The organism is uncultured Parvibaculum sp., assembly GCF_963975745.1.
Classification (GTDB): domain Bacteria; phylum Pseudomonadota; class Alphaproteobacteria; order Parvibaculales; family Parvibaculaceae; genus Parvibaculum.
The window spans coordinates 1-55,303 of record NZ_CAXBIB010000018.1 but is presented as its reverse complement, the minus strand read 5'-3'; the positions used below and the strand labels follow the sequence as shown (position 1 = coordinate 55,303).

The 55,303-nt window shown below is 65.0% G+C and carries 56 protein-coding genes (1 of these 56 cut by a window edge); 30 read left to right on the top strand and 26 right to left on the bottom strand.

The window, feature by feature from the left end; genetic code table 11:
• The 4 genes from AAC071_RS13905 to AAC071_RS13890 form a co-directional block, all read left to right on the top strand.
• Positions 1–685, top strand: the 3' portion of a protein-coding gene (locus AAC071_RS13905; protein WP_339833518.1) for an aspartate-semialdehyde dehydrogenase. It extends 338 nt beyond the left edge of the window; 685 of the gene's 1,023 nt are visible here — the last part of the coding sequence; its start codon lies beyond the left edge, outside the window; it ends in the stop codon at positions 683–685.
• A gap of 89 nt (positions 686–774) precedes the next feature.
• A complete protein-coding gene (locus AAC071_RS13900) occupies positions 775–1,674 on the top strand; it encodes a CoA ester lyase (RefSeq protein ID WP_339833516.1) in 900 nt (299 codons plus the stop codon).
• 6 nt (positions 1,675–1,680) lie between these two features.
• On the top strand, positions 1,681–2,730 hold the full coding sequence (locus AAC071_RS13895) for a MaoC family dehydratase (RefSeq protein WP_339833514.1): 1,050 nt from the start codon (positions 1,681–1,683) through the stop codon (positions 2,728–2,730).
• Between the two features lie 64 nt (positions 2,731–2,794).
• Entirely contained in the window at positions 2,795–3,379 is a 585-nt protein-coding gene (locus AAC071_RS13890; protein ID WP_339833512.1) for a PAS domain-containing protein, read from the top strand.
• A gap of 10 nt (positions 3,380–3,389) precedes the next feature.
• Here AAC071_RS13890 and AAC071_RS13885 read toward each other — a convergent pair whose 3' ends face one another.
• Entirely contained in the window at positions 3,390–3,833 is a 444-nt protein-coding gene (locus AAC071_RS13885) for a PaaI family thioesterase (protein WP_339833510.1), read from the bottom strand.
• A 282-nt stretch (positions 3,834–4,115) separates the two neighbouring features.
• Between AAC071_RS13885 and sdhC the strand changes: the two genes are divergently transcribed.
• From sdhC to AAC071_RS13865, 4 genes are all read left to right on the top strand, one after another.
• Positions 4,116–4,520, top strand: coding sequence for a succinate dehydrogenase, cytochrome b556 subunit (gene sdhC / locus AAC071_RS13880; RefSeq protein WP_339833508.1), 405 nt, complete (start codon positions 4,116–4,118; stop codon positions 4,518–4,520).
• A complete protein-coding gene (sdhD, locus tag AAC071_RS13875) occupies positions 4,520–4,903 on the top strand; it encodes a succinate dehydrogenase, hydrophobic membrane anchor protein (RefSeq protein WP_339833506.1) in 384 nt (127 codons plus the stop codon). The genes sdhC and sdhD overlap by 1 nt, the downstream gene beginning before the upstream one ends.
• Positions 4,904–4,929: 26 nt before the next feature.
• Positions 4,930–6,720: a succinate dehydrogenase flavoprotein subunit gene (sdhA, locus tag AAC071_RS13870; RefSeq protein WP_339833503.1), complete on the top strand. Its 1,791-nt coding sequence runs from the start codon at positions 4,930–4,932 to the stop codon at positions 6,718–6,720.
• 172 nt (positions 6,721–6,892) lie between these two features.
• On the top strand, positions 6,893–7,672 hold the full coding sequence (locus AAC071_RS13865; protein WP_339833501.1) for a succinate dehydrogenase iron-sulfur subunit: 780 nt from the start codon (positions 6,893–6,895) through the stop codon (positions 7,670–7,672).
• 187 nt (positions 7,673–7,859) lie between these two features.
• On the opposite strand, the gene AAC071_RS13860 is transcribed toward AAC071_RS13865, so the two are convergent.
• The 3 genes from AAC071_RS13860 to AAC071_RS13850 form a co-directional block, all read right to left on the bottom strand.
• A complete protein-coding gene (locus AAC071_RS13860; RefSeq protein ID WP_339833498.1) occupies positions 7,860–8,405 on the bottom strand; it encodes a hypothetical protein in 546 nt (181 codons plus the stop codon).
• A gap of 37 nt (positions 8,406–8,442) precedes the next feature.
• Positions 8,443–9,309, bottom strand: a complete 867-nt coding sequence (locus tag AAC071_RS13855; RefSeq protein ID WP_339833496.1) for a metal-dependent hydrolase — start codon at positions 9,307–9,309, stop codon at positions 8,443–8,445.
• 344 nt (positions 9,310–9,653) lie between these two features.
• Positions 9,654–9,950, bottom strand: a complete 297-nt coding sequence (locus AAC071_RS13850; protein WP_339833494.1) for a putative quinol monooxygenase — start codon at positions 9,948–9,950, stop codon at positions 9,654–9,656.
• A 487-nt stretch (positions 9,951–10,437) separates the two neighbouring features.
• Between AAC071_RS13850 and AAC071_RS13845 the strand changes: the two genes are divergently transcribed.
• Genes AAC071_RS13845 through arsB form a run of 4 tightly spaced genes read left to right on the top strand, consistent with a single transcriptional unit; the run spans position 10,438 to position 12,913 of the window.
• Positions 10,438–10,794 carry a metalloregulator ArsR/SmtB family transcription factor gene (locus AAC071_RS13845; RefSeq protein ID WP_339833491.1) on the top strand — a complete coding sequence of 119 codons (357 nt, stop codon included), beginning with the start codon at positions 10,438–10,440 and terminating at the stop codon, positions 10,792–10,794.
• The gene (locus tag AAC071_RS13840) at positions 10,794–11,282 is read left to right on the top strand and encodes an ArsI/CadI family heavy metal resistance metalloenzyme (RefSeq protein WP_339833488.1); all 489 of its coding nucleotides are present in this window, start codon (positions 10,794–10,796) and stop codon (positions 11,280–11,282) included. The genes AAC071_RS13845 and AAC071_RS13840 overlap by 1 nt, the downstream gene beginning before the upstream one ends.
• Positions 11,283–11,297: 15 nt before the next feature.
• Complete coding sequence (locus tag AAC071_RS13835) at positions 11,298–11,825, top strand: arsenate reductase ArsC (protein ID WP_339833486.1); 528 nt, start codon at positions 11,298–11,300, stop codon at positions 11,823–11,825.
• Positions 11,825–12,913, top strand: a complete 1,089-nt coding sequence (arsB, locus tag AAC071_RS13830) for an ACR3 family arsenite efflux transporter (protein ID WP_339833484.1) — start codon at positions 11,825–11,827, stop codon at positions 12,911–12,913. The genes AAC071_RS13835 and arsB overlap by 1 nt, the downstream gene beginning before the upstream one ends.
• A gap of 74 nt (positions 12,914–12,987) precedes the next feature.
• Here the strand turns inward: arsB and AAC071_RS13825 are convergent, their stop codons facing one another.
• The gene (locus AAC071_RS13825) at positions 12,988–13,353 is read right to left on the bottom strand and encodes a hypothetical protein (RefSeq protein WP_339833481.1); all 366 of its coding nucleotides are present in this window, start codon (positions 13,351–13,353) and stop codon (positions 12,988–12,990) included.
• Between the two features lie 345 nt (positions 13,354–13,698).
• Between AAC071_RS13825 and AAC071_RS13820 the strand changes: the two genes are divergently transcribed.
• Positions 13,699–15,198, top strand: a complete 1,500-nt coding sequence (locus AAC071_RS13820; protein ID WP_339833478.1) for a CoA-acylating methylmalonate-semialdehyde dehydrogenase — start codon at positions 13,699–13,701, stop codon at positions 15,196–15,198.
• Between the two features lie 87 nt (positions 15,199–15,285).
• Entirely contained in the window at positions 15,286–16,128 is an 843-nt protein-coding gene (locus tag AAC071_RS13815; protein ID WP_339833475.1) for an arylamine N-acetyltransferase, read from the top strand.
• On the opposite strand, the gene AAC071_RS13810 is transcribed toward AAC071_RS13815, so the two are convergent.
• Positions 16,125–16,427 (bottom strand): pyrophosphatase, encoded by a 303-nt coding sequence (locus tag AAC071_RS13810; RefSeq protein ID WP_339833592.1) that lies wholly within the window; start codon positions 16,425–16,427, stop codon positions 16,125–16,127. The genes AAC071_RS13815 and AAC071_RS13810 overlap by 4 nt on opposite strands.
• Before the next feature lie 86 nt (positions 16,428–16,513).
• On the opposite strand from AAC071_RS13810, the gene zapE reads away from it, so the two are divergent.
• A complete protein-coding gene (gene zapE, locus AAC071_RS13805; protein WP_339833472.1) occupies positions 16,514–17,635 on the top strand; it encodes a cell division protein ZapE in 1,122 nt (373 codons plus the stop codon).
• A gap of 4 nt (positions 17,636–17,639) precedes the next feature.
• Here zapE and AAC071_RS13800 read toward each other — a convergent pair whose 3' ends face one another.
• Entirely contained in the window at positions 17,640–18,263 is a 624-nt protein-coding gene (locus AAC071_RS13800; RefSeq protein ID WP_339833469.1) for a hypothetical protein, read from the bottom strand.
• Positions 18,264–18,578: 315 nt separating this feature from the next.
• On the opposite strand from AAC071_RS13800, the gene mdh reads away from it, so the two are divergent.
• The 7 genes from mdh to lpdA all read left to right on the top strand — a co-directional run bounded on the left by mdh (position 18,579) and on the right by lpdA (position 29,229).
• The gene (gene mdh / locus AAC071_RS13795) at positions 18,579–19,577 is read left to right on the top strand and encodes a malate dehydrogenase (protein ID WP_339833466.1); all 999 of its coding nucleotides are present in this window, start codon (positions 18,579–18,581) and stop codon (positions 19,575–19,577) included.
• A 162-nt stretch (positions 19,578–19,739) separates the two neighbouring features.
• A complete protein-coding gene (locus AAC071_RS13790) occupies positions 19,740–20,816 on the top strand; it encodes an MBL fold metallo-hydrolase (RefSeq protein ID WP_339833463.1) in 1,077 nt (358 codons plus the stop codon).
• A gap of 228 nt (positions 20,817–21,044) precedes the next feature.
• A complete protein-coding gene (gene sucC / locus AAC071_RS13785; protein WP_339833461.1) occupies positions 21,045–22,214 on the top strand; it encodes an ADP-forming succinate--CoA ligase subunit beta in 1,170 nt (389 codons plus the stop codon).
• Complete coding sequence (gene sucD, locus AAC071_RS13780) at positions 22,214–23,089, top strand: succinate--CoA ligase subunit alpha (RefSeq protein WP_339833458.1); 876 nt, start codon at positions 22,214–22,216, stop codon at positions 23,087–23,089. Before sucC ends, sucD begins: the two co-directional genes overlap by 1 nt.
• Before the next feature lie 244 nt (positions 23,090–23,333).
• Positions 23,334–26,528 (top strand): 2-oxoglutarate dehydrogenase E1 component, encoded by a 3,195-nt coding sequence (locus AAC071_RS13775; protein ID WP_339833455.1) that lies wholly within the window; start codon positions 23,334–23,336, stop codon positions 26,526–26,528.
• A gap of 37 nt (positions 26,529–26,565) precedes the next feature.
• Positions 26,566–27,828, top strand: coding sequence for a 2-oxoglutarate dehydrogenase complex dihydrolipoyllysine-residue succinyltransferase (gene odhB / locus AAC071_RS13770; protein WP_339833452.1), 1,263 nt, complete (start codon positions 26,566–26,568; stop codon positions 27,826–27,828).
• A 9-nt stretch (positions 27,829–27,837) separates the two neighbouring features.
• The gene (gene lpdA / locus AAC071_RS13765) at positions 27,838–29,229 is read left to right on the top strand and encodes a dihydrolipoyl dehydrogenase (protein WP_339833450.1); all 1,392 of its coding nucleotides are present in this window, start codon (positions 27,838–27,840) and stop codon (positions 29,227–29,229) included.
• 9 nt (positions 29,230–29,238) lie between these two features.
• On the opposite strand, the gene AAC071_RS13760 is transcribed toward lpdA, so the two are convergent.
• The 4 genes from AAC071_RS13760 to fsa all read right to left on the bottom strand — a co-directional run bounded on the left by AAC071_RS13760 (position 29,239) and on the right by fsa (position 32,199).
• A complete protein-coding gene (locus AAC071_RS13760; protein WP_339833590.1) occupies positions 29,239–29,766 on the bottom strand; it encodes an MOSC domain-containing protein in 528 nt (175 codons plus the stop codon).
• Positions 29,767–29,786: 20 nt separating this feature from the next.
• Positions 29,787–30,767 carry a tyrosine recombinase XerC gene (locus tag AAC071_RS13755; protein ID WP_339833449.1) on the bottom strand — a complete coding sequence of 327 codons (981 nt, stop codon included), beginning with the start codon at positions 30,765–30,767 and terminating at the stop codon, positions 29,787–29,789.
• Positions 30,740–31,480, bottom strand: a complete 741-nt coding sequence (locus AAC071_RS13750) for a DUF484 family protein (protein ID WP_339833447.1) — start codon at positions 31,478–31,480, stop codon at positions 30,740–30,742. Before AAC071_RS13750 ends, AAC071_RS13755 begins: the two co-directional genes overlap by 28 nt.
• Before the next feature lie 62 nt (positions 31,481–31,542).
• A complete protein-coding gene (gene fsa / locus AAC071_RS13745; protein WP_339833444.1) occupies positions 31,543–32,199 on the bottom strand; it encodes a fructose-6-phosphate aldolase in 657 nt (218 codons plus the stop codon).
• Positions 32,200–32,400: 201 nt separating this feature from the next.
• On the opposite strand from fsa, the gene AAC071_RS13740 reads away from it, so the two are divergent.
• The 7 genes from AAC071_RS13740 to AAC071_RS13710 all read left to right on the top strand — a co-directional run bounded on the left by AAC071_RS13740 (position 32,401) and on the right by AAC071_RS13710 (position 40,711).
• On the top strand, positions 32,401–34,590 hold the full coding sequence (locus tag AAC071_RS13740) for a primosomal protein N' (protein WP_339833441.1): 2,190 nt from the start codon (positions 32,401–32,403) through the stop codon (positions 34,588–34,590).
• Between the two features lie 267 nt (positions 34,591–34,857).
• The gene (locus AAC071_RS13735; RefSeq protein WP_339833438.1) at positions 34,858–35,415 is read left to right on the top strand and encodes a F0F1 ATP synthase subunit delta; all 558 of its coding nucleotides are present in this window, start codon (positions 34,858–34,860) and stop codon (positions 35,413–35,415) included.
• Positions 35,415–36,944, top strand: a complete 1,530-nt coding sequence (gene atpA, locus AAC071_RS13730) for a F0F1 ATP synthase subunit alpha (protein WP_339833436.1) — start codon at positions 35,415–35,417, stop codon at positions 36,942–36,944. Before AAC071_RS13735 ends, atpA begins: the two co-directional genes overlap by 1 nt.
• 23 nt (positions 36,945–36,967) lie before the next feature.
• Positions 36,968–37,849 (top strand): F0F1 ATP synthase subunit gamma, encoded by an 882-nt coding sequence (locus tag AAC071_RS13725; RefSeq protein ID WP_339833434.1) that lies wholly within the window; start codon positions 36,968–36,970, stop codon positions 37,847–37,849.
• Between the two features lie 34 nt (positions 37,850–37,883).
• Entirely contained in the window at positions 37,884–39,320 is a 1,437-nt protein-coding gene (atpD, locus tag AAC071_RS13720) for a F0F1 ATP synthase subunit beta (protein WP_339833432.1), read from the top strand.
• 26 nt (positions 39,321–39,346) lie between these two features.
• Entirely contained in the window at positions 39,347–39,745 is a 399-nt protein-coding gene (locus tag AAC071_RS13715; RefSeq protein ID WP_339833429.1) for a F0F1 ATP synthase subunit epsilon, read from the top strand.
• Positions 39,746–39,886: 141 nt separating this feature from the next.
• Positions 39,887–40,711 (top strand): ferritin-like domain-containing protein, encoded by an 825-nt coding sequence (locus AAC071_RS13710; RefSeq protein WP_339833426.1) that lies wholly within the window; start codon positions 39,887–39,889, stop codon positions 40,709–40,711.
• Positions 40,712–40,899: 188 nt separating this feature from the next.
• On the opposite strand, the gene AAC071_RS13705 is transcribed toward AAC071_RS13710, so the two are convergent.
• The 15 genes from AAC071_RS13705 to AAC071_RS13635 all read right to left on the bottom strand — a co-directional run bounded on the left by AAC071_RS13705 (position 40,900) and on the right by AAC071_RS13635 (position 54,545).
• Entirely contained in the window at positions 40,900–41,436 is a 537-nt protein-coding gene (locus tag AAC071_RS13705; protein WP_339833423.1) for an RNA pyrophosphohydrolase, read from the bottom strand.
• 19 nt (positions 41,437–41,455) lie between these two features.
• Positions 41,456–42,697: a divergent polysaccharide deacetylase family protein gene (locus AAC071_RS13700; protein ID WP_339833420.1), complete on the bottom strand. Its 1,242-nt coding sequence runs from the start codon at positions 42,695–42,697 to the stop codon at positions 41,456–41,458.
• Between the two features lie 31 nt (positions 42,698–42,728).
• Entirely contained in the window at positions 42,729–44,060 is a 1,332-nt protein-coding gene (locus AAC071_RS13695) for a S41 family peptidase (protein WP_339833417.1), read from the bottom strand.
• Positions 44,061–45,401: a peptidoglycan DD-metalloendopeptidase family protein gene (locus AAC071_RS13690; protein WP_339833414.1), complete on the bottom strand. Its 1,341-nt coding sequence runs from the start codon at positions 45,399–45,401 to the stop codon at positions 44,061–44,063.
• Positions 45,394–46,959 (bottom strand): hypothetical protein, encoded by a 1,566-nt coding sequence (locus AAC071_RS13685; RefSeq protein WP_339833413.1) that lies wholly within the window; start codon positions 46,957–46,959, stop codon positions 45,394–45,396. Before AAC071_RS13685 ends, AAC071_RS13690 begins: the two co-directional genes overlap by 8 nt.
• 109 nt (positions 46,960–47,068) lie before the next feature.
• On the bottom strand, positions 47,069–47,551 hold the full coding sequence (gene rlmH / locus AAC071_RS13680; RefSeq protein ID WP_339833411.1) for a 23S rRNA (pseudouridine(1915)-N(3))-methyltransferase RlmH: 483 nt from the start codon (positions 47,549–47,551) through the stop codon (positions 47,069–47,071).
• A gap of 80 nt (positions 47,552–47,631) precedes the next feature.
• Positions 47,632–47,964 (bottom strand): ribosome silencing factor, encoded by a 333-nt coding sequence (gene rsfS, locus AAC071_RS13675; RefSeq protein WP_339833408.1) that lies wholly within the window; start codon positions 47,962–47,964, stop codon positions 47,632–47,634.
• Between the two features lie 285 nt (positions 47,965–48,249).
• On the bottom strand, positions 48,250–48,882 hold the full coding sequence (locus AAC071_RS13670; RefSeq protein WP_339833406.1) for a nicotinate-nucleotide adenylyltransferase: 633 nt from the start codon (positions 48,880–48,882) through the stop codon (positions 48,250–48,252).
• Between the two features lie 13 nt (positions 48,883–48,895).
• A complete protein-coding gene (locus tag AAC071_RS13665; RefSeq protein ID WP_339833404.1) occupies positions 48,896–50,185 on the bottom strand; it encodes a glutamate-5-semialdehyde dehydrogenase in 1,290 nt (429 codons plus the stop codon).
• A gap of 66 nt (positions 50,186–50,251) precedes the next feature.
• Complete coding sequence (gene proB, locus AAC071_RS13660) at positions 50,252–51,373, bottom strand: glutamate 5-kinase (RefSeq protein WP_339833402.1); 1,122 nt, start codon at positions 51,371–51,373, stop codon at positions 50,252–50,254.
• The gene (gene obgE / locus AAC071_RS13655; protein ID WP_339833400.1) at positions 51,370–52,416 is read right to left on the bottom strand and encodes a GTPase ObgE; all 1,047 of its coding nucleotides are present in this window, start codon (positions 52,414–52,416) and stop codon (positions 51,370–51,372) included. The genes proB and obgE overlap by 4 nt, the downstream gene beginning before the upstream one ends.
• A 1-nt stretch (position 52,417) precedes the next feature.
• Positions 52,418–52,942, bottom strand: coding sequence for a GNAT family N-acetyltransferase (locus AAC071_RS13650; RefSeq protein ID WP_339833397.1), 525 nt, complete (start codon positions 52,940–52,942; stop codon positions 52,418–52,420).
• Positions 52,943–53,051: 109 nt separating this feature from the next.
• Positions 53,052–53,330, bottom strand: a complete 279-nt coding sequence (gene rpmA / locus AAC071_RS13645) for a 50S ribosomal protein L27 (protein WP_339833394.1) — start codon at positions 53,328–53,330, stop codon at positions 53,052–53,054.
• Positions 53,331–53,347: 17 nt separating this feature from the next.
• Positions 53,348–53,659: a 50S ribosomal protein L21 gene (gene rplU, locus AAC071_RS13640; protein WP_339833392.1), complete on the bottom strand. Its 312-nt coding sequence runs from the start codon at positions 53,657–53,659 to the stop codon at positions 53,348–53,350.
• 130 nt (positions 53,660–53,789) lie between these two features.
• Positions 53,790–54,545: a phosphatidylcholine/phosphatidylserine synthase gene (locus tag AAC071_RS13635; protein ID WP_339833390.1), complete on the bottom strand. Its 756-nt coding sequence runs from the start codon at positions 54,543–54,545 to the stop codon at positions 53,790–53,792.
• A gap of 107 nt (positions 54,546–54,652) precedes the next feature.
• On the opposite strand from AAC071_RS13635, the gene AAC071_RS13630 reads away from it, so the two are divergent.
• Entirely contained in the window at positions 54,653–55,102 is a 450-nt protein-coding gene (locus AAC071_RS13630; RefSeq protein WP_339833388.1) for a GFA family protein, read from the top strand.
• Positions 55,103–55,303: the final 201 nt, after the last annotated feature.

The window sequence follows — 55,303 nt, the reverse complement described above, 5'->3', positions numbered from 1 at the left end:
GTCGGCAATCGCCGGCTATGCGAAGAAGAACATCATCGCCAATCCGAACTGCTCGACGGCGCAGATGGTCGTGGCGCTGAAGCCGCTGCATGACGCGGCCGGCATCCGCCGCGTCGTCGTCTCGACCTATCAGTCGGTGTCGGGCGCCGGCAAGGAGGCGATGGACGAGCTCTTCAGCCAGACCCGCGCCATCTTCGTCAATGACAGCATCGACGAGGGCAAGTTCACCAAGCAGATCGCCTTCAACGTCATTCCCCATATCGACGATTTCATGGAGGACGGCCAGACCAAGGAAGAGTGGAAGATGATGGCCGAGACCAAGAAGATCCTCGATCCGAAGATCAGGGTCACGGCCACCTGCGTACGCGTGCCGGTTTTCGTCGGCCATTCGGAAGCCGTCAACATCGAGTTCGAACGGCCGATTTCCGACGACGAGGCGCGCGACATATTGCGCGAGGCGCCGGGCTGTCTCGTGGTCGACAAGCGCGAGGATGGCGGCTATGTGACGCCGATCGAATGCGTCGGCGACTATGCCACCTATATCAGCCGCATCCGCGTCGACCCGACCATCGAGAACGGTCTCAACATCTGGGTCGTTTCCGACAATCTCAGGAAGGGCGCGGCGCTCAACGCGGTGCAGATCGCCGAGATCCTCGGCGCGCGCTATCTGAAAAAGGCGGCCTGAGCCCGCCCGGGCTGATTCCGCTTCACAGCCGCCGCCCCGCTTTATAGTGTCCGCCTCGCCAGGCCCTTTCCGCGATCCGGAGATCTCTCATGACCGCTCTTCCCGCCCGTCCGCGCCGCAGCGTGCTCTACATGCCGGGATCGAATGCCCGCGCGCTCGAAAAGGCCCGCGCGCTGCCGGCCGATGCGCTGATCCTCGATCTCGAAGACGCGGTTGCGCCGGAGGCCAAGGAGGAAGCACGGACCCAGGTCTGTGCCGCCGTCCGTCAGGGCGGTTACGGCAAGCGCGAAATCGCGATCCGCGTCAACGGGCTCGACACGCCCTGGGGCAAGGCCGACATTGCGGCCGCCGTTGCCGCGGCGCCGGATGCGATCCTGGTGCCGAAGATCAATTCCGCCGCCGATGTCGAGCGCGCCGAAGAAGCGCTGTCGGATGCCGGCGCGAAGCCCGGCCTGCAGCTCTGGTGCATGATCGAGACGCCGCTGGCGCTTCTCAACATCCAGCAGATCGCGCAGAAGGCGCGCGAGCCGGGCAGCCGCATGTCGGTCTGGGTCATGGGCACCAACGACATCGCCAAGGAACTGCGCGCCGCCCACACGCCCGAGCGCACACCGATGCTGGCCTCGCTCGGCCTCGCGCTGATCGCGGCGCGGGCCTATGGCCTCGTCATTCTCGACGGCGTCTATAACGACATCAAGGACGAGGCGGGCTTTGCCGCGATCTGCGAACAGGGCCGCGACATGGGCTTCGATGGCAAGACGCTGATCCATCCCTCCCAGGTCGGCCCCTGCAACACGATCTTCTCGCCCGATCCGGAAACCGTTGCCTTCGCGCGGCTGACCATCGAAGCCTTCGAACAGCCGGAGAACCGCGGCAAGGGCGTCCTCAAGGTCGAGGGCCGCATGGTCGAGATCCTGCACGCCGAGATCGCGAAGCGCACGGTCGCCATCGCCGATGCGATCGCCGAACTTGAAGCCGCCCAGGGATAAGCACAGATGACCAAGACCAATGCCGGCAATTTCTTCGAGGACTTCCGTGTCGGGCGGGTGCTGCATCATGCGACGCCGCGCACGCTGAGCGAGGGCGACACGGCGCTCTACCAGGCATTGTTCGGTTCGCGCTTTGCGTTGCAATCCTCGGCGGAAGTCGCGCGCAAGGCCGGCTATGCGACCGCGCCCATCGACGATCTCCTCGCCTTCCACATCGTCTTCGGCAAGACCGTGCCCGACATCTCGCTCAATGCGGTCGCCAATCTCGGCTATGCCGATTGCAAGTTCCTGAAGCCGGTCTTTCCGGGCGACACGCTTTCGACCGAATCGAAGGTGATCGGCCTGAAGGAGAATTCCAACGGCGAGACCGGCACCGTCTATGTGCGTTCGACGGGGCGCAACCAGCGCGGCGAAACCGTCATCGATTATGTGCGCTGGGTGATGGTCCGCAAACGCGACAAGGCGGCGCCGGCACCGGAGGCCGATGTGCCGCATCTGCCGGCGATCGTCGATCCGTCGCATCTCGTGGCGCCGGCAAGGATTTCCTTCAAGGGCTTCGACACGGTTGCGTCCGGCAGCCCGCATCTCTGGGACGATTACGAGGTCGGTGAGAAGATCGACCATGTCGACGGCGTCACCATCGAGGAAGCCGAACACATGATGGCGACGCGCCTCTACCAGAACACGGCCAAGGTGCATTTCAATCAGTTCACGGAAGGCAAGGGCCGCTTCGGCCGCCGCCTGATCTATGGCGGCCATGTCATTTCGCTGGCCCGTTCGCTGTCCTTCAACGGGCTCGGCAATGCGGTTCTCGTCGCTGCCATCAATGCCGGGCGCCATGTCGCGCCCTGCTTTGCCGGCGACACGGTCTTTGCCTGGTCGGAAGTGCTGGCGAAATCGACGCTGGCCGGGCGCGAGGACATCGGCGCGCTGCGCATCCGCACCATCGCGACGAAAGACCGGACTTGCGCCGATTTTCCGGGCGCGAAGGACAAGGGCTATGAGGACGGCGTCATTCTCGATCTCGACTGCTGGGTGCTGATGCCGCGCCGCTGAGGGGCGGTTTTCATGTTTCGTTTACGGGCCCCCGCTAGATTGAAGCTCTTCCAGCGGAGCCATCATGTTAGTGTCGCCCGGCAGCGCCTATCCATCGCCATCTCACGGAACCGGACAGCGCTCGGCCGACAGCCTTGCCTTCGAGGAAGCCTGGGAAGCCGCGCGTGACGGCCTCGCCATTCCCACGCGCCGCGCCATCGAACTGAAGCGCATCGCCCGTTTCGCCCGCCGTTTCGCCATCATCGAACCCGGCCGCGACAAGCCCGCCCTGCCGTTCCGGCTTGTCGGTTCGGGCTTTTTCGATTTCTTCGGTCAGGACCTCACCGGCCTCGACTATCTGACGCTGGTCGATCCGGCGATTGCCCGTCTCGCCTATGACAGCGTCATCGCCTGTCTCGACCGGCCCTGCGGGCTCTGGCAATCGACGCCGGCGGCGACCGCCGGCGGAGGCCGCATGAGCTGGGAATACACGATCCTGCCGATCGCAAAGAGCGGCACCGTGCCCGACCAGATCATGGTCTATGTCGATTTCGATGCGCCCGATACCGGCCTGCCGGCGGTCCGCCGTGTCGAACATTCGACCGTCTGGCACTGGCTCGATATCGGCTGGGGCGTGCCGAAGCCGGATTTCGGCGGGTTCGCCGCCTGAAGGGCCGGCCTCAGTCTTCCGGATATATGTAGGCAAGCGTCGCCAGCGCGATGGCGACCAGCTTTTCCTCGCCACCCGTCACGCACCAGACCCGCGTCTCGGCGACGCATTGCCGGCGCCCGGCCTTCACCACTTCGCCGCGCGCCACGGCGCGGGCGCCGGTGGCCGGGCGCAGCAGATTGAGCTTGTATTCGGCGGTCACCAGGCCTGCCGCGCCTTCGGGCAGCATGGTCGAGGCGGCGCAGCCGGCCGCATTGTCGGCCAGATAGCCGATCACCCCGCCATGCATGAAGCCGTTGTTCTGGGTCAGGTCGGGCCGGTTCTCGACGATCAGTTCGGCATGGCCGCGGGCGATCCGGCCGGCCCGCGCCCCCAGCAGCATCGAAAAGGGCTGTTCGCTCAGCACGCGGGTCACACGGGCTTCGGGGCTTTCGCCATGGGGCAGGGCGGTCATCGGCAGGCTCCGGCTGGTTGGGGGTGACGGCAATCTGCCCGATCGCGCGCCGCCTGCCTGCCTGCGTCCGGCGCAAGGTGATTTGCGCCGCCGGGCTTGCCGTAGCGTTTTCAAGCGCCATTTCATGACCGGTTCTGCGCAAATCCGCTTGCACAGAGCCGGTTTGCGGCGGCCGTCCCGGGATTTGCCTTGGGCGCCGCCGCGCGATAAACAACAGTCTCGACAGGGGCTTCGCCGCCTCTCCCCGCCCGGTCCGACCCCGCGTCCTTTGGGAAAACACGAATGTCTGAATCGCGACAGGCCGCAAGGCCGCTTTCCCCGCATCTGCAGATCTACCGCCTGACCGTGACCATGGTCATGTCGATCGTCCACCGCATCACCGGCGCCGGGCTCTATGCCGGTACGCTGCTTCTGGCCTGGTGGCTGATCGCGCTGGCCTCGGGCCCCGAGGCCTATGCGGTCTTCGAAGGCTTCATCGGCTCCTGGTTCGGTCGCTTCATTCTCTTCGGCTACACCTGGGCGCTGATCCATCACATGCTGGGCGGCATCCGTCATTTCATCTGGGATTTCGGCAAGGGCTTCGAGATCGCCACCGCCAACCGCATGGCCTGGGGCACCGTCATCGGCTCGGTGGTGCTGACGCTGCTGGTCTGGATCGCCGGCTACAGCATGATGGGAGCGCTCTGATGGCCGACATGCGCACACCTTTGAGCCGCGTCCGCGGCCTCGGCTCGGCCAGATCCGGTTCCCGCCATTTCTGGCTGCAGCGCGTCACGGCGGCGGCCAATGTGCCGCTGGCGCTTTTCCTGATCGCCGCGCTGGTCGCGCTGTCGGGCGCCGACTATCTGACGGTGAAGACTTATCTCGGTCATCCGCTGGCTGTGATCGCGCTGCTGGCGCTGATCCTGTCGGGCGTCTGGCACATGCGCCTCGGCATGCAGGTCATCATCGAGGATTACGTGCATGGCGAAGGCATCCGGACGCTGTCCTTGCTGCTCAACATCTTCTTCTCGGCCGCCATCGGCATCGCCTGTGTCTATGCGGCCCTGAAAATCGGTTTCGGTTCCTGATCTCTCCTGCGTCGAAAGAGCCTTCCATGACGTCGAGCTACACATTCACCGATCACACTTTCGATGTCGTCGTCGTCGGCGCCGGCGGCGCGGGACTGCGCGCGACGCTGGGTTGCGTCGAAAAGGGCTTGCGCACCGCCAACATCACCAAGGTCTTCCCGACCCGCAGCCACACGGTGGCGGCGCAGGGCGGCATTTCCGCCTCGCTCGGCAATATGGGCCCGGACGACTGGCGCTGGCACATGTACGACACGGTCAAGGGCTCCGACTGGCTCGGCGACCAGGACGCCATCGAATATCTCTGCCGGCAGGCGCCGGAAGCGGTCTACGAGCTCGAACATTTCGGCGTACCTTTCTCCCGCACCGAGGAAGGCAAGATCTATCAGCGCCCCTTTGGCGGCATGACCACCAATTTCGGCGAAGGCATCGCCCAGCGCACCTGCGCGGCGGCCGACCGCACCGGTCACGCCATGCTGCACACGCTTTACGGTCAGTCGGTGCGCCACAAGGCGCAGTTCTATATCGAATATTTCGCCATCGACCTGATCATGGATGCGGAAGGCCAGTGCCGCGGCGTCGTCGCGCTCGACATGGCGACCGGCGAGGTTCACCGCTTCCGCGCTTCCCTCGTCATCCTGGCGACCGGCGGCTATGGCCGCGCTTACTTTTCGGCGACCTCGGCCCATACCTGCACCGGCGACGGCAATGCGATGGTGCTGCGCGCCGGCCTGCCCTTGCAGGACATGGAATTCGTGCAGTTCCACCCGACCGGCATCTATGGCGCCGGCTGCCTGATCACCGAAGGTGCGCGCGGCGAGGGCGGCTATCTCACCAATTCCGAAGGCGAGCGTTTCATGGAACGCTATGCGCCCTCGGCCAAGGATCTGGCCTCGCGCGACGTCGTCTCGCGTTCGATGACGGTCGAGATTCGCGAAGGCCGCGGCGTCGGCGCGCAGAAGGATCACATCCATCTGCATCTCGATCATCTCGACCCGGCGATCCTTCACGAGCGCCTGCCCGGCATTTCTGAATCGGCGCGCATCTTCGCCGGCGTCGATGTCACGAAGGAGCCGATCCCGGTGCTGCCGACGGTCCATTACAACATGGGCGGCATCCCGACCAATTTCCACGGCGAGGTGCTGACGCTGAAGAACGGCGATCCCGACACGGTGGTGCCGGGCCTGATGGCGATCGGCGAGGCGGCCTGCGTCTCGGTGCATGGCGCCAACCGTCTCGGCTCCAATTCGCTGATCGACCTCGTGGTCTTCGGCCGCGCCGCGGGGCTTCGCGCCGCCGAACTGGTGACGCCGGGCCAGCGCCAGCCGGAAATGGCCAGGGAGACCGGCGACCATGCGCTGGCGCGTCTCGACCGTTTCCGCAATGCCAAGGGCACGACGCCGACCGCCGAACTCCGCCTCACCATGCAGCGCGCCATGCAGGAGGACGTCGCCGTCTTCCGCACCGGCGAGACGCTGATGTCGGGCAAGAAGCGCGTCGCCGATGTGCATGCGGCGATGGGCGATCTCAAGGTCACCGACCGTTCGCTGATCTGGAATTCCGATCTGATCGAGACGCTCGAATTCGACAATCTGATCGTGCAGGCGATCGCCACCGTCGAGGGCGCGGTCAATCGCGAGGAAAGCCGCGGCGCCCATGCGCGCGAGGATTTCCCCGAGCGCAACGACGAGAACTGGATGAAGCACACGCTGTGCTGGGTCGACGAGAACGGCAGCCCCGCGCTCGACTATCGCCCGGTCCATGCCTGGACGCTCTCCAACGACATCGAATACATCAAGCCGAAGGCCAGAGTGTATTGAGTACAGATTAACCCATATCCGTCATGGCCCGGCTTGTCCGGGCCATCCACGTCTTTCTTTCGGAGCTTGCCGCAAAGACGTGGATGACCCGCATAAAGCGGGTCATGACGATGATTGAAAGTGAAGAAAACAGGATCGTGCGAGGGAGCCGATCCGGTTCAGGAAGAGCAAGATGGTTCAACTCACTCTGCCGAAGAATTCCACGACGAGCGAAGGCGAGACCTTCAAGGCCGCGCCGGATGCCAAGAACGTCAAGCGTTTCCGCATCTATCGCTGGTCGCCCGACGACGAGGCCAATCCGCGCATCGACACTTACGAAGTCGATCTCGACCAGTGCGGGCCGATGGTTCTCGACGCGCTGATCAAGATCAAGAACGAGACCGACCAGACGCTGACCTTCCGCCGTTCCTGCCGCGAGGGCATTTGCGGGTCCTGCGCGATGAATATCGACGGCGAGAATACGCTGGCCTGCACCAAGGGCATCGACGAGTGCAAGGGCGACGTCAAGATCTATCCGCTGCCGCATATGCCGGTGATCAAGGACCTCGTGCCCGACCTCACCAATTTCTATGCCCAGCACGCCTTCATCGAGCCCTGGCTGCAGACGAAATCGGCCGAGCCGGAAAAGGAATGGCGCCAGTCGCATGAGGACCGCGAAAAGCTCGACGGGCTTTACGAGTGCATCCTCTGCGCCTGCTGCTCGACCTCGTGCCCCTCCTACTGGTGGAACGGCGACCGCTATCTGGGGCCGGCCGCGCTCCTGCAGGCCTATCGCTGGCTGATCGACAGCCGCGACGAGGCGACCGGCGAACGCCTCGATGCGCTCGAAGACCCGTTCCGCCTCTATCGCTGCCACACGATCATGAACTGCACCCGGGCCTGCCCCAAGGGCCTCAACCCCGCCAAGGCCATCGCCGAGATCAAGAAGATGATGGTCGAGCGGCAGGTCTGATTTCAGCTCACGGACGAAATATCAAAGGCCGCCTCACCGGGCGGCCTTTTTGCTGAGGGCCCCTCACCCTTCCGCGGGCTGACGCCCGCTCCCTCCCTCTCCCCGTTGGGGAGAGGGAAGGGGCCCGCCGATGCGGCGTCAGCCGCGTCGGTGGGAAGGGTGAGGGGGACAGACTCTCGTTTGCCCCTCACTCCGCGACATAAACCGCATCCGGCTTGCCGAACGCATGGGCAAACATCAGCGCCTTCTTCAAACTCGCGAAATCCGTCACCATGCAATCGCTGTTTGCGACCGTGACGCCGAATTCCGTCAGCGCAACACCGCGCGCCTCCGCCAGCGCCACAAAGTCGGGGCAGATCATGCTCCAGCGCTTCCAGTCGGCGCCGGCGCGTTCGAGCAGCACATAGAGGCCGCCCGGGCCGGCGACATCCGCCTCGCGCGCCATCACCGCATGAAGACCGGGTGCGATCTCGTCCATCCGTCCACGGAAGGGCTTGCCGTCGGCGCCCGTGGTCATCAGATACCAGTCGCCGTCGCGGGTGACGGTGACGGTATCGGGCGCGTCGCCGGCGCGGTTGCCGTCATCGTCCAGCCGGTGCAGCGCGAAGCGCGCGCCGTCGGCGACCGGATAATCGGCATCGACGGCTGCGATCAGGTCGGTGTCCGAGGTGAAGCAGCCCGGCAGCAGCAGCAGGACCGCAAGTGCGGCAGTGCGGAAAGGCGGCAGGTGCATGCTCGGGTCCTCCGGGGTGGCGGCCGCAAGGCGGCGTTCAGCGCATTCCCTGTTCCGGCTCGCCGTCGCGCCAGCGGAACAGCAGCGCGCGGTCGTCCTGGTCCCAGGGATGGAAGCCCGGCCGGTACCAGCGCAGATAGTCGCGCAGCATGCGGCGCATGAAACCCGGATAGACCAATGTCACGCGCAGCATCAGGCGCCAGCTTGCCGGCCGCCAGGCCAGCCCCTCGGCCTTCAGGAAGCGCCAGGTGACGCGGTAGAGAAAGGGCAGCAGCAGGAAGGTCGCGGCCAGGATCGCCTTCAGGCGCAGCATGTAGCGCCGCGCGCCCGAGACCTGCCGCGCCAGCAGATCGAAGGTCACCGATTTGTGTTCGACTTCCTCGGCGCCGTGCCAGATCCAGAGCCGGACCAGCGGCGGATAGGCATGGGCGCGCAGATGTTCGGGCCGGTCGAGCAGCTGATGGGCAAGGATCGCGGTGAAATGTTCGATGGCCGCCGTCAGCGCCAGGTTTTCGAGCGGCGTGCGGCGGGCTTCCATGCGCGCCACCTTTGCGCGCAGCTCCCCGGCCAGGGCGGCGGCCGGAAAGCCCTGTTCGTCGATCTGCCGGTTGTAGCGGCGATGCTCGCGCGAATGGGTCGATTCCTGGAACAGGAAATCGTCGAGCGCCGCTTCGAGCGGCGTGCCCTTCACCGTGTCGCGGAAGGGGCGCACCGAGCGCAGCAGGAAATGTTCGAGTTCCTCTATCGCGATCGACATGGCGTTGAAAAAGGCGGTCAGGCCGGGATCGTCCGCATACCAGGCGCGCGGGATCGGCGTCAGGTCGTCATGGCGCCGGTCGCGGCGGATCATGCCGACCGCCTCGTTCCTGTTGCCGTCTTCGCTGCTGTGGGCGCTGCCGTCCATCGCTCGCCTTCCCGGGCCTTTTCTTTCGCCTGCCGCTTGCGGGCCGGCCGGGCCACTATAGCGGCCAATCGGCGGCGCTGTCGTCCCGGCTGCGCGCGCGGCGAAGAAAAACCCGGCCCCGCGAGGCGCGGGCCGGGTTCTGTGTAGGCCAGGATGGGCCGGGGCGCTCGTGACGCAGCCGGGGCCTGGACCCGAAGTTCCGGCGCGTACATCCGGCGCCGTCTTGAGAAAAGTCTAGGCCGCGAGGTCTGAACATCGGGTGAACGGGCGCGCGGCGCTGCGCCGTCGGCTGTCGGTCGGCGCCGCAAAAGCGACGGAAATCCGGTCCTCCGTCGCCGGAGGATTTACCCTTCCTTCACCACGACTTCACGGATCGTGATGTCGGGCGGCGTCTCGGCCAGCGCGCGGGCGGCCGCCATGAATTCGTGGCAATAGGTTTGCGCGAAATGGAAATCGACGGCGGCGCGATCCTTCCATTCCTCGTGAAAGAAAAAGCGGCCGCGCTCCATCTGGTCTTCGAACCAGGCATAGGAAATATTGCCCGCCTCGGCACGCGACAGCGTCACCTGGCGTTCGGCGACCTTTCTGAAGGCGTCGCGGTTCTCTTCGGCGATCCGTGCCGTGCCGGTGATGACGATCATCGCTTGCTCCCTCCGTCCTGCGCCGCAGTCTAGCGCGGGCGCGGCCGGCCCGCGCCACTGAAGGGGGGACAAGTGGCGCGGGCCGCGGCATCGCATTTGAGGGATGCTGACGCCGGAGGGCACGCGAAGGTGCCTCGATCATTCAACGGGCGGGGCGGGGCATTCCGGCGCGGCTTTCGGGCGGATGGTCTGCGGGGCGGAAAAAACCTGTCCCCGGGGGTGGGGAGAAGTTTTTTCGTCCGGCAGCCGCCCGATTCGGCGTCGCGGGCGGCCGGGGACCCGCCCCCCGGGGACAAGTCGTGTCTGCCCCCGGGGATAAACCGGCTTCTCCCCCCGGGGACAAATCGACTTATCCCCCGGGGACAAGTCCATTTGTGACAGTTTCGTGACAGTTCCGTGACAGAGGGGGGGTCGGGCGTGCACAGGTCTGTCGCCATCGCGGTCCTTGACGGCGTGTTTTTATTTTGATAGTTGTCGAAACATGGAAATGGAAACCGCCCTCTCGGCCCTGTCGGCCCTTGCCCAGGAGACCCGCCTGTCGATCTTCCGCGCCCTGGTGCGCGCCCATGCGCCGGTCAGGGGCGAGGGCGGGCTGGCGGCCGGCGAGATCGCCCAGGCGCTCGATGTGGCGCCGGCCACCTTGTCCTTTCATCTCAAGGAGCTGGCGCATGCGGGGCTGGTGACCTCGCGGCGCGAGGGCCGCTCGATCGTCTATCAGGCCGATCTCGACACGATGCTGGGGCTCACCGGTTTCCTGCTCGACGATTGCTGCCAGGGCGCCTGCGGGACGCTCGCGCCCTGCGCAACGGCGGCAACCCAACCAACGCGAAAGGAATGCGTGTGATGAAACGTCTGCATGTCAGCTTCGGTGTCGAAGATCTTGAAAAGTCGGTGACTTTCTATTCAACCCTGTTCGGCGCCGCGCCTTCGGTGCGCCGTCCGGGCTATGCCAAATGGATGCTGGAGGACCCGCGCGTCAATTTCGTCGTCGAGACGGTTTCCGGCGAAAAAGGCTTCGGCCATGCGGGCATCCAGGTCGATACGCCGGAGGAACTGGCGCCGATCTTCGATCGTCTGAAGGCGGCGGAAGCGCCCTATCTGCCCGAAGGCGTCACGACCTGCTGCTACGCCAAGTCCGAGAAAAGCTGGACCGCCGATCCCGACGGGGTGCGCTGGGAAGCCTTCCACACCCTGCATCAGATGGAAGAATTCGGCAGCGGACCCGAGCTCGAAAAGCTCGACATGACGGGTACGGATCAATCGGTCTGTGGCTGCGCGCCTGCCGTCGCAAAGCCCGAGCCGGAGACGAAACCCGTCTCTGCCTGTTGCTGACACGAGGACACATCCATGAGCGGCGCGCCGGAAAACCAGGCTGAAATCTACAATGTTCTTTTTCTCTGCACCGGCAATTCGGCGCGCAGCATCATGGCGGAGGCCTATCTCAATTCGCTTGTCGGACGGCCGTTCCGTGCCTATAGCGCCGGCAGTCATCCGGCGGGCAAGGTCAATCCGGTCGCCCTCGACGTGCTGCGAACGGCAAAGCTCAACGTCGATGGATTGCGCTCGAAGAGCTGGGACGAGTTCGAGGCGCCTGGCGCGCCGAAGATGAATTTCGTCTTCACCGTCTGCGACAATGCGGCCGGCGAGGTCTGTCCGATCTGGCCGGGTCAACCGATGACGGCCCATTGGCCCTTCGCCGATCCGGCCGCCTTCGAAGGCAGCGAGGCCGAAAAACACGCGTTCTTCCTCGACGTGTTCCGGCAAATCCGTACCCGCATCGACATCTTCACCAATCTGCCGCTGCGCTCGCTCGACAAGCTTGCCCTGCAGAAGAAGCTCAGCGATCTCGGCCGCGGCATCGTGGAGGCCGGGTAATGGCGGCGGAAAGCGCGCCGCGCCGGCTCGGCTTTCTCGACCGTTATCTGACCGTCTGGATATTCGCCGCCATGGCGGCAGGCGTTGCCGCCGGCACGCTTTTCGAGGGGGCCCCGGCGGCGCTGGACGCGCTTTCGGTCGGCTCCACCAACATCCCCATCGCCATCGGCCTGATCCTGATGATGTATCCGCCGCTGGCGCGGGTGCGCTACGAGGAATTGCCGCGCATTTTCGAGGATCGCCGCGTTCTCGCGCTGTCGCTCATCCAGAACTGGCTGATCGGGCCCTTCCTGATGTTCGGCCTTGCCGTTCTCTTCCTGTCGGATGAACCGGCCTACATGACCGGCCTCATCCTGATCGGCCTGGCGCGCTGCATCGCGATGGTCATCGTCTGGAACCAGCTGGCGCGCGGCAGCAACGAATATGTGGCGGCGCTCGTCGCCTTCAACAGCCTCTTCCAGCTTCTCTTCTTCAGCGTCTATGCCTGGTTCTTCCTCGCCGTGCTGCCGCCGCTTTTCGGTCTCGAGGGCCAGGTGATCGCGGTCGGCTTCTGGACGATTGCGGGCGCGGTGCTGCTCTATCTCGGCCTGCCCTTCGGCGCCGGCTATCTGACGCGGCGCTGGCTGCGGCCGCGCATCGGGGCAGAAGCCTATGACAACCGCTTCGTGCCGCGCATTGCGCCCGTCACGCTGATCGCGCTGCTGTTCACCATCGCGGTCATGTTCGCGATGAAGGGCGAGGCGGTGCTGGCGCTGCCGCTCGACGCGCTGCGCATCGCCGTGCCCTTGGCGCTCTATTTCGTCATCATGTTTCTGATCAGTTTTGCGATGAGCCGGCTGCTGGGGGCCGATTATCCGCGCACCGTCTCGCTCTCGTTCACGGCGGCCAGCAACAATTTCGAACTGGCCATTGCGGTCGCGATCGCGGCTTTCGGCATCGCTTCGCCCGTCGCCTTCGCCACCGTCATCGGGCCGCTGGTCGAGGTGCCGGTGCTGATCGGGCTGGTCAGCGTGGCGCTCTGGCTCGGACGGCGCTGGTTCGGGGCCGATGCGCTGCGCCGCGCCGAAGCGGCGCATCCGGCCGACTGAGTGAAAAGGAAACGGCCCGCGCCACCTTTCGGATGCGCGGGCCGGATCGCTCTCAAGCCGTTGAATGAAGAAGCTTACTCGACTGCTTCTTCCATTTCCGCGGCGCCTTCCTCGGCGGCATCTTCCATCGCCGCAGCGCCTTCCTCGGCAGCGTCTTCCATTTCTTCCGCGGCTTCTTCCGCTTCGCCGGTCATGGCGTCATATGCGTCCCCTGCGGCGTCGCCGGTGGCCTCCGCCGCATCCTCGACGGCTTCCACGGTCGCATCGGCAGCATCGCCCACGGCGTCCATGCTGGCGTCCGCGGCGTCGCCGGCGTCTTCCATCATGCTGTCGGTGGTCTCGCCCATGGTTGCGTCTTCGGGATTCATCATCCGGTAGCCGATCACCAGCACAACGGCGAGCACGATGATGGCAATGGCGGTCTTCATGAAATTGGACATGGTCATTTCCTCTTGGCGGTCGTTTCGCCCGTTTGTTTCACCCCGGCTGCTCAATCTCCGCAGCCTGAAAAGGGCCCCCCGGCTTCTCCCGCATGGTTTCGACAGGCGCCCGGAGGCAATGTTAGTGATGATTTGGGCCGAAAGGCCACAGTGAAAGGGCCGATTATGAGGATTCTTTTGCCCTGTTGACGTTAGGTCACGGCTGCCGGAGCCCCGAATCCGGTCGCGCGGCCCCGAATCGCCCCTGACGGGCCTTGCCGCGCCGGCGAACGGCGCGCTACACAAGCCTCGACAAGCACAAAAGGGAGGCGCGAGCCCTGCGCAGGCGGGGCTGCGGCGAAGCGCATGGCGAAGGATCTGACCCATTTCATCGGCGGCACGCATGTCGCCGGCACCAGCGGACGTTTTCTGGACGTCACCAATCCGAATACCGGCGAGGTGACAGCGCGCACGCCGCTCGCCAGCGCCGCCGAACTTCACGCTGCCGTCGAGGTCGCCGCCAGGGCTTTCCCGGGCTGGGCGGCCACCAATCCGCAGCGCCGCGCCCGCGTGATGTTCGAGTTCAAGCGCCTGCTCGAAGCCAACATGGACGAACTCGCCGAGCTGCTTTCTGCCGAACATGGCAAGGTGATCGCCGACTCGAAGGGCGATATCCAGCGCGGCCTCGAGGTGATCGAGTTCGCCTGCGGCATCCCGCATCTGATGAAGGGCGAGTTCACCGAAGGCGCCGGCCCCGGCATCGACATGTATTCGATGCGCCAGCCGCTCGGCGTCTGCGCCGGCATCACGCCGTTCAACTTCCCGGCCATGATCCCGATGTGGATGTTCGGGGTCTCGATCGCCTGCGGCAATACCTTCATCGTCAAGCCGTCGGAAAAGGATCCGTCGGTGCCGATCCGGCTTGCCGAACTGTTCATGGAAGCAGGCGCACCGTCGGGCGTCTTGAATGTCGTCAATGGCGACAAGGAGGCCGTCGACGCGATCCTGACCGATCCGGCGATCCAGGCTGTCAGCTTTGTCGGCTCCTCCGACATCGCCCAATATGTCTATGCAACGGGGGCTGCCAACGGCAAGCGCGTGCAGGCAATGGGCGGCGCCAAGAACCACGCGATCATCATGCCGGATGCCGACATGGATCAGGTCGTCAACGAATTGATGGGGGCAGGCTACGGCTCGGCCGGTGAACGTTGCATGGCGATTTCGGTCGCGGTGCCGGTCGGCGAGGACACGGCCGACCGTCTGGTCGAGAAGCTGGTGCCGCGTGTGCAGGCGCTGAAAGTCGGCATTTCGAATGCCGCCGACAGCGATTACGGGCCGCTGGTCAGCAAGGCGCATCTCGAAAAGGTCAAATCCTATATCGACATGGGCGTCAAGGAAGGTGCCAAGCTGCTGGTCGACGGGCGCGGCTTCAGGCTGCAAGGCTACGAGAATGGCTACTTCCTCGGCGGTTCGCTGTTCGACCATGTCACGGCCGACATGCAGAGCTACAAGGACGAGATCTTCGGGCCGGTGCTGCAGGTCGTGCGGGCGAAGGATTTCGAGGAAGCAGCCGCACTGCCGACCAAGCATCAGTATGGCAATGGCGTCGCGATCTTCACGCGCGACGGCGATGCGGCGCGCAGCTTCGCTTCGAAGGTCCAGGTCGGCATGGTCGGCATCAACGTGCCCATCCCGGTGCCGCTTGCCTACCACACTTTCGGCGGCTGGAAGCGCTCGGCCTTCGGCGACACCAATCAGCACGGGCCGGAAGGGGTCAGGTTCTGGACCCACGTCAAGACCGTGACCTCGCGCTGGCCGACCGGCCTCAAGGAGGGGTCCTCTTTCGTCATTCCGACGATGAAGTAGGATGGCACTGCCCTGAAAAATAGAAATGGCGCTTCCCTCGGGCGGCGCCATTCCCATATCTGAGCGGCCGTTTCATGGAGGTGCATGATGAGTGCCGATACGCAAATCGATCTCGATGCCTATTTCGCCCGCATCGGCTATTCGGGCCCGCGCGCGCCGACGCTCGAAACATTGAAGGCGCTGCACTTCGCGCATGCGACGGCGATCCCGTTCGAGAATCTCGATGTGCTGGCGAAGCGGCCGATCTTGCTCGACCCTCCCGTCTTGCAGAAGAAGCTCGTCGCGCAAAAGCGCGGCGGCTATTGCTTCGAGGTCAACGGGCTCTTTGCCGCGGTGCTGCGCCAGCTCGGATTCAACGTCATGACGCTGATCGGGCGTGTGCGCTGGAAGACACCGGACACGATCGATACGGGTCCGTCGCATATGCTTTCCCTCGTCGATCTGCCGGAGGGGCGGTTTCTCGCCGATATCGGCTTTGGCGGCCTCACCATGACCGGGCCGATCCGTCTCGAAACGGATAGCGAGCAGCAGACGCCGCATGAGCCGCGCCGCCTGCTGGCCGACGGCGACGGCTATATGCTGCAGGCGAAACTCGGCGAGGAATGGGGCAATGTCTATCGCTTCACGCTCGATCCGCAGACGCGGGCCGATTACGAGATTGCCAACTGGTATACGTCCACCCATCCGCAGTCGATCTTCGTGCAGTTCCTGATCGTCGCCCGGCCGCTGGCCGATCGCCGCATCACGCTTTTCAACTGCAATCTGACGATCCGCCATCTCGACGGCCGCGTCGAGAATCGCTGTCTCGACAGCGCGGCGGACATTGCGACGGCGCTGGCGGAACATTTCGATCTGCCACTGTCGGAGGATGACCGCGCCGTGGTGCTCGACCCCTATATGGATGCCTGGCGGGCGATGGCGACCGCCTAGCTGCCCGGCTCGAAGCGCCATTTGCGTGCAATGGCTGGCGCGAGATCGACGCCGTTTCTGCCGGCGAAGAGAAGAATGTGCCCGAGCAGGTCGGCGGTTTCGTCGGCCAGGGCCTCGCGCAGTTCCGACTCGTTGAGCCCGCGCTTGCGCCCGCGATCGGTCAGCTTCATCCAGATCTGCGTCAGCTCTCCCAGTTCCTCCTGAAGTTTGAGGATGAACCAGTCGTCGTTTCGCGTTATGCCGTTTGCGGCGGCGTAACGCTTTGAGGCTTCCTCGAATTGTCCGGCGAGCTCGATCAGATGCTGCACAGGCTTTTCCTTCTGGCATGGCGAAGGGCGATGTTGGCCGAGTCTCCGTGTTCATGCAATGTTCCTGACGGAAGCCAATGAAATCCGGGCCGCTTTCCGCCTATCGTCAGAAGATCGCGCAGGGCGAGATCGCCGCAGACGCCGCGCAGGCGCATGCCGCGCAGCATTTGCAGCACCTTGCCGACGAACTTGCCGAATGGAGGCCAGGCAAGAAAGTGGGGCCCTTTGCCTGGGCGGGATTCGGCAGACCCGTTACGCCGCCTGAGGGGATCTACATCTGGGGTGGCGTCGGACGCGGCAAGTCGATGCTGATGGATCTCTTCTTCGAGACGGTTGCGATCGAACCGCGGCGGCGCGTGCATTTCCACGCCTTCATGCAGGAAGTGCATGAAGGCATTCACGAATGGCGGCAGCAGGAAAAAGCCGGAAAAGTCAGTGGCGCCGATCCGATTCCGCCGGTTGCCGACGCCATCGCGCGGCAAGCGGCGCTGCTCTGTTTCGACGAATTCCAGGTCCACGACATCGCCGATGCGTCGATCCTCGGTCGCTTGTTTTCACAGCTCTTCGAACGTGGTGTCGTCGTCGTCGCGACGTCGAACCGCGCGCCGGACGGGCTCTATGAGGGCGGCCTCAACCGGCACCGTTTCCTGCCTTTCATCGATCTCGTCAAGACGAAGATGGATGTGCTGCATCTCGACAGCGATACCGATTACCGGATGGACCGGATCAAGGGTCTGCCCGTCTATCATGCGCCGCTCGGGCCTGCGGCCGATGCGGCGCTCGACGATGCCTTTGCGGCGCTGACCGACATGAAGCGCGGCGAGCCGATGACGCTGGCGCTGAAGGGGCGCGCCGTCGAAGTACCGGAAGCGGCGCATGGCGTTGCGCGTTTCTCCTTCGGCGATCTCTGTGCAAGGCCGTTGGGGGCGGCCGATTATCTCAAGATCGCGCAGAGCTTCCACACGGTCATCATTCGCGACGTACCTGTCATGGGGCCGGAGCGGCGCAACGAGGCCAAGCGCTTCGTGACGCTGATCGATGCGCTCTACGAGGCGAAGACCAAGCTCATCCTGTCGGCGGAGGCCTTGCCGTCTGCGCTCTATGAAAAGGGCGACGGTGCGTTCGAATTCGAACGCACGGTATCGCGGCTGATCGAAATGCAGAGTCTCGACTATCTGGCGCTGAGAAGCGCCGACTAGTGCGTCAGAGTTTCTTGGCGGTCGAGAACGAAGGACGCAGGTCGAGGCTTGTGCTTGTGTCGGCAGGTGCCGGCCTTTCGGCGATTTGTGCCGGGAAGGTGCCTTGCGGCTCCATGTCCACGCGATAGTCGAAGGACTGGCCGAAGGTCGCCGACATCATGCCGAAGGATACGGTCTCGCGCGGCTTGCCACGCGCCGCCTCGCGGGCGATCTCGAGCGAGAATTCATGTGCGGCGCGGCGGTCGACCGGCACGAAGCCCAGCACATGCGGATCGAGTTCGGATGCGGCGACGCGGGTTTCCCGCTTGCTGCCATCCGGGCCTTCGAGAAGCGCGATCACGCCGCCGAAATCGTCGCGTGTCGCATCGGAGCCGCGCTCTTCACAGAAATCGCGACCGTTGCGCAGCAGGCTTTCGAGAAAGCGGCAGTCCTTGCCGGTCAGGGCCGACACAACATGTTCGCCGAGATCGCGTCCGGTCATGACGGTCGAGGAAATGCCGGCAACTGTCAGAAGCTGACCGACGGTCAGCGCACCGATGGCCGGTGCGGCACAGCCCGTGAGCCCGAGGCAGACCGCAACGGCCAGGACCGCCTTGGCGGTTCCCCCGCGCCGATCCAAGCGGATCATTGAAACTGACATTACGCACGCCCCTCTTCAACACCGGCAGGCCGCCATTGCGGCCACGACACAGGCGCCTGTCCCCCCGGATCCAGCGCCGAGGTTCCGTCCTGCCGACATCCAGAATGATGTCCTGTGCTTACCGGAACCTGTCCTGCCTGCTGAAAATCATGCTGCCGGGCCGGCAACTGTGTCAATGCGATACATCATTCATGGTTAAATTCCCTTTAACGATACGGTGGCGGTCCGTTGCGGAGTCGGCGGATTCAGGCTACTAGGCAGCAGAATTCATCAGGGCGCAGGCATTTCCGGAGGCTTCTCACCATGGCGCGCAAGAAAATCGCACTTATCGGCGGCGGCCAGATCGGCGGCACGCTGGCTCTTCTGGCGGGGCTCAAGGAGCTCGGCGATATCGTCATCTTCGACATTGCCGAAGGTCTGCCGCAGGGCAAGGCACTCGATCTGGCCCAGACATCGCCGGTCGAGGGTTACAATGCGGCGCTTTCCGGCGCCAATGACTACAAGGGCATCAAGGGCGCCGACGTCGTCATCGTCACCGCCGGCGTGCCGCGCAAGCCCGGCATGAGCCGCGACGATCTGCTCGGCATCAATCTCAAGGTCATGCGCCAGGTCGGCGAAGGCATCGCCAAATATGCCCCCAACGCCTTCGTTGTCTGCATCACCAATCCGCTCGACGCGATGGTCTGGGCGCTGCGCCAGTTCTCCGGTCTGCCCCACAACAAGGTCGTCGGCATGGCCGGCGTTCTCGACTCGGCGCGCTTCCGCTATTTCCTGGCCGAGGAGTTCAAGGTCTCGGTCGAGGACGTGACGGCCTTCGTGCTGGGCGGTCATGGCGACACGATGGTGCCGCTGGCACGTTATTCGACGGTTGCCGGCATTCCGCTGCCCGACCTCGTCAAGATGGGTTGGACCACGAAAGAGAAGCTCGAAAAGATCATTCAGCGGACCCGCGACGGCGGCGCCGAGATCGTCGGCCTGCTGAAGACCGGTTCGGCCTTCTACGCGCCGGCCGCCTCCGGCATCCAGATGGCCGAAGCCTATCTCGGCGACCAGAAGCGCGTTCTGCCCTGCGCGGCCTATCTCAACGGCGAATATGGCGTGAAGGACATGTATGTCGGCGTGCCGGTGGTGATTGGTGCGGGCGGTGTCGAGCGCGTCGTCGAGATCGATCTCAATGCGGCCGAGAAAAAGCAGTTCATGGGCTCGGTCAATGCGGTCAAGGGCCTGGTCGATGCCTGCAAGAAGATCGATCCGGCCGTTGCCAAGGGCGCGGCGAAGGCGCCGGCAAGGAAGAAAAAATAAGCGGCGGGCCGGCCTTACGGACCAGGTGCAAGGGCGGGCCTTCGGGCCTGCCCTTTTTGCTGCCGGCCAATTATGACATTCTCGATGTCAACACTTGCGGCTTCGACCTTTCACGATTAATGTAATACATTAATCAGGGTTGCCAACCGGGAGGGCAAGGCGATGAAGCGGATCTGGATTTTCGGCGCGGGCGGGATCGTGGTGCTGGCGCTTGTCGCCTTCGGTATCGTCTGGTTCTCACCGGCCGCGCAGGATGCCGTCATGCGGCGCGTCGTGGCTGCGAATATCGGCGTCAACGATGCCGTGCTCGCGCCAGACGCTCTGCATGTCGTGCTTTGCGGCACCGGTTCGCCCATGCCCGATCCGGAGCGGGCCCAGTCCTGTGCAGCCGTCTATGCCGGCGGCAAGCTCTTCATGATCGATGCGGGGCTCGGCGGCTGGGACAGGCTTGCTGCCTTCCAGCTTCCGGTCGGCGGCCTGACCGGCGTCCTCATCACCCATTTCCATTCCGATCATATCAGCGGCCTGCCCGATATCGCGCTCAACACATGGGCGGCGGGCCGGCGCGAGGCGATGGCCCTTTACGGCCCGCCCGGCATCGAGGACGTCGCGGCCGGTTTCGATCTCGCCTATTCGCATGATGATGGCTACCGTATCGCGCATCACGGTCCCGATTTCTTTTCCGCGGCCGGTGCGCAGTCCCGTCCCATCGTGGTCGAGGTGCCCGATCGCGACAGCGCGGTCACCGTTTTCGACGAGGACGGCGTCAGGATCACGGCCTTCCGGGTGTCGCATGAGCCGGTCGACCCGGCCTATGGCTACCGGATCGACTATCAGGGCCGCTCGGTCGTGTTCAGCGGCGATACCGGCAAGGACGCCAATATCGCCCGCTTCGGCGCCGGCGCCGATGTGATCATCCATGACGCGCTGGCGCCTCACATGGTGGCGCTTCTGGAGGAGGGGCTGGCCGCGCGCGGCGACCGCCGCGCCCAGGTCATGCACGACATTCCGGACTATCACGCCACGCCGGTCGAGGCCGCCGAGGTCGCCAATCAGGCAGGTGCGAAACTGCTGGTCTACAGCCATATCGTTCCGCGCCTGCCCAATGCGCTGGCGCATCGCGTCTTTCTGCGTGGCGTCTCCGACGTGCGCCCGAACGGCGTGATGATCGGCTATGACGGGCTCTATCTCGAACTGCCGGCGGGTTCCGACCGGATCGTTCAGCACGATCTGCGCTGAGGCCGGGCGGTGACGTTGCGTCATCGGCTATCATGCTGACGCAATTGAATTTTATGTCAGTTGCCGTGACGGTGAAGTGACCGGTGGCATGGCTGCTGCCGGTTGCGCCCGTCCGCTCGGGTGGTATAACTCCCGGCCATCCGACATAGCTATCGGGGCTATCGGGCGACATTTTTCCTCCCCCGGCGCAGGGTCTCCCGCCGCGCCGATCAGCCGGACGGTTATTGCATGAACATTCACGAATACCAGGCCAAGGCCGTGCTTGCGAAGTACGGCGTGCCGGTGCCGCGCGGCCATGCGGCGTTTTCGCCGGACGAAGCGGTTGCAAAGGCGAAGGAACTGGGCGGCCCGGTCTGGGTCGTGAAGGCGCAGATCCATGCCGGCGGCCGCGGCAAGGCCGGCGGCGTCAAGGTTGTCAAATCGGTCGACGACGTGAAGTCGGAAGCGGCGCGGCTGCTCGGTTCGACGCTGGTCACGCATCAGACCGGCCCCGAAGGCAAGCAGGTCAACCGCCTCTATATCGAGGAAGGTTCCTCGATCGCGCGCGAACTCTACCTCTCGATCGTCGTCGACCGCGTGACGTCGCGCGTCTCCTTCATCGTCTCGACCGAAGGCGGCATGGACATCGAGGAAGTGGCGAAGAAGACGCCCGAAAAGATCCTCAGCTTCTCCGTCGATCCGGCTTCGGGCATCAGCGGTTTTCATGGCCGCAAGGTCGCCTATGCGCTCGGCCTCGAAGGCGATCAGGTGAAGCAGGGCGTGGCGCTGATCGACAAGCTCTACAAGGCCTTTGTCGGCGAAGACATGAGCATGCTCGAAATCAATCCGCTGGTCGTCACCGGCGAGGGCAATCTCGTCTGTCTCGACGCGAAAGTGAATTTCGATTCCAACGCGCTCTACCGTCACAAGGACATCGTCGAACTGCGCGATCTCACCGAAGAAGATCCGGCCGAAGTCGAAGCGTCGAAATACGATCTCAACTACATCAAGCTCGACGGCCAGATCGGCTGCATGGTCAACGGCGCAGGTCTTGCCATGGCGACGATGGACATCATCAAGCTCTACGGTTCCGAGCCCGCCAACTTCCTCGATGTCGGCGGCGGCGCCACGAAAGAGAAGGTGACGGCGGCCTTCAAGATCATCCTGTCGGACAAGAATGTCGAAGGCATCCTGGTCAACATCTTCGGCGGCATCATGCGTTGCGACATCATCGCCGAGGGTGTCGTTGCGGCGGCCAAGGAAGTGTCGCTCGATGTGCCGCTGGTCGTGCGCCTCGAAGGCACCAATGTCGATCTCGGCAAGAAGATCATGGCCGATAGCGGCCTGCCGATCATTTCCGCCGACAACCTCGCCGATGCGGCCGAGAAGATCGTCAAAGCCGTGAAGGAGGCCGCGTAATGTCCGTTCTCGTCGACAAGAACACGAAAGTCATCTGCCAGGGCTTCACGGGCAATCAGGGTACGTTCCATTCGGAACAGGCGATCGCCTATGGCACGAAGATGGTTGGCGGCGTCAGCCCGGGCAAGGGCGGCTCGAAGCATCTCGATCTTCCGGTCTTCGACACGGTCGCGCAGGCGGTCGAGAAGACCGGCGCGACGGCATCCGCCATCTATGTGCCGCCGCCTTTCGCGGCCGATGCGATCCTCGAAGCGATCGATGCGGGCATCGAGCTTGCCGTCTGCATCACCGAGGGTATCCCGGTTCTCGACATGGTGAAGGTCAAACGCGCGCTTCAGGGCTCGAAGACGCGGCTTGTCGGCCCGAACTGCCCCGGCGTCATCACGCCTGGCGAATGCAAGATCGGCATCATGCCCGGTCACATCCACAAGCCGGGCTCCGTCGGCATCGTCTCGCGCTCGGGCACGCTGACCTATGAAGCGGTGGCGCAGACGACCGCTGCCGGTCTCGGCCAGACCACCTGCATCGGCATTGGCGGCGATCCGGTCAACGGCACCAATTTCATCGACTGTCTGGAGATGTTCCTTGGCGATCCGGCCACGACCTCGATCATCATGATCGGCGAAATCGGCGGCTCGGCCGAGGAAGACGCGGCCGCGTTCCTGAAGGCTTCCAGGGTCAAGAAGCCGGTTGTCGGCTTCATCGCCGGCGTCACGGCGCCTCCGGGCCGCCGCATGGGCCATGCCGGGGCGATTATTTCCGGCGGCAAGGGCGGTGCGGAAGACAAGATGGAGGCCATGCGCTCGGCCGGCATCACCGTCGCCAAGTCGCCATCGGCGCTCGGCACCACGCTGGTCGAGGTGCTGAAGGGCTGATTTCTGGCTGTTTGCAACGAATTTTGCGGGGTTTCCGGGCTTTCCGGGAGCCCCGTATCGATTCACGGGCCTCTTGATCGGGCTGATACCGGTTTTTTGATCTGCCGTGATGCCGGTTTGTCATTCGTTTACTATATTCTGTCCTTCTAGGGCTGGTTTGCGTGGCTATCTGGTGCGGTTCCAGAGTGTGCCTACAGGGCAAATCGCGTTGACGCATGGTTGCCCCTGTGGCAAATTTTTGATCATGAAACTTTCCGAGTGGCTGGAATCCAACAATCTGACGGCAAGTGCCTTTGCCGAGCAGCTGGGTGTTTCCGTGTCCACGGTCACGCGCTGCATGAACGGCCAGCGCCGGCCCGAATGGCCGACGCTGGACGCCATTCTCAAGGCGACGGGCGGCGCGGTGACGCCCAATGATTTTCTCTCCGGCGAAACAGTATTGCAGGCGCCGGCGGCGCTCGCCGCCGCGTCTTCGTCACATGGATCGGTTCCGATGAGCAGCAACGGTTCGAACGACGGCTTCGAGCGGACGTCCTTCCTTCACGGCGCCAACGCCGTCTTCGTCGAAGGACTCTACGCCAGATACCAGCAGGATCCGCATTCGGTCGATGCCGCATGGCGCGACTTCTTCGACGGTCTGGGCGATACGCCGGAGGATGTGCTGAAGGAGGCGCAAGGACCTTCCTGGCGGCGCGACGACTGGCCGCCCGCCATCAATGGCGAGCTTGCCGGCGCGTTTGACGGCAACTGGGCACCGGCCGATTTCTCGCCCGCGGCCATGAAACAGAAGATCGTCGAGCGTCAGCCATCGGCCGGGCGCGATGAAATCCGCGCGGCGACGCTCGATTCCGTCCGTGCCCTGATGATGATCCGCGCCTATCGCATCCGCGGCCATCTCGATGCCGATATCGACCCTCTGGATTTGCGTCCGAAATCGCAGCATCCGGAATTGCAGCCGGAAAGCTACGGCTTCGGTCCCGACGATCTCGACCGCCCGATTTTTATCGACAATGTGCTCGGCCTCGAAACGGCGACCGTGCGTGAAATGCTCGACATTCTGCGCCGCACCTATTGCGGCACGCTGGCTGTCGAGTTCATGCATATCGGCGACCCGGAAGAAAAGGCCTGGATCCAGGAGCGCATCGAAGGCCCGGACAAGGAAATCGCCTTCACCGATATGGGCCGTTCGGCGATCCTCGACAAGATGATCCAGGCCGAAGGCTTCGAGAAATATTGCGGCGTCAAATATGTCGGCACCAAGCGCTTCGGACTCGATGGCGCGGAAGCGATGATCCCGGCGCTTGAGCAGATCATCAAGCGTGGCGGCGCGCTGGGCGTGCGCGAAATCGTTTTCGGCATGGCGCATCGCGGCCGGCTCAACGTGCTCGCCAATGTGATGTCGAAGCCCTATCGCGCCATCTTCCACGAATTCAAGGGCGGCTCGTCCAATCCCGAAGACGTCGACGGTTCGGGCGATGTCAAATACCATCTCGGGGCGTCGTCCGATCGCGAGTTCGACGGCAACAAGGTGCATCTGTCGCTGACCGCCAATCCCTCGCATCTCGAGATCGTCGATCCGGTCGTGCTCGGCAAGGCGCGCGCCAAGCAGGACCAGCATCACGATCGCCAGCGCGGCAGCGTCATTCCGTTGCTAATCCATGGCGATGCGGCCTTTGCCGGCCAGGGCATCGTTGCGGAATGTCTCGGCCTGTCGGGCCTCAAGGGTCACCGCACCGGCGGCTCGATCCATTTCATCATCAACAACCAGATCGGTTTCACGACGAGTCCGATCCACAGCCGCTCCTCGCCCTATCCTTCCGATGTTGCGAAGATGGTGCAGGCGCCGATCTTTCATGTGAACGGCGACGATCCGGAGGCGGTGGTTCATGCCGCCAAGATCGCGACCGAGTTCCGGCAGCGCTTCAACAAGCCGGTCGTCATCGACATGTTCTGCTATCGCCGTTTCGGTCACAACGAAAGCGACGATCCGAGCATGACGCAACCCCTGATGTACCAGAAGATCAAGGATCATCCGACGACGCTGAAGGTCTATTCGAACCGGCTCGTCAGCGAAGGGCTGATGACGCAGGAAGAGGTCGATGCGCGCATTGCCGAGTTCCGCAAGCAGCTCGACGGCGAATTCGAGGCTTCCAACAATTTCCGTCCCAACAAGGCCGACTGGCTCGACGGGCGCTGGTCCGGCTTCGGGCGCGCCGAGGGCGAAGCGCGGCGCGGCGAGACGGAGGTCGATCTCGATACGCTGCGCGAGATCGGCCGCAAGATCACCGAGGTGCCGGAGGGCTTCAACGTTCACAAGACCATCCAGCGCTTTCTCGACAATCGCCGCAAGACGATCGAGACCGGCGAGGGCATCGACTGGTCGACGGCCGAGGCGCTGGCCTTCGGGACGTTGCTGAAGGAGGGCATCAAGGTCCGGCTTTCGGGCCAGGACTCGGAGCGCGGCACCTTCGTGCAGCGCCATTCGGTGCTCAACGACCAGCAGGACGAAGAGCGCTATGTGCCGCTCAACACGATCTCCGAAGATGCCGAGTTCGAAGTCATCAACTCGATGCTCTCGGAAGCGGCCGTGCTCGGCTTCGAATATGGCTACAGCCTGGCCGAGCCCAATGCGCTGGTGCTCTGGGAGGCGCAGTTCGGCGATTTCGCCAATGGCGCGCAGGTCGTGATCGACCAGTTCATCTCGTCGGGCGAACGCAAATGGCTGCGCATGTCGGGCCTGGTGCTGCTGCTGCCGCATGGCTATGAGGGTCAGGGCCCGGAACATTCCTCCGCGCGGCTCGAGCGCTATCTGCAGTCCTGCGCCGAAGACAACATGCAGGTCGTCAACTGCACGACGCCGATGAACTATTTCCATGTGCTCCGGCGGCAGATGCACCGCAAGTTCCGCAAGCCGCTGATCATGATGACGCCGAAATCGCTGCTGCGGCACAAGCGCTGCGTGTCGAAGCTCGAGGAGTTCGGGCCGGGCTCCTCGTTCCACCGCGTGCTCTGGGACGATGCGGAGCTTCTCAAGGACCAGAAGATCAAGCTGGTCGCCGACAAGGAGATCAAGCGCGTCGTACTCTGCACCGGCAAGGTCTATTACGATCTCTACGAGGAGCGCGAGCGGCGCGAAATCAGCGATATCTATCTGATGCGCGTCGAGCAGCTCTATCCGTTCCCGGCCAAGTCGCTGATCACCGAGCTGTCGCGCTTTCCGCAGGCCGAGTTCGTCTGGTGCCAGGAAGAACCGAAGAACATGGGTGCCTGGTTCTTCATGGAACCCAATATCGAATGGGTGCTCGACCATGTCGGGGCGCGTTACCGCCGCGCCTCCTATGTCGGGCGGCCGGCTTCGGCGGCGACGGCAACGGGGCTGTTGAGCAAGCACAATCAGGAACTGAACCAGTTTCTTTCGGAAGCGCTGAAGATCGACTGAAGCGGCGCAACTCCGGTACCGGAAAGGCGAGAGACGAATGGCGACGGAAATTCGCGTGCCCACGCTGGGCGAATCGGTGACGGAGGCGACCGTCGCGCAATGGTTCAAGAAGCCGGGCGACCAGGTCACGGCCGATGAGCCGCTGGTCGAGCTCGAAACCGACAAGGTGACGGTCGAGGTGCCGGCGCCGGCCTCCGGCGTGCTGGGCGAAATCGCGGTCCAGAGCGGCGAGACGGTCGAGGTCGGCGCGCTTCTGGGCGAGATCGGCGAAGGCAAGGGCAAGGCCGCCGCGCCGGCCACCAGGAAGGAAGAGCCGAAAAAGGACGAAGCGAAAAAGGACGAGCCGAAGAAGGACGAGCCGAAGAAGACCGAGGCCGCGAGTTCCGAGGCGCCGAAGTCCGAGGCCAGGGCGCCGGCAAAGCCCGCCGACGCCGCGCCGTCGCCGGCCGTACGCCGTGTCGCCGCCGAGAACGATCTCGATGTCTCGAAGGTCGAAGGCACCGGCCGCGGCGGCCGCGTCACCAAACAAGACGCCGAAGCGGCTGCCAAGGCGAAACCCGCCGAGGCGCCGGCTCGGGCGCAGGCCCCCCGCGACGACAGTGCGCGCGAGGAACGCGTGAAGATGACGCGGCTCAGGAAGACCATCGCGGCCCGCCTCAAGGAAGCGCAGAACACGGCCGCCATGCTCACCACCTTCAACGAGGTGGACATGAGCGCCGTCATGGCGTTGCGCAATCAGTACAAGGATCTCTTCGAGAAGAAGCATGGCGTGCGCGTCGGCTTCATGGGCTTCTTCGTCAAGGCCTGCATCCATGCGCTGCGCGAAATTCCGGCCGTCAATGCCGAGATCGAGGGCGAGGAGCTGGTCTACAAGAACTACTACAATATCGGCGTCGCGGTCGGCACCGATCGCGGTCTCGTCGTGCCCGTGCTGCGCGACGCGCAGGACATGTCGCTGGCCGAGATCGAAAAGTCGATCAACGAGATCGGCCGCCGCGCCCGCGACGGCCAGCTCAAGCTGGAAGAATTGCAGGGCGGCACCTTCACGATTTCGAATGGCGGTGTCTATGGTTCGCTGATGTCGACGCCGATTCTCAATGCGCCGCAATCGGGCGTGCTGGGCATGCACAAGATCCAGGAACGGCCGGTCGCGATTGGCGGCAAGGTCGAAATCCGGCCAATGATGTATCTGGCGCTCTCCTACGATCACCGCATCGTCGACGGCAAGGAAGCCGTCACCTTCCTGGTGCGCGTGAAAGAGTCGCTCGAAGACCCGCAGCGCCTGCTGCTCGACCTCTGAGGCAGACCCATGGCTGACCAACTCGACCTTGTGGTGATCGGCGCCGGCCCCGGCGGCTATGAATGCGCGATCAAGGCCGCGCAGCTCGGCCTCAAGGTCGCGGTGGTCGAAAAGAACGACCGGCTGGGCGGCACCTGCCTCAATATCGGCTGCATTCCCTCCAAGGCGATGCTGCATGCCTCCGAACTGTTCGACGAGGCGGGACATTCTTTCGAGGGCATGGGCATCGAGGTCGGCAAGCCGAAGCTCAACCTCAAGCAGATGCTTGCCTTCAAGGACGAGGCCATCGACGGCAACACCAAGGGCATCGAGTTCCTGTTCAAGAAGAACAAGATCGAATGGGTCAAGGGCGAAGGCGAAATCGAAGCCGCCGGCAAGGTCAGGGCCGGCGACCGCAGACTTGAAGCGAAACACATCGTCATTGCCACCGGCTCGGATGTGGCGCGACTGCCGGGCATCGAGATCGACGAAAAGACCGTCGTCTCCTCGACCGGCGCGCTCGAACTCGACAAGGTGCCGGGCAAGCTTCTGGTCATCGGCGGCGGCGTCATCGGGCTCGAGCTCGGCTCGGTCTGGGCGCGGCTCGGCGCCGAGGTGACGGTGGTCGAATATCTCGACGCGATCCTGCCCGGCATGGATGGCGAGGTCGTCAAGAATTTCACCCGCATCCTCAAGAAGCAGGGCTTCGCGTTCAAGCTCGGCTCAAAGGTGACCAAGGTCGAAAAGCAGAAGTCGGGGCTCAAGGTTTCGGTCGAGCCGGCCAAGGGCGGCGAGGCGCAGGTGCTGGATGCCGATGTCGTGCTGGTCGCGGTCGGCCGCACCGCCTATACGCAAGGGCTCGGCCTCGACAAACTCGGCGTCAAGACCGACAAGCGCGGCCGCGTCGAAATCGATGCCGGTTACAAGACCAGTGTCGACGGCATCTATGCCATCGGCGACTGCGTTGCGGGTCCGATGCTGGCGCACAAGGCGATGGAAGAAGGCGTGGCGCTGGCCGAGAAGCTTGCGGGCCATTACGGCGCCGTCAATTACGCGGTCATTCCGGGCGTTGTCTACACCGCGCCGGAAGTCGCTTCGGTCGGCCAGACCGAGGAACAGTTGAAGGAAGCGGGCATCGACTACAATGCCGGCAAGTTTCCCTTCACCGCCAATGGCCGGGCCAAGGCCAACAAGACCACCGACGGCTTCGTCAAGATACTCGCCGACAAGAAGACCGACCGCGTGCTCGGGGTCCACATCATCGGCGTCAATGCCGGCGAGCTGATCGCCGAAGCGGCCATCGCGATGGAATTCTCGGCAAGCTCGGAAGACATCGCCCGCATCTGCTTCGCCCATCCGACGCTGTCGGAAGCGGTCAAGGAAGCGGCGCTGGCGGTGACCGGCCTGCCGATTCACATGTAGGACGCAGGTTCAGACGGGTTTCAACGGCACCGGTTCGCCGGGCGGCAGTTCGGCGCGGATCTCGTCGCCGGGCCCTACCTCGCCCGCCGCAATGACGATGCCCATGACACCTGCCTTGCGGATCAGGTTTCCCTGCGCATCGCGGTCGAGAACGGCATTCATCAAGCCGGGCTTGATTCCGTCGAGCTGCACACAGGGATTGCGCAACCCGGTGACTTCCACGATGGCGCTCGTTCCAAGCCGCAGCTTCGTCCCGGCGGGAAGCGCCAGCAGATCGATCCCCCGTGTCGTGATGTTCTCGCCCATGCGCCCCGGTGCGAGGCTGAAGCCCTTCGCCGCCAGTTCGTCCAGCAGCTCGGCATGGATCAGATGAACCTGACGCAGGTTCGGCCGGGACGGGTCGCGTGCGATGCGGGAACGGTGTTTCACCGTCTTTCCCATATGGGCGTCACCCTCGACGCCGAGGCCGGCGAGCAATCTGATGCGGTCGGTATTCGGCTTCTGCATCGTATGCGTCGCACTGACACTGACCGCCATCACGAGGCCATGTATTTCCATCAGCGCCGCCTCGTCGCCTTGTCGTAGATCTCCAGCAGCCGTGCCGGATCGACTTCGGTATAGACCTGTGTCGTCGACAGGCTGGCATGGCCGAGCAGTTCCTGGATCGCGCGCAGGTCGCCGCCGCCGGCCAGCAGATGCGTCGCGAAACTGTGGCGCAGCGCATGCGGGCTTGCCGTCTCGGGCAGGTTGAGGCCGCGCCGGAGATCGATCATGGTCTGGCGCACCTGGCGCTGGTCGAGGCGTCCGCCCCGCGTGCCGACGAAAAGCGGGTCTTCGGGCGTCAGTGCATGCGGACAGAGCGCCAGATAGGTCTCGACCGCTTGCCGTGCCGCCGGCAGCACCGGCACCAGCCGTTCCTTGCCGCCCTTGCCGGTGATGCGCAGCACCTCCTTCAGCGGCGCATCCTTGCGCGCAAGCCCCAGCGCCTCGGAAATGCGCAACCCGCAGCCATAGAGCAGCGTCAGCACCGCGACATCGCGCGCAGCCTTCCAGGGCGCGATCTCGGCCGCGCGTGCGCCTTCGAGCAGCGTGGCGGTGCCCGTCACCGTCAGCGGCTTGGGAATGCCATGCGGCAGTTTCGGCGACCGCAACGCCTTCAGCGTCGCATTGGCGACAATGCCGGTCCGGTCGAGAAAACCGAAAAACGAGCGCAGGCTCGACAGCATCCGCGCCACGCTGCGGCTGGTCAGGCCGTCCGCCCGGCGATGGCTGACAAAGGCGCGGAAGTCGCGCAGCTCGAGGCCGGCCAGCGCCTTCAGGTCGGCCGGGGCGCCCAGATGGCCGACCAGGAATTCGAAGAAGCGCGTCAGGTCGCGGTGATAATTGATCAGGGTCGCTTCGCTGACGCGGCGTTCGCCCATCAGATGGGCATACCAGTTGCGGATTTCGCGGCGCGCGTCGGCGTCGGCGGGAATGGTCCGCGCGGCATCGTCGGGCGTCGGCGCGCCCGTCACCTGGCGGGCGGCAGCTCGAGCCATTGGCGCACACAGCGTTCGACGATGCGGGCCAGGAATTCGAGCAGGTCGATGGCCTGATCGGGATGGAACTGTTCGGCTTCGAAGCCGCCCAGCGCCAGCAGGCCCGGCGGTGTCGAGGCCGAGAAGTCGAGACGCACCAGCGCCTCGGAATTGACGTCCTCGGCCAGTCCGCCGTAAAGGCCGCGGCTGCCGCGCACATGGGCGGCCAGGCGGCACTGCGTACCGAGGCCGAGTATGCGGTCGACGCCGCCCGGTTCCAGCACGCGCACGCCGCGAATGCCGATACCCGACACGCCATTGGCGGTCTCGATGCAGAGCGTCGCCGCGCGCACGCCCAGCATGCGGGCAAGCCCCTCCGGTCCGGTCGCGAATTCGATCAGATGCTCGAAGCTCTTCGCATCGAGCAGGCGAAGCGCGGCAGCATGCACCTGTTCGCGCGCCAGGCTGTTCAGCGAGGAGGCCTCGATCAGTTCCGACTGGATGTCGCGCAGCATGCGCACCTGGTTCTGCAGCCGGCCGATCATGAAATGCTGCATGTCGAGCACGTTGCGCCCGGTCGATTGCGAGGGCGGCACCAGGGCGGCGATCAGGTCGGGATCGTTGGCCAGCAGTTCGGGGTGGCGGCGCAGATAGGCGGTTACATCGGCTGCAGTGATCGCGAGCGGTGCGTCGTCGATCCGTTGGGCTTCCGGTCTGTCATTGTGCTGGCTCATGGTCTCAGCATCTCCCAGGGAGCGTTTCCAGTTTCTTTCGGCGGACGCATTATTTGGCCCGATCAGAGAATTTTCTGTCCGGTCTTCTTCCAGTCGGCGAGAAAGAGTTCGATGCCCTTGTCGGTCAGCGGATGCTGAACAAGACCTTTCAGCACTGCCGGCGGCACGGTCGCCACATCGGCGCCGGCAATCGCGGCGTCCTTGACATGGTTGGCGTTGCGGATCGAGGCGGCCAGAATCTCGGTCGTCAGCGCCGGATAATTGTCGTAAATGGCGCGTATATCGTGAATGAGTTCCATGCCGTCGAGATTGACGTCGTCGAGCCGGCCGATGAAGGGCGAAACGAAAGTCGCGCCGGCCTTGGCCGCCAGCAGCGCCTGGTTGGCCGAGAAGCACAAGGTGACGTTCACCATGGTGCCTTCGCCGGTCAGCGTCTTGCAGGCCTTCAATCCGTCCCAGGTCAGCGGCACTTTCACGGCGATGTTCCTGGCGATCTTTGCCAGCTTGCGGCCCTCGGCGATCATGCCGGCCGCATCGAGCGCGGTCACTTCGGCGCTGACCGGTCCCTCGACCGTGCTGCAGATCTCGGTGACGACCTCGATGAAGTCGCGTCCCGATTTGGCAATCAGCGAGGGGTTGGTGGTCACGCCGTCCAGCAGGCCGGTGTCGGCAAGTTCGCGGATGTCGGCGATGTCGGCGGTGTCGACGAAAAATTTCATGGGCTCTTCTTCTGCGGCGAGGATAGAGGCGGGAATCTCGATCGGACGGCCAGTCTAGTCCAGTCGCCGCCGGAAGGCTCGTCCTTTTGCCGCGTTGTGCAGCGGTGTGCAAGGCAAGTCGTGCCGCTTGCTTTATGAGGCGTTACAGTGTCGCCTCGGTTTTGAATGGACCCCCGGCGCGCAACCGGTCGAACGAAACATATGGCCTCCGAAATATCCACAAGCTCCCCGCCCGCGCGTGTCGCGGTTCTGGTGCCGCTGGCGCTGCCGGAGCCCTATGATTATGCGGTGCCGCCGGATCTTGTGCTGGCGCCGGGCGATTATGTGGTGGTGCCGCTGGGCGCGCAGCAGTTGATCGGTGTGGTCTGGGGCGCGGGCACCGACGCGGTCGAGCGCAAAAGGCTGAAATCCGTCATCGAGCGCCTCGATGCGCCGCCCATGCCCGAGGCGTTGCGGCGCTTTGTCGACTGGGTGGCCGGCTACACGCTGGCCCCGCGGGGTTCGGTTTTGCGGCTCGCCATCCGCGCGCCCGGCGCCCTGGAGCCGCCGCGGTCGCGAATCGCCTGCCGGCTGACCGATATCCGTCCGTCGCGCATGACGCCCGCCCGCCAGCGCGTCGTTGCAACGGCCGGCGACGGCTTTGCCCGCAGCATCCGCGAACTGGCCCAGGAGGCCGGCGTTTCGGACGGCGTCGTGCGCGGGCTGGTCGAGGCCGGCACGCTGGCGCCATTCGAAATGCCGGCCGAGGCGCCGTTCTCGTTGCCCGACGCCGAGACAAGGGGCATGGCGCTCGGGCCCGATCAGGCGGAAGCCGCCGCCGCACTTGTCGCCGCGGTGGCCGCGGACGCCTTTTCGGCGACGCTGCTCGACGGCGTCACCGGCTCGGGCAAGACGGAAGTCTATTTCGAGGCCGTGGCCGAAGCGCTGCGGCGCGGCCGCCAGGTGCTGATCCTGCTGCCCGAGATCGCGCTGACGCAGCAGTTTCTCGACCGCTTCGAACAGCGTTTCGGCTGCCGTCCGGCCGAATGGCATTCCGACCTGTCGACGCGCGAGCGGGCGCGGGTCTGGCGCGGCGTCGCCGAAGGCCGCGCCCGTGTCGTGGTCGGCGCGCGCTCGGCGCTCTTCCTGCCCTTTGCCGAACTCGGCCTGATCATTGTCGACGAGGAGCATGAATCGGCCTTCAAGCAGGAAGACGGCGTTGCCTATCACGCGCGCGACATGGCGGTGGTGCGCGCCTCGCTGGGGGCGTTTCCGATCGTGCTGAGTTCGGCCACGCCCTCGCTCGAAACCGTCGTCAATGCCGATCAGGGGCGCTACCGGCGCCTGCGTCTCGAAGCGCGGCACGGCGTCGCCGAAATGCCGCAGATCGAGGCGATCGACATGCGGCGCGATCCGCCCGAGCGGGGACACTGGCTCTCGCCGCGTCTGGTGATCGAGATGCGCCGCGCGCTCGAGGCCGGCGAACAGGCGATGCTGTTTCTCAACCGGCGCGGCTATGCGCCGCTGACGCTCTGCCGCACCTGCGGCCATCGTTTCGAATGTCCGCAATGTTCGAGCTGGCTGGTCGAACATCGGTTCCGCCGCGAGCTGGCCTGTCATCATTGCGGCTACACGGCGCCGGTGCCGACGTCCTGTCCGGCCTGCGGCGAAGAGGATGCGCTGGTCGCCTGCGGGCCGGGCGTCGAGCGCATCGCCGAGGAAGTCGCCACGCTGTTTCCCGAAGCGCGCGCCGCCATCGTCTCGTCCGACAATCTGCGCGGCCCGGCGGCGCATCGCGCGGTCTTCGCCGCCATCGAGGCGCGCGAGATCGACATCATCGTCGGTACACAGATCGTCGCCAAGGGGCACCATTTTCCCTGGCTGACCCTGGTCGGCGTGGTCGATGCCGATCTCGGTCTCGAGAACGGCGATCTGCGCGCGGCCGAACGCACCTTCCAGCTGTTGCAGCAGGTGGCCGGCCGGGCGGGCCGAGCCGAGCGGCCGGGCCGCGTGCTGCTGCAGACCTGGATGCCCGAGCATGGCGTCATGCGGGCGCTCTGCTCGGGCGACCGCGACGCCTTTCTGGCCCGCGAGGCGCAGGCGCGCGAGCGGGTCCATCTGCCGCCTTTCGGGCGGCTGGTCGGCGTCGTCGTCGCCTCGGCCGATGCCGAGCTGGCGCGGCGCACCGCGCGCGAAATGGCGCGGCAGGTGCCCCGGACCGAGGCCGTCTCGGTGCTGGGCCCGGCGCCGGCGCCGATGGCGCTGTTGCGCGGCCGGACGCGGCTCCGGTTTCTGGTCAAGGCCGGGCGCAACGTCAATGTGCAGGCCTTCATGAAGGCCTGGCTGGGCGAGATGAAGCTGCCGGGCGCGGTCCGTGTCTCGGTCGATATCGACCCCTACAGCTTCATGTAGCCGCAAGGCCCGCCTGCAGGCCCTCAGGGCGACGCTGCGGCAGCCTTTGTGCATGGCCGTTCGAGGCCCAAAATGCCGCAGGGCCGGCCATTTCCGGGCGTTCCTGTTGCGCCGGCGAAGGCCATGTGTTACCTAACGCGCGGCCTCCGGGGCAGGGGTCTTTTCCGCGCTCCTTCGGGCTTAAATTAGCTAGCGATATCAAATAGTTGGCGTCAGGCCCCAGTCCTGCGCGCCGTCCTCACGACAAAGCACAGGCGAGCGCCGCACGTGTCATCTGATCACCCCGTATCCGGCATGGCCGGCCGTTATGCGACGGCCCTGTTCGAACTGGCCGAGGCGCAAGGCGCGCTCGATGCCGTCGCGGCCGATCTCCGTGCCATCGGCAAGATGCTGAACGAGAGCAGCGATCTGACGCGCCTCGTTCGCAGCCCCGTTTTCAGCGCCGAAGAGCAGGGCCGCGCCTTTGCCGCGGTGCTCGACAAGGCCGGCGCCGCGCCGCTGGTCAAGAATTTCGTCGGCCTGGTCATCCGGAACCGCCGCCTCTTCGCACTGGCCGACATGATCGCGGGCTACACCGCCATCCTGGCGCGCCATCGCGGCGAGATGACGGCCGACGTGACCTCGGCGCATCCGCTCAATGATGCGCAGGTCGCAAGCCTCAAGGCGTCGCTCAAGACGGCCACCGGCAAGGACGTGCAGATCGACACCCGCGTCGATGCCTCGCTTCTCGGCGGACTGGTCGTCAAGGTCGGTAGCCGGATGATCGATAGCTCGCTGAAGACCAAGCTCAATTCTCTCCAGATTGCCATGAAAGAGGCCTCCTGATGGACATTCAGGCCGCGGAAATTTCCGCCATCCTCAAGCAGCAGATCAAGGATTTCGGCGCCGAGGCGCAGGTTTCCGAGATCGGCCAGGTGCTTTCCGTCGGTGACGGTATTGCCCGCGTCTACGGTCTCGACAATGTCGAAGCCGGCGAAATGGTCGAATTCCCGGGTGGTGTGCGCGGCATGGCGCTCAACCTCGAAGCCGACAATGTCGGCGTCGTGATTTTCGGTTCCGACCGGAACATCAAGGAAGGCGACACCGTCAAGCGCACCGGCTCCATCGTGGACGTGCCGGTCGGCAAGGGCCTGCTCGGCCGCGTCGTCGATCCGCTCGGCAATCCGATCGACGGCAAGGGTCCGATCGTTTCCGACGAGCGCCGCCGCGTGGACGTCAAGGCGCCGGGCATCATTCCCCGGAAATCGGTGCATGAGCCGATGCAGACCGGCCTCAAGGCGATCGATGCGCTGATCCCGATCGGCCGCGGCCAGCGCGAGCTGATCATCGGCGACCGCCAGACCGGCAAGACCGCGATCGCCATCGACGCGATCCTCAACCAGAAGCCGCTCAACCAGGGCGACGACGAGAACCAGAAGCTCTACTGCATCTATGTCGCCATCGGCCAGAAGCGCTCGACGGTCGCGCAGATCGCCAAGACGCTGGAAGAGAACGGTGCGCTCGAATATTCGATCATCGTCGCGGCCACCGCGTCCGATCCGGCGCCGCTTCAGTTCCTGGCGCCGTTCGCCGGCTGCACCATGGGCGAATATTTCCGCGACAACGGCATGCATGCCCTCGTCGTCTATGACGATCTGTCGAAGCAGGCCGTCGCCTATCGCCAGATGTCGCTGCTGCTGCGCCGTCCGCCGGGACGCGAAGCCTATCCGGGCGACGTCTTCTATCTGCATTCGCGCCTGCTCGAACGCGCCGCCAAGCTCAATGACGACAATGGCAATGGTTCGCTGACGGCCTTGCCGGTCATCGAAACCCAGGCCAACGACGTGTCGGCCTATATTCCGACCAACGTGATCTCGATCACCGACGGTCAGATCTTCCTCGAAACCGACCTGTTCTATCAGGGCATCCGTCCGGCCGTGAACGTCGGCCTGTCGGTCAGCCGCGTCGGTTCGTCGGCCCAGATCAAGGCGATGAAGCAGGTTGCCGGCAAGATCAAGGGCGAGCTGGCGCAGTACCGTGAAATGGCGGCCTTCGCGCAGTTCGGTTCCGATCTCGACGCGGCCACGCAGCGCCTTCTCAATCGCGGCGCGCGCCTGACCGAGCTTCTGAAGCAGGGCCAGTTCTCGCCGCTCAAGGTCGAAGAGCAGGTCGTCGTGATCTATGCCGGCGTCAATGGCTATCTCGACAAGCTGCCGGTCGGTGATGTCGGCCGCTACGAGCAGGAGCTCCTGCGCAGCGTCCGTTCGAGCCATGCCGGCATTCTCGATGCCATCCGCAGCGAGAAGCAGATTTCGGGCGACACGGAAGAGAAGCTCAAATCGGTCGTCGAAAGCTTCACCAAGGCGTTCGCCTGAGCACGCGCAAAAGGTAAGGGCGAATGGCCAGCCTCAAGGACCTCAGAAACCGCATCGCCAGCGTCAAGGCGACGCAGAAGATCACCAAGGCGATGCAGATGGTCGCCGCCGCGAAGCTGCGCCGGGCGCAGGAAGCGGCCGAGGCCGCGCGTCCCTATGCCGAGCGCATGGACCGGGTGCTGGCCAATCTCTCGGCCGGCATGGCGGGACGGGCCGACGCGCCGGCGCTGCTGGCCGGCACGGGCTCCGACAAGGTGCATCTCGTCATCGTGGCGACCGCCGATCGCGGTCTCTGCGGCGGTTTCAACTCCTCGATCGCGCGGCTGGCGCGCACGCATATCCGCAAGCTGATCGGCGAAGGCAAGACGGTGAAGATTCTGACCGTCGGCCGCAAGGGCCGCGACGCGCTGCGCCGCGACTTCGGCGACCGGATCGTCAAGTCCTACGAGTTCACCGGCATCCGTCAGATCGGTTTCGCACAGGCCGAAGATATTTCGCGCAATGTGCTGGAACTTTTCGAGGCCGGCGAGTTCGATGTGGCGACGCTCTTCTATTCGAAGTTCGTCAATGTCGTCAGCCAGATCCCGACCGCCCAGCAGCTGATCCCGGCCAGCGTGCCGGCGGGCGCGGAAGGGGTCGATCTCGGCGGTGCGGTCTATGACTACGAGCCCGATGAAGCCGAAATCCTGAAGGACCTTCTGCCGCGCAATCTGTCGGTGCAGATCTTCCGGGCGCTGCTCGAGAATGTGGCCGGCGAGTTCGGCGCCAAGATGTCGGCGATGGACAGCGCCACGCGCAACGCCGGCGACATGATCAAGAAGCTCAACATCACCTACAACCGTTCGCGGCAGGCGATGATCACCAAGGAACTGATCGAAATTATCTCGGGCGCCGAAGCGCTCTAGGACGATCCCCCAAAGGGAAGATGAAGGAACTCGCATGAGCAAGGCAGTCGGAAAGATCGCTCAGGTTATTGGCGCCGTCGTGGACGTGGAGTTCACCGACAATCTGCCCGCCATCCTGAACGCGCTGGAAACGGACAATGGCGGCAACCGCCTGGTCCTCGAGGTCGCGCAGCATCTTGGCGAGAACACGGTGCGCACCATCGCCATGGACACGACCGAAGGTCTCGTCCGCGGGCAGGAAGTCCGCGACACGGGCGCCGCGATTTCGGTGCCGGTCGGCGAGGGCACGCTCGGCCGCATCATCAACGTCATCGGCGAGCCGGTGGACGAAGCCGGCCCGGTCAAGCACGAAGCGCGCCGCGAAATCCACCAGGAAGCGCCGTCCTTCGTCGAGCAGTCGACGGAAGCGCAGATGCTCGTCACCGGCATCAAGGTCGTCGACCTGCTGGCGCCTTATGCGCGCGGCGGCAAGATCGGCCTGTTCGGCGGCGCCGGCGTCGGCAAGACCGTTCTCATTCAGGAACTGATCAACAACATCGCCAAGGCGCATGGCGGCTATTCGGTGTTCGCCGGCGTCGGCGAGCGCACGCGCGAAGGCAACGATCTCTATCACGAGATGATCGAGTCGGGCGTCAACAAGGACCCGAACGAGAACAATGGCGACACCACGGGTTCGAAATGCGCGCTGGTGTTCGGCCAGATGAACGAGCCGCCCGGGGCGCGTGCCCGCGTGGCGCTGACCGGCCTCACCGTCGCCGAACATTTCCGCGACAAGGGCCAGGACGTGCTCTTCTTCGTCGACAACATCTTCCGCTTCACCCAGGCGGGTTCGGAAGTGTCGGCGCTGCTCGGCCGCATCCCGTCGGCCGTGGGCTATCAGCCGACGCTCGCCACCGACATGGGCGCGCTGCAGGAACGCATCACCACCACGACCAAGGGTTCGATCACTTCGGTGCAGGCCATTTACGTGCCGGCCGACGACTTGACCGACCCGGCGCCCGCCACCTCGTTTGCTCACTTGGATGCGACGACCGTGCTCAACCGCGCGATCTCGGAAAAGGGCATCTATCCGGCGGTGGACCCTCTCGACTCGACGAGCCGCATTCTCGAGCCGCGCGTTGTCGGCCAGGAACATTACGACACGGCGCGTCAGGTGCAGGAGATCCTGCAGCGCTACAAGTCGCTCCAGGACATCATCGCCATTCTCGGCATGGACGAGCTGTCGGAAGAAGACAAGCTGGTCGTCGCCCGCGCCCGCAAGATCGAGCGCTTCCTCAGCCAGCCCTTCTTCGTCGCCGAAGTCTTCACCGGTACGCCGGGCGTGCTTGTCGACATCAAGGACACGATCAAGGGCTTCAAGGGTCTGTGCAACGGCGACTACGATCACCTGCCGGAAGCCGCCTTCTACATGGTCGGCACGATCGAGGACGCGGTCGCCAAGGCCGAACGTCTGGCCAAGGAAGCGGCCTGATCCGCCGTCGCACGAGGTAGTATCCGATGGCTGACAAGCTGCAATTCGATCTCGTCTCGCCCGAGCGCCTGCTGTTCTCGGGTGAGGTCGACATGGTGGCGATTCCCGGCGCCGAGGGCGACATGGGTATCATGGCGGGCCATGCGCCCGTCATGGCGACCCTGCGTCCCGGCATCGTCAATATCGACGAGGCCGGCAAGGCGCAGCAGCGGATCTTCGTGCGTGGCGGTTTCGCCGAGGTGACGCCGGCCGGTCTCACGGTGCTGGCCGAGTTCACCGTGCCGCTCGCCGAACTCGACGCGGCCGCGCTCGACCGTGAAATCGCGCATGCGCAGGAAGACGTCAACGACGCCAGGACCGACACCAAGCGCCAGGCCGCGCAGGAAAAGCTCGATCACCTGAAGCAGCTCCGCCAGGCCCTCTGAGGATCGGGGGGCGCTGGCCCCCGGATTCCCGCCTCTTTCCGGCTGCGGCCATCGGCCCCGTGCGGCTGCCCTTAAACTGCCGCATCGCATCCATTATAATACCGTCACAAAGGCGCGGCTCTCCGCGCGGACCGAGGATGCATGACCCGTCACTGGACGCTTGAGGATATTCGCTGGCAGGATTTCGACCCCGCAAAGGTCGACCCCGAGATCCTGCGCGCGGTCAAGGCGGCGGCGATGGTCGAGTTCAATGCGCCCGATTACGTGACCTATCTCTGCAACGTCTTTTCCGACCGGCCCGATATCAAGCAGACGATCCATCAATGGGGTGCGGAGGAAGTGCAGCACGGGCAGGCGCTGGCCCGCTGGGCGGAGCTTGCCGATCCCGATTTCAGTTTCGACGAAGCCTTTGCGCGCTTTCGCGCCGGCTATTCGATCCCGCTCGACGCGATCCAGTCGGTGCGCGGCAGCAGGGGCGGCGAACTGATTGCGCGCTGCGTCGTCGAGAGCGGGACCTCGTCCTATTACACCGCCATCAAGGATGCGACCGCGGAGCCGGTGCTGAAGCAGATCGCGACCAATATCGCCGCCGACGAATTCCGTCACTACAAGCTTTTCTATGACGGCTTCAACGCGCTCGACGAGGCCAAACCGTCGATCCTCGCGCGTATCCGCGTCGCACTCGGCCGCATCGCCGAAGCCGATGACGACGAACTGGCCTGCGCCTATTACGCGGCCAACACGCCGGCCGATGGCAGTGTGCCCTATCAACGCGCGCGTTTCGCCAAGGCCTATGAAAAACGCGCGCTCGGCCTCTATCGCCGCCAGCATGTCGAGCGTCTGATCTCGATGGTCGGCAAGGCCGCCGGCCTCAAGCCGCAGGGCCGGCCGATGCGCGCGGTCGCGGCGCTGGCCTGGCGCTACTGGCGCTTCCGCAACTGGCGGCTGGCCCGCGCGGCGGTCTGAATCCCGGGGACAAGTTTTTTCCACCGCGCGAATCGGTCCCGGCGGCGCGCCTCCTGCCGCAGCCGGGGATAAATTGTTTTCCGGACCGGGGATAACTCGCCCGCGGACGCGACTTATCCCCGGGCCGGAAGCGGTTTGTGACAGTTTCGTGACAGTTCGATGACAGAGGGGGGGGGTTGCTGTGGATTTCACGCTTCCGGGACGGCCAGCGGACCGAATTCGGCGACCAGCTGTTCGTAGACGGAGCGTTTGAACGGCACGATCAGCTGCAACACCTCATCGAGTGGTACCCAGGCCCATTCGCTGAATTCCTGGTGGTCGTCGGCGGCGATATCGATGTCGGAATCCGTGCCCGTGAAGCGCATCGCGAACCATTTCTGCTTCTGGCCGCGATACTTGCCGCGCAGCGCGATGCCGGCGAGATGCGGCGGCAGGTCGTAGGTCAGCCAGTCCTTCGTCTCGCCGATGATGCGCGCCTTGTCCGTACCCGTCTCTTCCTTGAGTTCGCGCAGCGCCGCGACGGCAGGTTCCTCGCCCTCGTCGATGCCGCCCTGCGGCATCTGCCAGGTCAGCGCGGCGCCGGTCAGCTCATGCGCGCCGCCATCCATCATGCGATTGCCGACCCAGACAAGACCGTCGCGATTGATCAGCATGATGCCGACACAGGGGCGATAGGGCAGCGTTGACGGGTCGACGGCTGTGGCGTGTTCGCGGTGGCGCGGCATGCGGCTCTGTCTTCTTTCGTCAGTTCGCGGTGGCCGAGACGGGTACCAGCACGAAATTCCTTTCCTCCAGCGTGCGCGCCCATTCGGCCAGCGCGTCGACGGTAACCGGAAAACCGGAGGCGACGCCGATCGCCACGCCCGTCGCGGCAATCTCCTCGAGCACTTCCAGCGACGTGGCGATCACTTGCGGGTTCTGTACCGGATCGACGATGCGCGAGGCCTGCACGGCCGGCATGCCGGCTTCGCGTGCCAATTGCGGGGCAAGGCTGCGTGCCGAGGCGCCGTTGTCGACATAGAGAAGCCCGCGTGCGCTCAGCGCCCTCATCGTCTCTTCGACTGCTGCGGAGGAGGCCGTGAAACGCGCGCCCTGATAATTCATCACGCCGGCATAGCCGGTGAACCGGCTCATCAGCCAGCTGAGGCGCGAAAGATTTTCTTCCGCCGAAAGATTCGTCAGCAGCGTGTAGGGGCCGGGGTCGTTCTGCGGATAGCCGAAGGGCTCCATCGGCAACTCAAGCAACACTTCATGGCCGGCGGCGCGCGCTCTCGCAATCCAGTTCTGCATGCCAGGGCCATAGGGAGCAAAGGAGAGCGTCACTTCCGGCGGCAGTGTTTCGATCGCATGCGCCGTCGCGCTCTCGCTGATCCCCATGCCGCTGACGACAAGCGCAATGCGGCGCGCTGCCGGTGTGCCGGGCGGCACGGGCCGCGCATAGACCTGCGCAGGCGTGCGCCCGTCGGCTGCAATCTTCGGCAAGGGTCCATCGGGCGTCATTTCGATCAGCGCCGGATCGGGAACCGGCGGCAGCGGCTCGACGCGCCGCGCAGCCCTGCCGGCGGTCTCGCCGCCCGAGACGCTTTCGGCGCCGACGATGCGCACTTGCGAAGCGACATCTTCGGCCGCCACTTCCTCATCGATGCGCCGCGCTGCTTCGAGCAGCGCACGTTCGTCGCTGCTCAGCTCGTCTGCTGCCGGCACCGTCGCTGCGGGTTCTTCCGCAATGTTCCGGTCGTCGGGTTCCGGCGCCGGCGCGGTGGCGAGGTCCGTCTCGGCCGGTTCTTTCGCTGTCAGCGCAAGATGCACCACCGGTTCGCCAGCCAGGCGATTGTCGGAGAGAAGCAGCCAGACAAGCGTACCGCCATAGACAAGCGCCACGACAAGCGCGGCGACGGCCAGCGGCGCGAAGCGAATGCCACCGTCGTCATCGGCTTGTCTGCTCCCGTTCAGGCCGACACCTTTCGCCGTCGCTTTTGCATCCATGCGTACAATTCGTCTCCGGCAGGCCGGCGTCTCAGTTGGCCATGGCGCTTGATGTCGTGCCGCTGATGAACGCCGCATCCTTGCGGGCGCCGTTCAGCAGATCGATGGCGTAGAGAAGCTGCCTGTCCTCGGCCTTGTCCGTCGGGACGAAGCTGTCGGAGCCACCCTGTTCCTCGCCTTCCTCCGCCGCGAGATGGCCCGGCAGGGCCGACTCGCCGATCGTGGCCGGCTTCTTCTTCGTCTCGTCGTCGGGATCGGTCTGCAGCACGATGATGTCCGGCTCGATGCCCTTGGCCTGGATCGAGCGGCCGGCCGGCGTGTAGTAACGTGCCGTCGTCAGGCGCAGTGCACCGTCCGAGCCGAGTGGAATGATGGTCTGCACCGATCCCTTGCCGAAGGAACGGGTTCCCAGCACGGTGGCGCGGCGATGATCCTGCAGCGCACCGGCAACGATTTCGGAGGCGCTGGCCGAACCGCCATTGATCAGCACAATGATCGGCTTTCCCTTGGTGATATCGCCCGAACGCGCATTGTAGCGTTGCGTGTCTTCCGAATGGCGGCCGCGCGTCGAGACGATCTCGCCGCCCTCGATGAAGTCGTCGCTGACCGTGATGGCCTGATCGAGCAGTCCGCCCGGATTGTTGCGCATGTCGAGAATGTAGCCCTTCAGGCGCGCCTGACCGATCTCCTTCGACAGTTCGTTGATCGCCTTGCCCAGCAGGTCGGATGTCTGCTCGTTGAAGGAGGTGATGCGGATATAGCCGATGTCGCCTTCGCGATTGTGGCGAACCGACTTGATGGTGATGATGGCGCGTGTCAGCTTCACTTCGAAGGGCTCGTCAGTGCCCTTGCGGATGACGGTCAGCGTCACCGACGAATTGGCCGGTCCGCGCATCTTGTCGACGGCGTCGCTCAAGGTCATGCCGAGGATCGGCGTGCCGTCGATATGCGTGATGTAGTCGTTGGGGCGCATGCCGGCGCGGCTGGCCGGCGTGTCGTCGATCGGCGTCACCACCTTGACGAAACCGTTCTCCATCGTCACCTCGATGCCGAGGCCGCCGAACTCGCCGCGCGTCTGCACCTGCATGTCGCGGAAGGTCTTGGGGGTCATGTAGCTCGAATGCGGATCGAGCGAGGTCAGCATGCCGTTAATGGCCGACTCGACCAGCTTGGAATCGTCGGTCGGTTCGACATAGTCGGCGCGGACGCGCTCGAAGACGTCGCCGAACAGGTTCAATTGACGATAGGTGTTCTGGTCGTTGGCATAGGCCGCGGAATTCAGCACCCCCGGCTGCAAGGCCAGAACGGTGCCGACCGACAGGCATATGCCGACGGCGAAGCCGGCGAAAACAGACTTGTTCATTTACCCACTTGCCTTCTTGTCACTCATCGTCAGCCATGGTCGAGGATCGATCGGGCTGCCGTCTTTCCGGATTTCGATATAGAGAGCGGGACCGCGGCCCGGTATCCCGTCCCGTCGCGCTTGGTCGTTCCGTGCGGCCGGATCGTCGCTGGAGGGCGATGACCCCATCGTGCCGATGGGTTCGCCGGCAAGGATACTCTGGCCCACCGCACCGTCAATTCGCGTCATGCCTGCCAGCAGCACATGGTACCCTTCGCCCACCGATATGATCAAGAGTTGGCCATATCGGCGAAATGGCCCCGCATATGAGATTCTACCGTCAAAAGGGGCAATAATGTGTGCATCGGGGCGCGTTTCGATGGTCAATCCCTGACTGGTGCCGCCCAGATCGTCCGGCGCGCCATAGGCCCTGACGATACGCCCGGCGGCCGGCGGGCGGATCAGTCCCCTGGCATCCGAGAAGCGCCGCGAGGAGGGGATGGCGGGCGGCTCCGAAGGCGGCCGCAGCACGGCCGTCCGGGTCTCGGCCGGCGCGGCGGCGGGTGGCGGCGACGCCGGCTGTGCCGGCGGGTCCGGGCGGATTTCGGGCCGGTGCATCGGCAGCCGGGCCACGGCGCCGGCCTCCAGGCGCGCAATCAGGTCGGTCAGGTCGGTGGCCTGGCGCGACAGGCGTTCGGCGCGGGCCTGTTCGCTTTCGGCGGCTTCGCTCAGTTTCGCCTGTTGCTCGAGCTTGCGCTGAAGCAATGCTTCGAGCGCGGTTCGCTCGCTTTCGAGCAATGTCTTCGTTTCGCCGAGTGTTTCGCGTTCCGCCAGAATTTCCTGGCGCAACCGCGTCAGTTCCTCGAGGCGCTGACGCAACTCGGCAGCTTCGGCCTGGAGTTCGGGCACGGCAGCGCCGAGCAGCATGGCGCTCCGGGCCGAGGTCAGCGCGTCGTCGGGGCGCACGGCCAGGGCCGGCGGCGGTTGCCGGTCGAGACGGGTCAGTGCTGCCAGCAGTTCGGCCATGGCGGCGCGGCGGCGTTCGAGCTGCACGGTGACATCGGCTTCCGCGATCCGCAGGCCCTGCAACCGGTCCTCGGAGGCCGAGACGTCGGCCTCGCGCGACTGCACGCGTGCGGCCGTTTCGATCAGCGCGCGGCGGACTTCCTCGGCCTCGCGGCGGGCGGCTTCGGATTGAAGCTCAAGGGCCTTCTGTTTCTCGATGCTCGATTCGATCTGCCGCTGAAGCGCGTCGAGCGCGGCCGGTTCGGCGGTTTCGGCACGGACGCCATGCAGCCCGCTCGCGCCCAGTGCCGCCGCCAGCAGCAGCATGGCCGACGGCCTGTGCGTGAAGTCAGGCACTGATCCGGCTCTGCGCTTGGCTTGCGGCCAGCAGCGAGCGGCCGGTCATCTCGGGCGGCGCTCGCAGGCCGAGAAGCGCGAGCAGCGTCGGCGCGACATCGGCCAGCGCGCCATTGCCCAGATGCTGGCCGGGTGCGCCGCCGGCAAGAACAAAGGGCACGTCCGAGGCCGTCGTTGCGCGCCAGGGGCCGCCGGTTTCCGGATCGATCATCAACTCGGCCTTGCCATAGGTGCCGCAAAGCGCCAGCACGCCGCCGCGCTTTTCGATCTGTGCCGCAATCTTGCCGAGACATTTGTCGACGGCCTCGATGGCGGCGATGGTCGCGCGCATGTTGCCGGTGCGTCCCAGTATTGCGGCATTGGCAAATTCGACGACGATCACATCGCGGTCGCGTGCCTTGAGGGCCGCGAGGACCTCGCCGGTCAACGCGGCCGAGGCCATTTCGGGGCGCTTCTCGAGACGCGCCGGCGTATCGGCTACCAGCACGGATTCGCCCGGCAGAAGCGAGCGTGGGCCGCCGCGGGCAAAATTCCAGAGATTGCTTTCGGCCGCCGTCTCGGTAAGCACGAGCTGCGTCTGTCCGCCGCGCGCCAGCACATCGGCGAAGCTGGTGTCGAAGGTGGCGTTCACGTAGAGCGCCTCGACCGTGTCGCCGAGCGGCCGGTCCAGCCGGACCAGCGAAGAGACGCCGCAAAGGGAAGGCGCGCGTTGCGCGAGGCCGGCCGTCACCGGATCCAGCAGCGCGCTCATCAATGGAAGGGCATCGTTCGGTTGCAGGTTGACCAGCAACAAGGCGTCGTCCTGGCGTATGCCGCGATAGCCGGCGGCAATGGCCGGCGGGACAGCGTCATCGTTCAGGCCCTTGCGGTAGCATTGATCGAGATAGGCGGTCGGATACTCGGCCAGCGGCGCCTCGGCTTCGGCCATTGCGCGCCAGGTGGCCGCCAGCGCCGCCGGATCGGTCATGTCGTCAAAACCGAAGGTGCGGCCCATCACGCTGGCAAGCGTCGCATTTCCGGCACCCGCGATGTCGTCGAGAAATTCGGCCAGATGTTCGATGCCGCTTTGCGGCCGCGTGTCCTGACCGTCCATGATCGCGTGAACCCAGACCCTGACACCCTCATGGCTCAGCAGCGCCGCCAGCACGGCCAGATGGCGTTGCTGTCCGGCGATACCCGAAGGCGTCACCATGCCGACCAGATGTATCGCACCGCCCAGCGGCCTGACGCGGGCCACAAGCCGCTGCAGTGTCGGATGGGCGGCGAGACCGGCGGCGCCGTTGCCGTGAAGGCGGCGCGCGATGGCGGTTGCCGTCTGTTCGACAACGCGGCCCGCGCCCAGCGTTGCATAGGCCGCCTGCGCATAGGCGGCGCGGCCGGGCGCAAGGCCGATCGCATCGCCCGACGCGGCCAGCAAGGCATGCGGCGATGTAGCCGCCAGACGGTCGTAGATCGGCGTCCGCGCCAGTGCGATCGCGTTCGCGTCACGCTCCGCCCGGACGCCCCAGCCGTCCAGCAGCGCCAGAACAAGAGGTCGAACGCCGGTCATTGAGCTCATGATGATCCAGAAAATACGTCCGCAATCGAACGTCGAATCGCCGCGCCCTCGGCGAGCGGGTTGTCAAATTAGTGCATGCGCCACAGGGTGTCCACTTGGCAGGCGTGGCTCAGGCGCGATGATAGGGATGGCCGGAAAGAATCGTTGCCGCGCGGTAAAGCTGTTCGGCCAGCATCACCCGTGCCAGCATGTGCGGCCATGTCGCTGGGCCGAAGGCGAGGATATGGGCCGCACTGTCGCGGATCTCCGGCGCAAGTCCGCCGGCCCCGCCGATCAGGAAGGCGACATCCGAGACGCCGCCATCGCGCCAGTCGCCGAGACGCCTGGCGAACGCCGCGCTCGGCTCGGCGCGGCCGCGTTCGTCGAGCGCCACGATCGTCGCGCCTTTCGCGATCGCCGCGCGCAGCAATTCGCCTTCGCGGATCTTCAGGGGGGCAGGTTCGAGACGGCGCTTCTCCTCGACCTCGATCAGCGGGGCGGCCGTGATGCCGATGCCGCGCCCGGTCGCATCGAGGCGCGCGAGATAGTCGTCGAGAAGCTGCTTTTCCGGTCCGGCCCGCAGCCGGCCCACGGCACATATCTGAAGACGCATGAACTCCCCCGTCCGGCCCGGCGCCGGTCAATAGCGGACGCGGGGAGAAGCGCAGGATGCGGTCGTGAGGGTGTGTTGCCTCAGACGGCCTGCTGATCGGCCGGAATATCGGCCGACCACATCTTCTCCAGCTTGTAGAACTCGCGCACCTCCGGCCGGAAGACGTGGATCAGCACGTCGCCGCCGTCGATGAGCACCCAGTCGCCCTGTTTCATGCCCTCGACCTGCGAGGTACCGAAGCCCGCCTCCTTCAGGCGGCGGACGAGATGGTCGGCCACGGCGCCGACATGGCGCTGCGAACGGCCGCTCGCCACCACCATGTGATCGGCGATGGGCGTCTTTCCGGCGAGGTCGATGGCAACCACGTCTTCCGCCTTGTCCTCATCGAGGCTCTCGAGCACCAGCGCAAGCATGGCGGACGATTTTTCGGCGGCGGCGGTTTTCGAGGAGGTCTGGGCCGTTCTTTCCCCTGCCGCCGCGGCGGCTTTCGGGGATTTCTTCGCTGCGGGGCGCTTGGCGCCGCCGCCCTGCCTTGCGGCAGTTGCCCTTGCGGGCTGACGCTGGACCTTGCGGTCCGTTGATTGACTGGTCAGGAACAGGCTCCTTGTTCTGGTGACTTACACAGGGCCCATGTCCGATGCCGGACACCGGCATGACGAGAATAGGGTTCGCAGGCCCCAAGTTCAATGACCGGATTTTCAAGCTTCCACGACAGCCGGGCCCGGGCGCCCCTGCCAGCCGCCGCGGCGGCGGATTTCGGTTGCCGACTGGCGGCTTTCCGGCCCTTCGAGAAAGACCAGCGCCGGCGGTTCGCGGCCCGCCAGCAGGCGGCCGTCGCTGGCATCGAGCCTGTGCGCGCGCAGCGCGGCCGCCGCCGGCGAGAGGCGCGCCTTCAGCGTGAAGCCCGGGCGCGGATAAACGGCGATCGGCGCGAGGGTCGCGATCTCGCGCCAGCGCCGCCAGCGCGGCAATTCGATCATGTTGTCGGCGCCCATCAACCAGACGAAGCGAATGTCGGGATGACGTTCGGCGAGCGCTGCCAGCGTGTCGACCGTATAGCGCGTGCCGAGACGCGTTTCGATGTCCGATACGCAGATGTGCGGATCGCGCGCCATCGCTTCGGCCGAGGCGAAGCGGTCGGCGAAAGCGGCCATGCCGTCCTGCGGCTTCAGCGGATTCTGCGGCGAGACCAGCCACCAGACGCGGTCGAGCTGAAGCGCGCGCAGGCACATCCGCGTTACATGCAGATGGCCCTCATGTGCCGGATTGAACGAGCCCCCCAGCAGGCCGACCTTCAGGCCCGGCATCAGCAGCTCGCAACGCCGCGTCATGTGCGATCGTCTCTCAGGGCCGCACCTGGCCGTTGCCGCGCACCGCATATTTGAAACTTGTCAACTGCTCGACGCCGACCGGCCCGCGCGCATGGAACTTGCCGGTGGCAATGCCGATCTCGGCCCCCATGCCGAACTCGCCGCCATCGGCAAACTGGGTCGAGGCGTTGTGCAGCAGAATGGCGCTGTCGACGGTGGCGAGGAAGCGCTCGGCGGTTGCCGCGTTCCCGGTCACGATCGCCTCGGTATGGGCCGAACCGTATCTGGCGATATGCGCCATTGCGGCCTCGACGTCCTTCACCACCCGTACCGCGATGATCGCGTCGAGATATTCGGTGTACCAGTCCTCTTCGGTCGCAGGCCTGACGCGGCTGTCGACGGCCTGTGTGGCGGTGTCGCCGCGCACCTCGCAGCCTGCGGCCAGCAATGCTTCGACCAGCGGCTTCAGATGCGTTGCGGCACAGGCCGCGTCGACCAGCAGCGTTTCGGCCGCGCCGCAAATGCCGGTGCGCCGCATTTTCGAATTGAGCACGATGTTGCGCGCCATATCGAGATCGGCGTCACGGTCGACATAGACGTGGCAGACGCCTTCGAGATGGGCGAAGACCGGCACGCGCGCCTCGTCCTGCACGCGGGCAACGAGGCTCTTGCCGCCGCGCGGCACGATCACGTCGAGATTGCCGTCGAGCCCGCGCAGCATTTCGCCGACGGCGGCGCGGTCGGAAACCGGCACCAGCTGGATCGTCGCCTCGGGCAGGCCGGTGGCGATGATGCCTTCGAGCAGTGAGGCGTGAATTGCCTTGCTGGAGCGCAGCGCTTCCGAGCCGCCGCGCAGGATCGCGGCGTTGCCCGACTTCAGACAGAGCGCGCCGGCATCCGCCGTTACGTTGGGGCGGCTTTCATAGATGATGCCGATGACGCCGAGGGGCACGCGCACGCGTTCGATATGCAGGCCGTTGGGGCGGTCCCATTCGGCGATCTTCGCACCGACGGGATCGGGCAGGGCGGCGATATCTTCCAGCGCGCGGGCAATTGCCTCGACGCGCTTCGTGTCGAGCGTCAGGCGATCGATCATGGCCGGTGCGAGACCGTTCTTCACCGCATCGGCGACATCGTCTGCATTGGCGGTCAGAATATCGTCGACATTGGCGCGCACGGCCATGGCGGCGGCCAGCAGCGCGGCGTCCTTCTGTTTGGTCGGTACGCGCGCCAGTGCCGTCGCGGCGTCGCGCGCGGCGCGGCCGATCCCGGCCATCAGGGCGGCGACGTCCTGCCGGTCTGCGTTGATCTTGACGATCGTCATGGGGTCATCCCCTTCTGCTGCGCGCCCTCTGGAGTATTTCAGGCGGGTGCGCCGGTTTCAACGGTCTCAGCCCTTCTTCAGCACCAGATCGTCGCGATGGATCATTTCGGTGCGGCCCGAATAGCCCAGCAGCTCCTCGATTTCGCCGCTCGAATGGCCGGCAATCCGCCGCGCATCGTCGCTCGAATAGGCGACGAGGCCGCTGGCGATTTCACGGCCGGCCTGATCGCGCACGCTGACCGCGTCGCCGCGATCGAACAGGCCCTCGACACTGGCGACGCCGGCGGGCAGCAGGCTGCGGCCCTGCATCAGCGCCTTGACCGCGCCGTCGTCGATCACCAGCGTGCCGAGGCTTTTCAGCGAGCCCGAGATCCAGCGTTTGCGCGCCGCATAGGGCGTCGAATGGGCGGCGAACCAGGTGCAGCGCGCGCCGTCCTCGACGGCCTTCAACGGGTGAAGGCCGCGCCCGTCGATGATCGCCATGCGGGCGCCGCCTTCGGTCGCGATGCGGGCGGCGGCGAGTTTCGTCTTCATGCCGCCGCGCGAATATTCGCTGGCGGCACCGCCGGCCATGGCCTCGATCTCCGGCGTGATGTCGGCGACCTCGGAAAGATGCGTTGCACCCGGAAGATGCGGCGGTGCGGTGTAGAGGCCGTCGACATCGGACAGCAGCACCAGACAGTCGGCCGACATCATGCTGGCGACGCGCGCGGCGAGGCGGTCATTGTCGCCATAGCGGATCTCGGTGGTTGCCACCGTGTCGTTCTCGTTGATGACCGGTACTGCGCCGAGCTTCAACAGTGTCGAGATGGTCGAGCGCGCATTGAGATAGCGGCGGCGCTCCTCGGTGTCTTCCAGCGTCACCAGAATTTGCGCGCAGGAATGGCCATAGGCCGAGAGCATTTCCTGAAAGGCATGGGCAAGGCTGATCTGGCCGACGGCGGCGGCCGCCTGGCTTTCCTCCAGTTTCAGCTTGCCGGGCGCGAGCTTCAGCGCGCGGCGGCCAAGCGCGATGGCGCCCGAGGAAACGATCAGCACTTCCTGGCCGCGGCCGCGCATCCGCGCCACGTCCTCGACCAGCGCCTGCAGCCAGGTGCGGTTGAGCTTGCCGGTTTCGGCATCGGTCAGCAGCGCCGAGCCGATCTTCACGACGATGCGTTGTGCCTTGGCGAGATATGACGCGCTCATGGCTGCCAGCCCTCTTCTTCCTCGTCCTTCTTGCCGGCCGCGCCTTCGGCGGCGCGGTTCCTGGTGATCGCATCGGCGACAAGCCGCAGAACGGCCGTCACGCCCTCGCCCGAAACGCCGGACAGCAGATGCACCTTGCGGCCGCTTGCCGCTTCGAGTTGCCGCTTCCTTTCGGCGCGGTCCGCGTCGGACAGCGCATCGGCCTTGTTGAGGCAGAGGATCTCGGGCTTGTTCTCGAGGCCCGCACCATAGGCCTCGATCTCGCCGCGAATGACCTCATAGGCATCCGCCACATCTTCCTGCGTGCCGTCGACCAGATGGATCAGGATGCTGCAGCGTTCGAGATGGCCGAGAAACCGGTCGCCCAACCCTGCACCTTCATGCGCGCCTTCGATCAGGCCGGGAATGTCGGCCAGCACGAAGCTGCGCGTATCGACGGTGACGACGCCGAGGCCGGGATTGAGCGTGGTGAAGGGATAGTCGGCGATCTTCGGCTTCGCCGCGCTGACGGCGGCCAGAAAGGTCGACTTGCCGGCATTGGGCAGGCCGACGAGCCCCGCATCGGCGATCAGCTTCAGCCGCAGGATGACGATCTTCTCGATGCCTTCCTGTCCGGGATTGGCGCGGCGCGGCGCCTGATTGGTCGAACTCTTGAAATAGGCATTGCCGAAGCCGCCATTGCCGCCCTTGGCAAGCACGATGCGCTGGCCCACCTCGGTCAGGTCGGCGATCAACGTTTCCCCATCTTCCTCGAGCACCTGCGTACCGGCCGGCACCTTCAGCACCACGTCGGCGCCATTGGCGCCCGAGCGGTTCTTGCCCATGCCATGCATGCCGGTCTTGGCCCTGAAATGCTGCTGGAAGCGATAATCGATCAGCGTATTGAGACCCTCGACGCATTCGACGATCACGTCGCCGCCCCGGCCGCCATCGCCGCCGTCGGGACCGCCATACTCGATGAACTTCTCGCGCCGGAAGCTCACCGCGCCCGCCCCGCCATTGCCCGATCGGACATGGATCTTCGCCTGGTCGAGAAATTTCATCCTACACGTCCGTTCGCGCCAGCCGCATGGTCAGGCAATGCACGCGTTCGCGCCGCGCCTCGCACCAGCGATGCTCCTCGCCAGTATAGCGGAAGCCGAGTTTGGTCAGTACGCGGCCCGAGGCGTGGTTCTCGGCGAAATGGCCCGAGATCACCGTTGCCGCGCCGAAGCGTTCGATGGCGGCAGCAAGCACGGCTGCCGCCGCTTCGCTGGCAAGCCCGCGGTTCCACCAGGGTTCGCCGATCCAGTAGCCCAGCTCATGCGTGCCATCGGCATGGGACTGCAGGCCGCAGGCACCGACGGCGTCACCATCGAGATCGACCGCATAAGTGAATTCTTCGCCATCGGCACGCAGCGCCGTCTGTTTGCCGATCCACTGATGCGCCATGTCGAGCGTGTAGGGAAAGGGCATGCGGGCGAGCATCCGGGCGACATTCCAGTTGTTGGCGAGTGCGGCCAGCCTTTCGGCATCGTCCGTCTGCAGCGGCCGCAGCAACAATCTTTCCGTTTTCAGCTCTTCCTGCATCGGGGAATTCCTTCCAACCCCGAAAGGGCACGAAAAAAGGGAGATGGCGGCCCATCTCCCTTTCGTATTTCGATGGTCGCCACCTTGCGAGGTGGCGTTCACCCCGCGATCAATCCGCCGCGTTCGACGGCATCGCCGCCGGGACGACCGACACGAAGGCGCGGCCGTTCTTGCGCTTGCGGAACTCGACGGTGCCCTCGCGGGTCGCGAAAATCGTGTGGTCCTTGCCGATGCCGACATTGTCGCCCGGATGCACCTTGGTGCCGCGCTGACGCACAAGGATGTTGCCGGGGATGACGCTCTCGCCGCCGAACTTCTTGACGCCGAGACGGCGGCCGGCGCTGTCGCGACCGTTGCGGGAGGAACCGCCTGCCTTTTTGTGAGCCATGTCTTACTCCCTGCCGATCAGCCGGCGATATCGAGGATCCTGACCAGCGTCAGGTCCTGGCGGTGGCCGTTCTTGCGGCGATAATTCTGACGCCGGCGCTTCTTGAAGATCGTCAGCTTCGGACCGCGGGTCTGGTCGACCACTTCGGCCTTCACCGAGGCGCCCGCGACCAGCGGGCTGCCGACTTTCGGCGCGCCTTCGCCGCCGACCATCAGCACTTCGCCGAGATCGACCTTGTCGCCGGCCTTTGCTTCGATCTTCTCGATCTCGAGAAGATCGTCCTTTGCGACCTTGTATTGTTTGCCGCCGGTCCGGATGACTGCGAACATCGCTTAACCCACCATGTAACGAAAAAAGCCCGACGCGCCGCCCTTGAAAGCGGCACGGGCCGAATTGGCGGGCAATATACAGGGGGACGATGCCCTGTCAAGCCACGGAAGAGCTTGATTTCAGGGCTTTTCAGCCGCTTTTGAGGTCGCTGGCCGTGCGTCGGACGCAGAGGCCCAGAAAATAGAGCGAGCTGGCCCAGAAGCCCCAGAAAGCCGCCGGGGCGGCCTCGGCGGGGGGGCGGCCCGGGCCGCTGGCCAGCACCAGCCAGAAGGCCAGACCGGCCCAGAGGGCCGTCACGGCCAGTGTCAGGGGCCGCAGCGCCTCGACCCGGAAGGGGTGGACGAATTTCAGCGGCACGAAGGTCAGGATGCCGAGCCCCGCGATCACGGCGAGATTGAGCCAGGGGCCGCTGCCGGCGATGAAGAAATAGAGCACCACCAGGTTCCAGACCGCCGGAAAACCCGAAAAATAGTTGTCCCTGGTCTTCATCTCGCGATTGCCGAAGCAATAGAGCGAGGTCGTCATGATGAAGGCGGCGGCCGGGATCTCCCAGCCGGGCGGCACCATGCCGAAACGGTAGATCAGCAGCGCCGGGATCACCGTATAGGTCAGATAGTCGATCACGAGGTCGAGCACGGCGCCGTCGAAGCGGGGCGCATATTCGCTGACACGGACCTTGCGGGCCATCGGCCCGTCGAACCCGTCGATGATCAGGGCTGCGCCCAGCCAGAGCAGGGCGAGCCGCAGGTCGCCGGCGATCAGCGCCGCGATTGCCAGCAGGCCGGTGACGACGCCGGACGCCGTGAAGGCATGGACGGCCCAGGCCGCCGCCACACGGGCTTTCGGTTTCGGATGATCGTCGGGGTCTGCCTCGGTGCCATTCATCCGTTCAGTCTAGCAGCCTGTGCGATTCCTGCCTAAGCCCGCTTCGGGCGGGTCGTCCCTCCGTTTGAAATTCCAGGCGAACCACGGCCGTCACGCTTGCGGAGTTGATGGCAGGCGTTCAATCTTGCCAGATGATCCGGGAAGCCAGCTGCCATTGCGGGAAGCTTGCGCTCCGCTGCAGCGGTGAGCCGGCGAAGATTTCTCTCTGCCACTGCTTCGACTGCCAGCGACGGACCGGCTCGCTGTTCAGCGTGGCGGCCTTTTATCCACGGGCCGCTGTGGAGATCATCCAGGGCAATGCGAAAGGATTCCGCCGCCATTCCGCCAGCGGGTTCGACGTGACGTTTCATTTCTGCCCGGAATGCGGTTCGAATCTCTGGTGGGAAGCCGATCGTCTGCCAGACCTTGTGGGTGTGGCAGTGGGTTCGTTTGCCGACCGCAATTTTCCTGTGCCCGAGCAGGTGGTCTGGGCCGAGGAGAAACATCACTGGCTGCAGCTTCCAGCGGAACTACCCTCTCATGCGCAAAATCCCCCCCAGGCCATTCCACGCAAATAGCTGACCCCAAACCGCGGCAAAAATTCAGACTGAGACAATACCTTCGGGCGCGGCGGGCGATCGAGGCTTGTGTCGGGCCCACTCCGCGTTTACATTCCGCGCCGTTTCGACCATACGGACGGCCTCAACGGTCCCGTCCGTCCTCTGCGGAGAGGTGGCTGAGTGGTTGAAAGTACCGCACTCGAAATGCGGCGTACTCGC

Excerpts from the sequence above, each read along its gene's own strand:
- AAC071_RS13900 (WP_339833516.1), top strand. The coding sequence starts at position 775 with ATGACCGCTCTTCCCGCCCGTCCGCGCCGCAGCGTGCTCTACATGCCG.
- AAC071_RS13895 (WP_339833514.1), top strand. The coding sequence starts at position 1,681 with ATGACCAAGACCAATGCCGGCAATTTCTTCGAGGACTTCCGTGTCGGG.
- AAC071_RS13890 (WP_339833512.1), top strand. The coding sequence starts at position 2,795 with ATGTTAGTGTCGCCCGGCAGCGCCTATCCATCGCCATCTCACGGAACC.
- AAC071_RS13885 (WP_339833510.1), bottom strand. The coding sequence starts at position 3,833 with ATGACCGCCCTGCCCCATGGCGAAAGCCCCGAAGCCCGTGTGACCCGC.
- sdhC (WP_339833508.1), top strand. The coding sequence starts at position 4,116 with ATGTCTGAATCGCGACAGGCCGCAAGGCCGCTTTCCCCGCATCTGCAG.
- sdhD (WP_339833506.1), top strand. The coding sequence starts at position 4,520 with ATGGCCGACATGCGCACACCTTTGAGCCGCGTCCGCGGCCTCGGCTCG.
- sdhA (WP_339833503.1), top strand. The coding sequence starts at position 4,930 with ATGACGTCGAGCTACACATTCACCGATCACACTTTCGATGTCGTCGTC.
- AAC071_RS13865 (WP_339833501.1), top strand. The coding sequence starts at position 6,893 with ATGGTTCAACTCACTCTGCCGAAGAATTCCACGACGAGCGAAGGCGAG.
- AAC071_RS13860 (WP_339833498.1), bottom strand. The coding sequence starts at position 8,405 with ATGCACCTGCCGCCTTTCCGCACTGCCGCACTTGCGGTCCTGCTGCTG.
- AAC071_RS13855 (WP_339833496.1), bottom strand. The coding sequence starts at position 9,309 with ATGGACGGCAGCGCCCACAGCAGCGAAGACGGCAACAGGAACGAGGCG.
- AAC071_RS13850 (WP_339833494.1), bottom strand. The coding sequence starts at position 9,950 with ATGATCGTCATCACCGGCACGGCACGGATCGCCGAAGAGAACCGCGAC.
- AAC071_RS13845 (WP_339833491.1), top strand. The coding sequence starts at position 10,438 with ATGGAAACCGCCCTCTCGGCCCTGTCGGCCCTTGCCCAGGAGACCCGC.
- AAC071_RS13840 (WP_339833488.1), top strand. The coding sequence starts at position 10,794 with ATGAAACGTCTGCATGTCAGCTTCGGTGTCGAAGATCTTGAAAAGTCG.
- AAC071_RS13835 (WP_339833486.1), top strand. The coding sequence starts at position 11,298 with ATGAGCGGCGCGCCGGAAAACCAGGCTGAAATCTACAATGTTCTTTTT.
- arsB (WP_339833484.1), top strand. The coding sequence starts at position 11,825 with ATGGCGGCGGAAAGCGCGCCGCGCCGGCTCGGCTTTCTCGACCGTTAT.
- AAC071_RS13825 (WP_339833481.1), bottom strand. The coding sequence starts at position 13,353 with ATGTCCAATTTCATGAAGACCGCCATTGCCATCATCGTGCTCGCCGTT.
- AAC071_RS13820 (WP_339833478.1), top strand. The coding sequence starts at position 13,699 with ATGGCGAAGGATCTGACCCATTTCATCGGCGGCACGCATGTCGCCGGC.
- AAC071_RS13815 (WP_339833475.1), top strand. The coding sequence starts at position 15,286 with ATGAGTGCCGATACGCAAATCGATCTCGATGCCTATTTCGCCCGCATC.
- zapE (WP_339833472.1), top strand. The coding sequence starts at position 16,514 with ATGAAATCCGGGCCGCTTTCCGCCTATCGTCAGAAGATCGCGCAGGGC.
- AAC071_RS13800 (WP_339833469.1), bottom strand. The coding sequence starts at position 18,263 with ATGATCCGCTTGGATCGGCGCGGGGGAACCGCCAAGGCGGTCCTGGCC.
- mdh (WP_339833466.1), top strand. The coding sequence starts at position 18,579 with ATGGCGCGCAAGAAAATCGCACTTATCGGCGGCGGCCAGATCGGCGGC.
- AAC071_RS13790 (WP_339833463.1), top strand. The coding sequence starts at position 19,740 with ATGAAGCGGATCTGGATTTTCGGCGCGGGCGGGATCGTGGTGCTGGCG.
- sucC (WP_339833461.1), top strand. The coding sequence starts at position 21,045 with ATGAACATTCACGAATACCAGGCCAAGGCCGTGCTTGCGAAGTACGGC.
- sucD (WP_339833458.1), top strand. The coding sequence starts at position 22,214 with ATGTCCGTTCTCGTCGACAAGAACACGAAAGTCATCTGCCAGGGCTTC.
- AAC071_RS13775 (WP_339833455.1), top strand. The coding sequence starts at position 23,334 with ATGAAACTTTCCGAGTGGCTGGAATCCAACAATCTGACGGCAAGTGCC.
- odhB (WP_339833452.1), top strand. The coding sequence starts at position 26,566 with ATGGCGACGGAAATTCGCGTGCCCACGCTGGGCGAATCGGTGACGGAG.
- lpdA (WP_339833450.1), top strand. The coding sequence starts at position 27,838 with ATGGCTGACCAACTCGACCTTGTGGTGATCGGCGCCGGCCCCGGCGGC.
- AAC071_RS13760 (WP_339833590.1), bottom strand. The coding sequence starts at position 29,766 with ATGGCGGTCAGTGTCAGTGCGACGCATACGATGCAGAAGCCGAATACC.
- AAC071_RS13755 (WP_339833449.1), bottom strand. The coding sequence starts at position 30,767 with ATGGCTCGAGCTGCCGCCCGCCAGGTGACGGGCGCGCCGACGCCCGAC.
- AAC071_RS13750 (WP_339833447.1), bottom strand. The coding sequence starts at position 31,480 with ATGAGCCAGCACAATGACAGACCGGAAGCCCAACGGATCGACGACGCA.
- fsa (WP_339833444.1), bottom strand. The coding sequence starts at position 32,199 with ATGAAATTTTTCGTCGACACCGCCGACATCGCCGACATCCGCGAACTT.
- AAC071_RS13740 (WP_339833441.1), top strand. The coding sequence starts at position 32,401 with ATGGCCTCCGAAATATCCACAAGCTCCCCGCCCGCGCGTGTCGCGGTT.
- atpA (WP_339833436.1), top strand. The coding sequence starts at position 35,415 with ATGGACATTCAGGCCGCGGAAATTTCCGCCATCCTCAAGCAGCAGATC.
- AAC071_RS13725 (WP_339833434.1), top strand. The coding sequence starts at position 36,968 with ATGGCCAGCCTCAAGGACCTCAGAAACCGCATCGCCAGCGTCAAGGCG.
- atpD (WP_339833432.1), top strand. The coding sequence starts at position 37,884 with ATGAGCAAGGCAGTCGGAAAGATCGCTCAGGTTATTGGCGCCGTCGTG.
- AAC071_RS13715 (WP_339833429.1), top strand. The coding sequence starts at position 39,347 with ATGGCTGACAAGCTGCAATTCGATCTCGTCTCGCCCGAGCGCCTGCTG.
- AAC071_RS13710 (WP_339833426.1), top strand. The coding sequence starts at position 39,887 with ATGACCCGTCACTGGACGCTTGAGGATATTCGCTGGCAGGATTTCGAC.
- AAC071_RS13705 (WP_339833423.1), bottom strand. The coding sequence starts at position 41,436 with ATGCCGCGCCACCGCGAACACGCCACAGCCGTCGACCCGTCAACGCTG.
- AAC071_RS13700 (WP_339833420.1), bottom strand. The coding sequence starts at position 42,697 with ATGGATGCAAAAGCGACGGCGAAAGGTGTCGGCCTGAACGGGAGCAGA.
- AAC071_RS13695 (WP_339833417.1), bottom strand. The coding sequence starts at position 44,060 with ATGAACAAGTCTGTTTTCGCCGGCTTCGCCGTCGGCATATGCCTGTCG.
- AAC071_RS13685 (WP_339833413.1), bottom strand. The coding sequence starts at position 46,959 with ATGAGCTCAATGACCGGCGTTCGACCTCTTGTTCTGGCGCTGCTGGAC.
- rlmH (WP_339833411.1), bottom strand. The coding sequence starts at position 47,551 with ATGCGTCTTCAGATATGTGCCGTGGGCCGGCTGCGGGCCGGACCGGAA.
- rsfS (WP_339833408.1), bottom strand. The coding sequence starts at position 47,964 with ATGCTTGCGCTGGTGCTCGAGAGCCTCGATGAGGACAAGGCGGAAGAC.
- AAC071_RS13670 (WP_339833406.1), bottom strand. The coding sequence starts at position 48,882 with ATGACGCGGCGTTGCGAGCTGCTGATGCCGGGCCTGAAGGTCGGCCTG.
- AAC071_RS13665 (WP_339833404.1), bottom strand. The coding sequence starts at position 50,185 with ATGACGATCGTCAAGATCAACGCAGACCGGCAGGACGTCGCCGCCCTG.
- proB (WP_339833402.1), bottom strand. The coding sequence starts at position 51,373 with ATGAGCGCGTCATATCTCGCCAAGGCACAACGCATCGTCGTGAAGATC.
- obgE (WP_339833400.1), bottom strand. The coding sequence starts at position 52,416 with ATGAAATTTCTCGACCAGGCGAAGATCCATGTCCGATCGGGCAATGGC.
- AAC071_RS13650 (WP_339833397.1), bottom strand. The coding sequence starts at position 52,942 with ATGCAGGAAGAGCTGAAAACGGAAAGATTGTTGCTGCGGCCGCTGCAG.
- rpmA (WP_339833394.1), bottom strand. The coding sequence starts at position 53,330 with ATGGCTCACAAAAAGGCAGGCGGTTCCTCCCGCAACGGTCGCGACAGC.
- rplU (WP_339833392.1), bottom strand. The coding sequence starts at position 53,659 with ATGTTCGCAGTCATCCGGACCGGCGGCAAACAATACAAGGTCGCAAAG.
- AAC071_RS13635 (WP_339833390.1), bottom strand. The coding sequence starts at position 54,545 with ATGAATGGCACCGAGGCAGACCCCGACGATCATCCGAAACCGAAAGCC.
- AAC071_RS13630 (WP_339833388.1), top strand. The coding sequence starts at position 54,653 with ATGGCAGGCGTTCAATCTTGCCAGATGATCCGGGAAGCCAGCTGCCAT.